The following is a 57,671-nucleotide window of genomic DNA, read 5'->3' as shown; positions in this document are numbered from 1 at the left end:
CATAGCAATACTGATGTATTGCCCATATCGCTCTATTAACGCTCTTCGTTTCCATGAGGATACGTCTGGTAACACCAGGTATCCTCAGCGGCTATTTATTCACACCAAACCTTATATATCACATATATAACCACACAAAGTACTTAACCAAGCACACTCATAGTTAACCGTAATAAAACCCCATCATAAAAATACCTGTTAAGCCCAACAATGTTCGACTTAACAGGTATTTTTATGTCAGGATGTGGACCTGTTACGAATAAGTTACCAACCTATTACGATAACACTTAGCCAACTCACACGAATGAGATATTGGTCAAAAATAATAACAACAAGGGAAGTACTATGTCTCAATCGGCGCCACAAAACCCATCTCCATCCGAGCACAAAAAACCTACTTTATTCGATGCTCTTATCCCCGTTTTTGCGCTAATTATTATGCTCGCGGCGGCAGTGTATCTTTTTTCATCAGACAGTTCCTCTGGCGCTAACCAAATTGCCCTAGTACTGGCGGCGTGTATTGCGATGATTATCGGTTATAAAAATGGTTATAGCTGGAATCAAATGGAGCGCGGTATTGTAAAAAGTATTGGCGTAGCCACAGGCGCATTGCTGATTTTATTCAGCGTGGGGTCACTGATTGGTACCTGGATTCTCGCTGGTACAGTACCGACGATGATTTATTACGGTATGCAAATCCTTAACCCTGATTATTTTTACACCGCCTGTTGCTTACTGTGTGCAGTAGTCGCGCTGAGTATTGGTAGCTCTTGGACAGTAGCCGGTACGCTTGGTATTGCCTTGGTGGGAATTTCTTCAGCGATGGGATTAGATGTTAATATCACTGCTGGCGCTATTATCAGTGGCGCTTATTTTGGTGACAAAATGTCGCCAATGTCAGACACCACCAACCTTGCTCCAGCCGTTGCGGGTACAGATATTTTTAGCCACATTCGCCACATGACGTGGACCACTGTACCCAGCATTATCATTGCACTTATTGGTTTTACCTTTTTAGGCCTGACCGCAGATGCCGCACCAATTGAAAACCAACTGACCGATACTCTGGCATTACTGGATCAAACTTATCATCCGGGAATGCATTTATTAATACCATTATTAGTGGTGTTATATTTAGCGAACCGAAAAATGCCAGCATTTCCAACGGTCATATTAGGCACCTTGGCAGGCGCGGTATGTGCAGCGCTATTTCAGTTTGATAACGTGATAGCCTTTGTACACGATGACACCTTGATGCCCATTGTCGCTCTTGTGAAAGGTATCTGGATAGCCATGTTTGACGGCTATGTTGCTAACACTGGTGATGCGGTATTAGACAGCTTATTAAGTCGCGGCGGCATGAGCAGTATGGTAACGACAGTATGGCTCATACTGTGTGCGATGGCCTTTGGTGGCGTGATGGAAGTGACCGGATTATTAAGCCGCATTTTAGAAAGCATTCTTACTGTAGTAAGCGGTACCACCAGTTTGATCATTACCACTCTGGGAGTGTGTATTGGCGCTAACATCATTACTGCAGACCAATACATTGCCATCGTACTGCCGGGCAGAATGTTAAAAGTAGAGTACACTCGCCGTAAATTAGCCGCAGTTAATTTAAGCCGCACACTAGAAGATGCAGCAACAGTAACCAGCCCACTAGTACCTTGGAATACCTGTGGCGCATTTATGGCAAGTACCTTAGGTGTTGCAACTATCGCTTACCTACCCTACGCCTTTTTTAACCTAGTTTGCCCATTGGTGAGCGCTTCTTATGCTTATTTTAATTTTAAAATCGAGCCATTAGACGAAACTAAAATCAGCACAGGTGAAGTGGTCGGTTAACCAAAGCGATCTTTTAACCAGCCATAATGATAATAACCCCATTGCCCAAGCCGCCTTGCTTGGGTAAAGGGGAATCTCGGCAGTGGTTGCTGATACAAGGGTAGATTAGGCAAAGCTTCACCGGCAATACTTTGCGCTAAGCGATACGCAGCTTGGCTACTAAAAGACACTCCAGCACCGCAATATCCTAGGCTATACCCCACACCACCTTTGCTGTACACATGAGGCATATCATCCATTGCGGCAGCAATCCACCCGGTCCAATTATAGGCAATAGTTTTATTAGTTAAGCTTGGAAAGCACTTATTTAACGCCATTTTTAAACGCTCGCCGTAAACAGGGTTAGCAGCATCTTTACCCCACACCGCGCCTCGGCCACCAAACAATAAACGGTTGTCGGGTAATAATCGGTAATAGTATTTTAAAATTCGGGTATCCATGGTCACTTGATGAGTATGTAAACCCGCTTCTGTAAGCTCTTGAGCGGTAAGCGGCTGGGTCACAATAACATTGCTTAGTATTGGTAAAAACTTATCGTCTACGCGGTGATTAAACCGTTTAGGTGTATAAGCATTGCCAGCCATGATCACTTTATTGGCAACCAGTTCCCCACTGTCGGTGATCAGACGATGTTTACCGCCCTCTTCAATCCAATCTAACACGCACGACTGTTCAGAAATCGTCACCCCTTGAGCTTGCACCATCGCTTTATAACCGAGCAGTAACTTTAACGGATTGACCCCAAAACCGTCTTTTAGGCGAAGCGCACCAAAAGCTTGATGATGATCTAAATACTGCGTCCGAAAGTCTTGGCTTGAAATAAATTCAGCGCCTGAATCTTGGTTACTTGCTAGGTTTTGTTGAATATAATTGGCGGCATTTTGCAGCGACACTAGCGCCTTGGGATTATGCGCTACTTTTAAGTATCCCGCCTCTTGGGGTTCACAAGCAATACTGTGCTGTTTTATCAGACCATCAACTCTAGCCACTGCTTGAGTAAACTCATCATATATCCCCTTAGTCGTCGCTAAGTCCCAACGCTGAGTCATTGCCGCATAACCTAAACGACCCGAGCCTTTTAATACAAAACCAGCATTGCGGGCACTGGCACCAAAACCGACTTGGTTGGCCTCAAGTACATGGCAATCAATATTGAATTCGGTTGCTAAATAATACGCCGTTAATAAGCCGGTATAGCCGCCCCCGACAATGGCGACATCAGTTTTTTGGCGGCCCAATAATGGTGCCGTTGGCTCGGGTAATGCTTGGGTGCTTGCCCAATAACTGGAGGCGAACTTTTGCTTATTGGGGTGAGAATTAATCAGCGGATCGTACATATTAGTTTTCTTTTTTTATTATTGATTTAGACAATAGACATTAAAATAACAGCAACATTTCGCAGGCAACGCAGTGACAATCTTCACCACATAATACGCAAATATAATCTTCGCCCATATAACGTTGATGCCAGCGCTGAGGATGTTGCTTGATCAGCTTACCACCTGCCTTGGTAAAATAACGCACCGCAGCATTATTAGGGCTTTGCTGCCATAAATGACTCACTCCCGCCTTAGCGCCTTGTGCCATGACTGCCGCTTTAGAGGCTGCTAACAACTTACCACCAAGCCCTTGACCGCGACCAGATTCAGCAATGGTGTTTGATTTGAAATAACACACATCATTAAAATCAACGCCCCATCGATCAACAGTGCACCATTGATCTTGCGGCCATTGTCCTGCGGCATACGTTAACCGAAAGCCAATAAGTTGTTCATTTTCAAGTGCGACAAAATTGGCATTAATGCCCTTTTTTATCCCTTTATGGTAAATAGCTGTTAGTTCAGCCAAATCCATATAGCCACTTCCGTGGACGATTTCACCTAAGTTGATCACCGCGTCAAAGTCAGTGGCAGTAAGCTCTCTAATCATATTCATTTTATTATTGTGAGTGTTAACACACTTTAGCACACGCCTATATTAGCGGCTACGATGTTAAGCCTTTGTAATAAATTGGCAAAAATTAGTTGAGACTCCTTATTCATACGGGTCGCAATTAAATAAAGAACTTTGATTATGATCCTATACTAGATCATCCAAATCCATGACAGCTTAAACATTGGCCAACAAACATCTACAGACAAAGTTTTAGAGTTTACCTCTCTTGAAAATGGCAAAATAGGCTCACAAACTGGCCGATCATGCCCTGCGTTACACTCCCGCCGGATGCCAAAGTCAAATCATCAATGCACTCCACAATGGTCAAAAATACTTGTTCGTGCGCGACTCTGCCGCAGGTATACCCTTGATGCTCTTAAACAATTGGCGATAATCACATTGTCGTTTAACGCTAATCAAAGCATGCCACAACTCGGCGTCTGGATACCATCATCAGACAGTCATTAGGCTTATTGAAATATAATTGGAATAGACAGCCAACCGAGTGTAGGCAGTGAATTTAAGATAGAGCTTGGTTACGCAGGGTTAATCTCATTTTTGAATCGCAAATGATCAGCAATTTAATTCATGGCCTCAATGGTACTGACCAAGTTGTACCTACCGTTGAGCTTTACTTTAACTAATTGCCTGCAGCAGGCTATCGTGCAGATAATTCAGCGAGACGCCACAAGCACATCCATGTGGGCTTAACCAAAACATCCCTGTTTTGGATACTCTCTGACTCATCTACACCTGCGATTTAGCCTTATGGCTTATGCTAGGTAAGAGATAAACAAAACACAGACAAACAATTCGAAATCAACGAGTTTGTACTGTGGTGTAAGCACTCAATCCTAATAATCCTAATTCGGATTAACTATTTCAGCTGTAGTGGCACACGAAACTTCACTCTACTAACTGTTTCCGTACCTTGTTTTAAATCTCCACCTATTTTTCCTACGCCCGCAATACTTAATTTTGCTCCTCCATCTTTTGATGTCGATTCTGTTACTGCGATGTCAAAGTCTACGTGTGTAACAAAACCATCATCATGTCTGAACATATTGATGGACTGTAACTTGTCTATGCTCCCAAAGACTTGGACTTTTTATAAGTAGTTTTATTCTCTTGAACCGCTTCACTAACTTGTTTCAATATTTCAGCCACGAACTCTTTTACATCCATTTTAAAATACTCCTATTAATAGATTCGTTTACTATTTTGTTAATTAACTTTATACGTTTGAGTTATTTCTACGATGCAAAAATTATTTGTTCAGTATGGTAAATATCGAATTCAAATTATTCAGTAATGCTTTTCTAACTTAAGATGCTATATGCACTTTATTTTTTCGTTACGTTTTTATACCCAAATAAAGCTAGTTTTTTGTTCTAATTATATATTTCAATATTTTATAAATTTTCATTTACGATTACGGTCGTTACTAGACTGTAGTTTCATTATGTTTCTTGCTCTATCACTTTCGGGATTCAATACATTGAGGCTGTTGAAGAAAATAGCGTGAGTCCAGACATGGATGTCTGGCTAGCTTTCAAGGTACAGGATGTACCATCGGAAGCGTTAGCATTTTCGAATAAGGCCGAAGACGGTTAAAGATGAAGCCAAAAGCTGGCTCAATCCCCATGGCGACTTTTCGCAGCTCTTGTTTTGTAAATAGCGAAAATGTTGCGGGGCGGCAGGGAGATCCAAGAGGGAACAGCCGTTGGTTTCCTCTTGGTCTGGTGTGGGTGAAGCGCCACGACGTTAGTGGCCGTAGGCCATAAAACCTATATAATAAAGCATAAATAATTAAAAACAGTTGGATTCCGGCTCACAAGCATTACCGGAAAGACGTAAAATAGAAAAATTAACCGCTCAAATTTAAAAAACAAAAAACGAGCAACAAAAAAGCGAATCCGAAGATTCGCTTTTTTGTTAGTCAGTACCACTAAATTACTTGTGGTATTTACCAGACAACTCATGCACAGAATTGATAAATGCACCTGCATGTTCAGGATCAACATGTTGATGAATGCCATGGCCTAAGTTAAATACATGGCCAGTACCTTCACCGTAACTTGCTAGAATTTGATCAACTTCTTGATGAATACGCTCTGGCGTAGCATACAACATTGATGGGTCCATGTTGCCTTGTAAAGCCACTTTATGACCTACGCGGCGACGAGCATCACCAATATCAACAGTCCAATCTAAACCTAATGCATCACAACCGGTTTCAGCCATAGACTCTAACCATAATCCGCCGCCCTTAGTGAACAAGGTAACAGGCACTTTACGGCCGTCAGCAAAACGGGTTAAACCATCAACAATTTTTTGCATGTAACGTAATGAGAACTCACGGTAAGCGTGATGCGATAATGCACCGCCCCACGAGTCGAATATCATTAACGATTGTGCGCCATTAGCCACCTGAGCATTAAGATATAACACTACTGAGTCTGCTAACTTGTCTAATAACATGTGCAATGCAGCAGGTTCTGCATAGGCCATGCGCTTAATTTTTTCGAAGGTTTTGCTTGAACCACCTTCAACCATATAAGTGGCTAAAGTCCAAGGTGAACCAGAGAAACCGATTAATGGCACTGAACCATTTAATTCACGGCGAATGGTGCTCACAGCACGCATTACATAACCTAGCTCGTCTTCTGGATCAGGAATAGATAATTTTTTAATGGCATCAATTGTGTCAGTTGGACGCTCAAAACGAGGACCTTCACCCGCTTCAAAGTACAAGCCTAGGCCCATTGCATCTGGCACAGTCAGGATATCTGAGAATAAAATCGCAGCATCTAAATCATAACGACGTAATGGCTGTAATGTCACTTCACAAGCGAGTTCCGCATTACGACATAACGACATAAAGTCACCAGCCTGGGCACGAACTTCTTTGTACTCAGGTAAATAGCGGCCTGCTTGACGCATCATCCAAACTGGAGTGACATCGACTGGCTGCTTTAGCAACGCACGTAAATAACGATCATTTTTTAATTCTGCCATGTGGACTTTGTTCCTAGACTGTTATGATTTCTGCTGGGCGTTAGTTTAGCACTTACGCGATTAATGTAACCACTGATGCCGAATTTATGTGAGCTAATCCTAAATCTATTGGCGATTTTATTAGCACAACCGCCCTTGTGCTCACAAAACGCACAACTCTGATGTGTAAATCGCAATTTATCGGATTAAAAGTTGCGTCGAGTTATCGGGTTTGGTATAAAAAGTGTGCGCTAGCAAGAACAATCAAGAAGCCCGACACATCGAGCCTTTGAAAACTTAGTTACCCCGTGATGGCATGCCCATCACGGGGTTTTTTATGAGTGTGGTTTTAATATCTGATGTCTTTTGCACAAAAATGGCTTATTCCTAGGCAAATAAAATAAAACAGTTGATCGTTATATACTTTGTCCAATACATTAGTTGTTATAGAAAAACGGCTAATTAGAGAGAAAACATGCTAACTAAATTAGAAAAAGCAGAGAAACGCTGGGGTGGTTCTCATAATTTGATCGACCAATGGATTAATCATCGCCGTAAATTATTGATCCAATATTTTATCGTTGCAGGTTTAGCACCCTATTCTCGTAGCGAAAAATCACTTCCTAGCATGGATCAAGTAAAACAGTTTTGCGCTCAATTAGTTGATTATGTTTCGGAAGGCCACTTTGAGGTGTACAACAATGTTGTTAAAGCCTGTGAAAAGTTTGGTGAAGCCAGTATAGAAACCGCTAACGGCTTATTGCCAATGATAAGTGAAAGCACTGACATCGCATTAGACTTTAATGATAAATATACCGATGCGGTAGACGAGCAAGTATTGTATCAACTCGACAACGATTTATCCCATTTGGCACAAGCAATGGAGTCACGTTTCGAATTAGAAGATGAGCTAATAGAACTACTATACCAACGCCTTCCTTAAGTGGAACGGTTGCTTAAAAGTGCGACGTTTACGCACTTTTAAATGCCGTGGGAATTTTACTATAACAAGTTTATATTACTGCCAATATTATTGACGCTTACGCCAGTTTTCAGGTATCTCAACTTGTGACCATAATTGTTGACATAACTCTTGCGGTTGCTGCCAATCCCCCATTTTTATCCACTTAGCCAATGCATCTCCTATTTGCGGATACGCGATAGGCTTAGGTGATGGACTTTTCAACCAGCGTTTCAGCACCACAGGATCTAACGTTTGCATACTATCTGCGGCGGCGAGTAATTGTAACGCTGCAACATTGGCTGATTGCTCATACTGTCCCTGTAGAGGTTTAACTAATAATTTCTTACCTAATGTCATCGCTTCACTGGCTAACTCAAAACCAGCATTACCCATAACGCCACCGCACTGCGCCATGTGCTGCTTAAAACCATCGCGATCAAAGCCATGCCAATGAATGTGATCCGACAACGGTTTCAAAGGTTGTGTACTGTGATAAACAAAAAAGTGGTATTGATCAAAGGGTGCTAAAAATTCAGCGACGCTATCGGCATCCTCAAACGGTAAATACACCAGAATTTGATGACTATGATCGCCGCCATTGGGTGAGACCTCAACAAAAGGAGGTAAAATAGGAAAGCCAAAGTGATGCCAGTGACAGCCTAAAGCAATATCCACTGGAGCAAAATGTTTCAGTAAATACTCATTAAACCAGCTATTACCCTGTTTAGGCACTGGATATTGTAATGCCGCCTGATGACTAATGGCAATTGATGGAACATTTTGTTGCTTTGCAGCCCAGGCACTCACGGGTTCAAAATCATTCAACACTAAATCATAACCTGATAAATCTAACTGTTTTATCTCAGATAAGATTGAGGTTTTCATATTGGACATGACCGTTTTTGCAGTATTAACACGGCCACTTTCAGTCACGAATGTCATACCACTTCGAGTCTGATAATCGCCAAAGCATTGCATATCGAAATAATGTTGGGGTGCGCGACCAGAGAATAAAAAATCAACATCAATATTCTGTTGCTTAAGCGCTTTAGACATCACACGAGCACGACTAATATGGCCATTCCCAGTGCCTTGAACTCCGTACAAAATTTTCATGTTAGCTCACTTTCCTTGACGGCTTATTAATTAAGATTGCAAGACGCTACACTGGTTACCACATACGCTGTGGCACTATGAAGGATTACCATATATGTCGCTATAATATGAATTGTTCAACAAATAATACGCTTGCGATCCCTAACCCTGCTCCAGCAATAATATCCATAGGGTAGTGCACTCCAAGAGAGATACGTGAAATGCCGACAAAGCACGCCCAGGCAAAGGCTACTGGGGCCAAGGCAGGAAAAACCACATTGATGACACTAGCAAACAAAAATGCACCTGCGGTATGCCCTGAAGGTAAACTAAATTTGTCTGAAGGCTCATAACTTGACGTAAAACCGGCTAATGCATGACATGGACGATGACGTCGAATAGTATTTTTCAACAATAAATACAACGGAAATTCAACGACAAAACTGCCAAGTGCCAAATTAAAAAAATGCTGCCCATTTGGATGAAGAAATAATAATGCGACAGATAGATACGCATAATAATGTCCATCTCCTGTTGCTGACACACGCTTAGCCGCCACATTTAAGCCGTTATCTCGGCTAAATTGTACAATCCAATAAAAACAATATTTATCTAACTGACTGATACTCATCTTCATGTTTGCCTCCATGCCAAACGTCAGCAATATTATTGCGCTAATATTAGTCTGACTAAAGTTATGTATTTGTTAACAGTCTGAATAATAGAGTGAGGGAATGAACGCGAGGTGACAGTTAGCCTAAGGTTTTGTGACAGCTGAAATGAATCAACTGTCTGCTGGGATATGTTAGATCATCGCTAGTCAAGATGAGCGTCGTCAAAGTGTGTTGGACTATGCAGCTAACTAATACAATCAATAGCAGATGATTAATTCCCATAAAAATACCCCCGCATACAAGTATGCGGGGGTATTTTTTAGAAGCTTAGCGTAAGTGGAGTCAACCTACTTTGACAAACGTTATGCCGTTTGCGCCTGCTGACCTTTATTACGATAAATCTTCACTAAGTGATAAATATTAATACATGCAACAAAGGCATTCATGCCCGCCACTGGCCACGCTTCAATTGCATATCCATAAGCAACAAAAAAAGCACAACCGGTAAAATTTAACCATCTTAGTAAAATGATGTCTTTCATCATCAGAGAAATGGCAACCATAACTGATGCAACATACCCTAAGATTTCAATAATATTGATATTTTCCATAAGAACCTCTGTATCAGGCTCTCTGCCTTCCGTAAGCGTAACGAGGATTCCATGCCCCTAAAGCTAGCATTATTTTGTAAACTAACATTAATTAATCTACCAATATGCTAACAAACTGCTGAGTAAAAATGTAATTAAAAAACGTATTAGGATGACCTAAATCAACATATATCAACTAATACATTCAATTTGAAAGAAAATTACTTCCAAATCTGATCCCTGTTCTATATTTAGGTCAATGGCATATTTAGGCATATGTAACACCATAAGTTGATTTATAACAATCCGGTGATTGATAAGGCTTTTATTTTCATAAAAAGCTCATATAATTCATTTAACTTTGCTTTACCCAGCATTTTACCTTTGCTGTCCAACAGGAGTTAAATATGGAATACAACACCTCAGAACTTTGCGACATGTATATAGATGTAGTCGATGTCGTTGAACCAATGTTCAGTAACTACGGTGGTTGCAGCTCCTTCGGTGGCTCAATCAGTACAATTAAGTGTTTTGAAGATAATGGTCTGATTGCAGAAGCCTTAGAAGAAGACGGTGAAGGTAAAGTATTACTTGTAGATGGCGGTGGCTCATTAAGACGCGCTCTGCTTGATGCCAGAATAGCTGAACTAGCTGTTGCCAATAACTGGGAAGGTATTCTCATTTACGGTTCAGTGCGCGATGTTGATGCTCTTGAAGAACTTGATATTGGTATTCAGGCACTTGCTTCAATTCCTGTGGGAGCTGAAAGTAACGGAGTAGGCGAAATCGAAATTCCAGTTAATTTTGGTGGCGTAACCTTCTTACCTGGTGACCATATCTATGCCGATAACACCGGTGTTATTTTATCGCCAGAACCATTAGATATCGATTAATGACGTCATAGCCGATTTCGCTTTGTAAAAAGCTGGCAAACGATTACTTTAAAAACCAGCTATGCTGGTTTTTTTATGGCTATACCTAAGCGACCTGAATATGCTTAGTTCAGCAAAAATAGCTTGGTTGTTAGACAAAGTAATCATTTTCATGGGTTAGTTATTCTCCATCTAGAATGGTTAACGCAAGCTGTCGGCCAAAAACACTGGCCCTTTGGAGTCCATCATCGGCCCTGTTTCGTGGTCTAGAAATGCATACAATGACAGCGTCATTAGATTGTATTTTTAACTCGAATTGAAAACGATGATAAGACTCTGAATCTTGTCTTTCAGGTAATTTGGAGAATCATCATGTTTAGTGCATTTACCCAACAGCACTGCGATAGCTTATTAACCTTGCGGCCTAATGAAACAAAACTCGGTCAGCAAGTTTATCTGGCATCGACACAATGGTCATTAGCACAAAATGCCCAACAGGCTAAATCTGCTGGCGCACAGTTTGCCATTATCGCCATTGCAGAAGATGTTGGACCCAGGGCTAATTTAGGCCGGGGTGGAGCGGATGATGCCTTTATCGCCAGCATGCAGCAGTTGTTAAACTTACAGTCCAATCGCTTTCTTAATGGCAATGAATGTGCCATTTTGGGGCAAATTAGTCTTGACCATTCGCTACCCATAACCGCGAGTATTGAACAATTACGTGATGCAACTGCGCAATTAGATGACATCGTTATTACTGCGATAATTGATGTAATGCAAGCCGGGCTAGAACCTATCGTCATTGGCGGCGGCCACAACAATGCCTATGGATTATTGATGGCGACTAAGGCTATTACAGGCTTACCCGTTGCAGCGGTAAACCTTGATCCTCACAGTGACTTTAGACCGCGTGAAGGCCGCCATAGTGGTAATGGGTTCAGTTACGCGGCAGCTAATGGCGCCCTCGACCATTATCATATCCTCGGATTGCACGAGCTAAAAAACAGCGAACAAACCCTAGAACAACTGAGTTTGTTTGGCGCTACATGGAACAGTGTTCAACAAATTTGGATCCGGCGTGAACTGTCACTTGAAACAGCATTAAAACAGATCGCTAAATCATTAAATCAAACTCAACTGCCAGTAGCATTAGAGCTTGATGTCGATGCAATTGCCAATATGCCTAGCAGCGCGGCTACCTTTGCCGGTATTCCGCTCCTCGATGCCTGTCATTATGTGCACTATATCGCTAAGCATTGTTCATGTCGTTATGCTCATTTTGCCGAAGCCGCTCCAGCATGTCATCACGCAGGGATAGATGCGGGATATCGCGATGCAGGCCAAAGTCTAAGCGAGCTAATCTATGCATATATTCAGGGACGACTAACTTGTCTCAATTAGAATCAGTAGCAGCTATTCATTAAACACTAATTTTATGCTCTAATGCAGTGCAAATTTTTAGCCCTAATAGTGGATATTTATTGAGGCTAATTGGCGCGAAGATCATTGCTATGTTCAAGTTGATGTGGAATGTATATTAGGTGTAAAGCAAGACAACTAATTGATTGTTGTCACACTCTCACACCGCAACATTTCAGCAATCATTCGCAATGGCATACACTTGCTATTAATAATCGCACATTATAGGAATATACCGATGTCTGAAGGCGAACCAAAAAACACTCATTTTGGATATAAAACTGTCGAAGCCGATAAAAAAGCAGACTTAGTCGCTGATGTGTTTCATTCCGTCGCGGCAAAATACGACATTATGAATGACGTAATGTCTTTTGGTATTCATCGCTTTTGGAAGCGTCACACTATTGAAGTCGCTGCAGCTCGCCCAGGTATGAAAGTGCTGGATTTAGCCGGTGGAACAGGTGACTTAACCGCTAAGTTCTCTCATTTAGTTGGCGAACGTGGCCAAGTGGTACTTGCCGATATAAATGATTCTATGCTCAAAGTGGGTCGCACTAAATTACGCGACAAAGGCATAGTCAATAACGTCAGCTATGTACAAGCTAACGCTGAAGCACTGCCGTTTCCAGATAACCATTTTGATATCATTACTATTGCGTTTGGTTTACGTAATGTAACCGATAAAGATGCCGCATTACGCTCGATGAAGCGCGTCTTAAAACCGGGTGGGAAACTTTTAGTATTGGAATTTTCTACCCCAAAACATGAGTTAATGCGCAAAGTGTACGACATGTACAGCTTTAAAGTATTGCCAAAAATGGGCGCGATAATCACCAAAGATGCTGACAGCTACGAATACCTAGCTGAATCTATTCGTATGCACCCAGACCAAGAAACCCTTAAGCAAATGATGATAGATGCTGGGTTTGAGCAAGTTGACTACACCAATATGACAGACGGCGTTGTCGCATTGCACAGAGGTTATAAGTTCTAATGATGCCTAATCACTTTGCTTTGCTAACTTGTGCCGCGATAGAAACCGCTTTTAACCAACTGCCAGCACAGGCTAAAAGTGACTATGCGCGACAAAAATCATTGCACGGCAAAGTATTTTGTATCCAGTTAAGCCAGTTAAATTGGCCTATTTACTTAGTATTTGCTAAGCAAGTTCAAGTGCTTAGCCATTATGAAGGTGACGTTGCGGTAACTGTGCGCGCTGATATATCGACTTTATATCAGCTTACCGAAGGTGCCAACTTAACTGAGCTCATCAAACAAGATAAGCTCAGCTTGCAAGGTGATATTCAATTATTACAATCATTAAGCCACTATTTACAGCACATTCATGTTGATTTTGCCGAGCCATTATCACGCTATATCGGTGATGCTCCGACACATAAAATTGTCTCTGGCGCCAAACAATTTAGCCATGATATTAAGCAAGTCATCCATAAAACACGCTCGCACATCAGCCAGTTAACCACTGAAGAATATCGTCTGGCACCGCATAAAATTGAATGGCTACATTTTCGTGATAATCTGGATGAGATCGTTAGCCAAACTGATAGTATCGAAGCCAAAATAGCCCAATTAAGAGAAAACATAACTCAATGACAACTGCAAGTATCAGGCGTGGTTACCATGTCATTAAAACCATTTTACATTTTGGCTTAGATGACCTAATTCCTCGACACAAAAAGCCCTGGTATTTCTCAATCCTGCGTAATAGTCTGTTTTGGATCCGCAATAAACACAAAGATAAATCACCTGCCGAACGCTTAAAGATGGCGATGCAAGATTTAGGGCCTGTGTACATCAAACTAGGGCAGATGCTGTCGACTCGTCGAGATTTACTTGACGACGAATGGGCTTATCAATTGGCTATGCTGCAAGACAGAGTACCGCCGTTTGATTCCGCTTTAGCACGCCAAGCAATCGAAGCTGAACTGGGTGCACCCATCACGACCTACTTTGATGATTTTAACGATACCCCATTAGCATCAGCCTCAATTTCACAAGTGCATACCGCAACCTTAAAATCTAACGGTAAAGCTGTGGTGCTTAAAGTATTACGCCCAAATGTTGAGCAGCAAATTTTAGCTGATCTCCAGTTAATGACGCAAACAGCCAATATCCTGGAAGCAATATTAGGTGAAGGTAATCGTTTACGCCCTGCTGAAGTGATTGAAGATTATCAAACCACTATTTTGGGCGAGCTAAACCTTAAACTCGAAGCACTTAACGCCATCAAGCTGCGCAATAATTTTATTGATTCCAATTCGCTGTACGTGCCATTTGTATACGAAGAACACAGCTACCAACGATTAATGGTCATGGAACGTATTTACGGTATTCCAGTTTCTGATACCGAAGCGCTACGTGCACAAGGAACCAACTTTAAACTGCTTGCCGAACGCGGCGTAGAACTCTTTTTTACTCAAGTATTTCGCGATAATTTTTTCCATGCCGATATGCACCCGGGTAACATCTTTATTAGTCGTGAACATCCAGACGACCCATTCTATATAGGCCTAGACTGCGGCATTATGGGCACCTTAACCGAGGTGGATAAGCGCTATCTTGCAGAAAACTTTTTAGCTTTTTTTAATCGCGACTATCACCGGATTGCTCAGCTGTATATTGAGTCTGGCTGGGTGTCAGAACACACAGATATCATTGCTTTTGAACAAGCTGTAAAAGTAGTATGCGAACCCATGTTTAACAAACCACTTGATGAAATTTCATTTGGACATGTATTGCTGGAGCTGTTTAGAACAGCTCGCCACTTTGATATTGTGGTGCAACCACAGCTGGTATTATTGGAAAAAACCTTACTGTATATTGAAGGTTTAGGCCGCCAGTTATATCCACAATTAGATTTATGGCAAACGGCAAAACCCTTCCTAGAAAACTGGATGTCTGAGCAAGTCGGCCCTAAAGCCATGTTCAAAAAAGTCAAATCCAATGCACCGTTTTGGGCCGATAAACTCCCCGAATTTCCTGAACTGATTTATGATAACTTAAAATTAGGCCGTAAATTACTCGGCACCCAACAGCAGATGCTAGATAAGTATTTAAAATATCAGCAAAAATCTCACAAAAGTAATTATCTACTTATCACTTCTGCTGTATTATTGATCTGTGGCACAATTTTATTTACTCAGATAGCTACACTATGGCCAGCGTATACCTGTATTAGTGTTGGTATATTAATTTGGGCGGTAGGATGGCGATCTAGACCAAAGAATCGTAAATTTTAGCTAGCACTAATTTATGAGACGTTCATAATACTTAAAGAATTGGGTGGTATTGTGGATTTTGAATTAATTTTTTTTACAAAAACCATTTTTTATTTAAAGAGGATAATCTTCATGGGCGGCATCAGTATTTGGCAGCTTCTAATCGTAGCGTTAATTGTCATTCTATTATTTGGAACTAAAAAATTACGTTCTTTGGGCGGTGATTTAGGCGGGGCAGTAAAAGGCTTTAAAAACGCCATGACACCAGAAGATGAAAGTAAATCATTAGAAGATAAAGACAAGACAGCAGCGACCTCGCAACAGGCTGACGAAAAGCAACCTGAATCTAAAGATAAACAGGCGTAATTTATTATGTTTGACGGTATCGGCTTTATGGAGCTGCTGCTGATCGGTATTTTGGGGCTAGTGGTTCTCGGCCCCGAAAGACTTCCGATTGCAGTGCGTTCAGTAACGGGTTGGATCCGCGCACTCAAGCGCATGGCTAACTCTGTCAAAGATGAACTTGAACAAGAGCTTAAAATTGATCAGTTGCATGCTGATTTAAAAAAAGCGGAAAGCAAAGGCTTATCTGGTTTATCGCCAGAGCTACAAGAATCAATTGATCAGTTAAAAAAAGCGGCTGCATCTGTGAATCGACCTTACAAAGTTGAAGACACATCACCTGTTACTCCAGCAAAACCAACTGAACCTTCGGCCCCTGTCGCAGAAGCTAAGTCATCAGAAGTGACTAGCGAAAGCAGCTCAACCCCTAAATAAAACGGATAATTCATGTCGCAACAGCAACCGCTTATTAGCCATTTGCTTGAATTACGTAATAAATTGCTTAAAGCCATTGGCAGCGTATTACTGGTATTTATTGCTATTGTGTATTGGGCCAACGATATTTATCACTACATCGCCCTACCATTAATGCGATCGCTGCCAGCAACAGGTAGCATGATTGCAACCGACGTGGCTGCACCCTTTTTTGCACCATTTAAACTAACATTGGTGTTAGCATTTTTCATTGCCATTCCCTATGTACTTTATCAAGTATGGTCGTTTGTTGCCCCTGGGTTATACAAACATGAAAAGCGCTTAGTCGTACCCTTATTGGCTAGTAGCACCTTGCTGTTTTACCTTGGAATAGCCTTTGCTTACTACATCGTTTTTCCGGTTGTTTTCGGCTTTTTTACCAGCGTAGTTCCTGAAGGCGTTCAAGTCGCTACTGATATCAGCAGTTATTTGAGTTTTATTTTAAAGCTGTTTTTTGCTTTTGGTTTAGCCTTTGAAATTCCAGTAGCAGTGGTTTTACTTTGTTGGGCGGGTGTCACTACACCTGACGAGTTACGTCAAAAACGTCCTTATATCGTTGTCGGCGCCTTTGTTATTGGTATGATACTGACACCGCCAGATATTATCTCGCAGACTATGCTAGCAATCCCAATGCTGTTATTGTTTGAAGGTGGGCTAATCGCTGCACGTTTTTACAGTAAAAATGAAGATGATGAGCCAGAGAACGAACAAGCTGATAGTTAGGCAATAGCACAAGTCTCTAAGGCTCAGAAGCAAATAATAATAAGGAACAATCAATGCGTTTAAGTTTAATTGCTGCTGGGATCATATTGATGTCAGCTAATGCATATGCCAATACCAATCTTGGTCAGCAGCTGTCTATATGCGCCGCTAAAACCGACAAAACGGCGCGATTGACCTGTTATGACACATTAGCGGCGAATGCTAAACCCAGTGCCCATATTATGGCTACAGCAAGCCCTGTCAATTCTATAGCACCTGAAGTCGCGACAGTTCCAGCAGCATCTGTTGTTGCCAGCCCAAAAGCATTAAGCGTTGATGATTTTGGATTGCAAAAGAAAGTAATAGAAGATGAAGTCAGTAAGATTTACTCCGAGGTTGTTAGCGTTAAAAAAGATGCTTTAGGCGCATTTATAATCACATTGAACAATGGCCAAGTGTGGAAACAAAATAGCTCCAAGTATTATAAAATCAAAAAGGGTCAACACATATTCATTGAAACGGGTGCATTAAACTCGTTTTTATTAGGCAGTGATGATCGTAATGCGACGACTCGAGTTAAACGATTAAAGTAACCTGATTACTTTGATTATGATGACATGACTCAATACATCGACATTGCTGTCAATCTGCTTAGCGAAAGGCTTAAGCACGATATTGACACTGTTATTAATGATGCGGCGAAACACCATGTTTCGCCGTTAATTGTTATTGGCAGCGATCTCGATGAAAGCACTGAAGCCATATCAACCTGCCAACAATATCCGCAACAACTCTACTGTACTACCGGTGTTCATCCCCATCATGCATCCTCTTGGGATCAACACAGCAAAACACGTTTAACACAACTTGCGCAGCAAGATACTGTGGTGGCGATTGGTGAGTGTGGCCTTGATTACAATCGTGATTTCTCCCCGCGTACAGCCCAAAGAAAAGCATTTTCCGCCCAATTAGAACTGGCTTGTGAACTCAATATGCCGGTTTTAATGCATTGCCGTGAAGCCCACAGCGACTTTATTGCCATAGTAAATGAATATCGAACTCAACTTCCAAATGCTTTACTTCACTGTTTTACGGGTAACAGAGATGAGTTGATTGAATGCCTAGACACAGATTTATATATTGGTATTACGGGGTGGATTTGTGATGAACGCCGAGGCCAAGATTTAGCAAAACTAGTACCTTTGATCCCCAATAATCGCATAATGGCAGAAACAGATAGCCCCTATTTATTACCGCGCAGCATGCGACCTAAACCAAAATCGAGTAAGAACCTACCCCAATACTTACCTTATATTGTTGAGTATATGGCTAATTTACGTCAACAGTCGCCGATATTATTAGCGCAACAATGTTACCAAAACAGTTGTAATTTTTTCCAACTACCTATGGTTCTACACACGAGTAACGACGCATTATGAGCATAAGATATCGTTGTTTGACGCTGTACAATCAATATAATGTTAGGATTATTGTTGGACTTTTTTTACTGCTCATTAGCCAAAGTAGTTGGTCTAATACCCTTTACCCTACTCCGCTGCGGCTAACCGCTAATTCCATCACCAAAATTGAATTGCAAGACTGGGTATATGCCAATCAAAGTAACGACATTGAAACCCTAAGCCAATTATTACAACAGCCAGAAAATAGCTGGAAAAAGCTCAACACAGATCAACCCTATAAAATAGGCGTTAAAAACTATTGGGTGAGTTTTAGTATATTTACGCCCAATGATCATCTTGCACGCATTATTGCCTTAGACAATCCTTTGCTCGACAGCGTTAAAATATACCACCTGATTAATGGGGAACTGGTCAGCACTGAAGTCATGGGAGATACATTACCGTTTAAGCAACGGCCATTACAAAGTAATATTTTTTTATATCCCGTTAACTTTGAACCTGGTGATACCCATACTTTTTATCTCAAAATCGATAATAAAGGTACCATCAGCTTACCATTGATATTGTGGTCATCGAATGATCTTACCCAACTGACCGAAACCAAGAACTTGTTCAGTGGCATGCAAATAGGTGTACTACTTGCGATTTGCTTGTTCAGTTTATTCATTGCCCTTGCTTCTGCATCTTTTAGTTACAGTTATTACAGCGGCTATGTATTAGGGCTCACGTTACTCTCGGCGTCAATACACGGAGTATCATTTCGCTATTTGTGGCCTCAATGGCCCATTATGCAGCAGTATATTTTCATTATTGTTATCCCCTTAACCCTGGGATTTTCATTGATGTTTACTGAAAAAGTTTTACAACTTAAATATCATAATCTGAAAATGTTACGTATATGCCGCATCATGGCAGTACTGAGTTTTGGGTTAACGATTGTCATGCCATTTATTAATTACAGCTCTGCCCTGTATGTATTGGTATTTGTGGTATTAACAATCAGTACTATCTTGATGGCATTCTCATTGATCCAAGCCTTCGGCGGCCAACGGAATGCCCCTTTATACGCCATTGGCCGTATGGGATTTATGTTGGGTTGTATTGTTACAGGACTCATTTATCTTGGCCTGTTCTCTACCAATATATCGCCGCAAATACCCATAATGCTAGGGCTGACCTTTGAAGTTATTACTATGGCTGCAGTGCTTGCGTTACGCTATAACGATGAACGAAAAGCCAAATTTGAGATCCAGCAACACACGTTAGAACAAGCACAAAAATTGCGAGAAACCCGCGAAGAAGCACTTCGAAGTGAAGCAGAGAACAGTGAAAAATTGGAAAAAATGGTACAAGAGCGTACCCTTGAGTTAGAAATTACCTTGCGCGAACTGAGTGAGGTTAATCAAAAGCTCACTGAGCAAAATACTATCGATAGCCTGACAGGGGTAAAAAACCGCAGTGCTTTTGATCGCCGTCTCATTGCTGAAGGTCGTATTAGCCGTCGTCAGCAAACACCAATGTCTTTGCTAATGATTGATATCGATAAATTTAAAAATATTAATGACAAATATGGACACCTTGGTGGCGACCACACCATAAGGGCAATAGCCAACACACTGTCTGAATACGTAAAACGTCCAACGGATCTCGTATCACGTTTTGGTGGTGAAGAATTTGCTATTATTTTGCCTTGCACAGATATTGAAGGTGCTCTGCTCGTTGCAGAGCAAATTCGCCAAGCCGTTAGTGAACTCAACATAGTACACAATGAAGACATAATACCCGTTACTGTTAGCATTGGTATTAGTGAGACCATTATCGACAGTGATGAGCATCCAATGTTATTACTAGAACAAGCAGATAAAGCCCTGTATCAAGCTAAACGCAGTGGTCGAAACCAAGTCTGCTATTACCAGCGTGAAACAGACACGATCTAAACCAGGAGTCGAAATTGAATATTATTACCAGTGCTTTTCCACAGCGCAGAATGCGCCGCATGCGTAAACATGAATTTAGCCGTCGTTTAATGTCTGAGAATACTTTAACCGTTAACGATCTGATTTATCCAATGTTCGTGTTGGAAGGTTTTCAACGTTCAGAGAAAATTGCTTCAATGCCGGGTATCGAGCGTTTTTCAGTTGATCTATTATTAAAAGAGGCCGCTGAACTGGTTGAACTTGGTATTCCACTTATCGCGTTATTCCCGGTAACACCGGCAGATAAAAAGAGCTTACTTGCAGAAGAGTCTTATAATCCTGATGGTTTAGTACAACGTGCAGTACGTGAATTAAAGCAAGCATTCCCACAGCTTGGCATCATGACTGACGTCGCCTTAGATCCTTACACGACTCATGGGCAAGACGGTATCATTGATGATACGGGTTATATCCTCAATGACATCACTACAGACATTTTAGTCAAACAAGCGCTATCACATGCTGCTGCAGGTGCTGATATTGTCGCGCCATCAGACATGATGGACGGTCGTATTGGCGCAATTCGCCAAGCTCTAGAAGCTAATGGCTTTGTGAATACCCAAATTATGGCTTATTCCGCTAAATATTCATCCAGCTATTATGGACCATTTCGTGATGCTGTCGGATCGGCTAGCAACCTAAAAGGTGGCAATAAACACAGTTATCAAATGGATCCTGCCAATAGCGACGAAGCATTACATGAAGTGGCATTAGATATCCAAGAAGGTGCCGACATGGTAATGGTTAAGCCCGGTATGCCATATCTAGACATAGTACACCGCGTTAAAACAGAATTAGCGGTACCGACTTTTGCTTATCAAGTCAGCGGTGAATACGCCATGCACATGGCCGCTATCCAAAACGGTTGGCTTGCAGAAAAATCCATTGTCATGGAGTCGTTACTTTGCTTTAAACGCGCTGGTGCCGATGGTATTTTAACCTACTTTGCTAAACGCGCGGCCCAGTGGCTTAAAGAGCAAAACCAATAAAACTCGCTTATTGAGGTATTAAGCCAATCCATTCAGGGTTGGCTTTTTATTTTATACTCCAGACTCTGCACTAGCATTAACCCTATTGAGTAAGTGAATCCTCCTATTATCGTGATCAGCATTGCATCATAAGCTATCGCCTCTTAACAGACTTGATTAAGCATGCTTGAATACACTCAAGTACAGTATTTTCTTCTTAAGCGAGACATTATCATGCACAATAACGTTCGAACATTATTGGCCACAACCGCACTCTTTTTCAGTACCCAAATGTTGCCTATGGCCGCATCAGCAAATCCTGGATGCGCATTTGAAAAAGATCAACAAGGCTTTATTGCAACATGCAGCGAGGAGAAACAAGAAGTGATTTTAACTGGCATAATCCAACCACAAACTCTAACAACTCAATTACCAGGCTATGCTGAAGGGTTCACTAATTATCAAGTTGATGCGCAAGCCATCGATGTACTCAAAGCCATTAAACAACCGATACAAATAGTGGTGATTATTGGCACTTGGTGTCCAGACTGCCATCGCGAAACACCGCACTTTATGCGAATTATTGAAGCGGCAGCCAATCCCAACATTGAGGTTGAATACATTGGTGTCGACCGAAACAAGCAGGATCCCGAAGGTTTAGCGGCAAAATACGCATTCAGCCGAATTCCAACGTTTATCGTTAAACAACAAGGCAATGAGCTAGGTCGTATCGTTGAACGCCCGCAAGCCACATTAGAAGCCGATTTAGTTGAGATTTTAAAGTAGTGATGTAAATGACTTATTTAACTCAAATATCGTCATCACTTAAATAATCAAAAAAGGTCGCCATGGGCGACCTATTTTTTATTGCGCTTATGTCAGCCACTACATCGATGCTTTAGCGGCGATACGATCGGCTAACAGTTGTAATACACCTTCACGAAGTGCACCACCAGCAAGATGTAAACGACTAATAGAAAGACTTTCAAATAGCGCGATTAATATTGCCACTCCCGCCGCAAATGTAGGAGCTTGTTCGGCATTTAAGCCCTTAATGCCACTAAGCCTGGCATCTGCTTGCGATAATATTTCATCACGAAAAGCATACAAAATCTTAAGGGTAATCACTTCTGGGCGTTGTCTGTGCTGTAATACAGATACGACTGATTGCACAGCTCCAGAAGCGCCGACAACACTTTGCCAACCAAAGTCGAGCAACTGAAGCCGACATTCAGCCAAAATATGATTAACATAGTCTATTGCCTGTTCAACATCGATGATTTGTAGTGGTGTTTGACTAAAAAATCGTTGATTAAACAGCACACATCCCATTGGCAGGCTGGTTTTAAACAGCACGTTACTACCGTCACCAATAATAAACTCGGTACTGGCGCCGCCAATATCTATCACTAACCGGCGCCCCTCACCTTTAGTGGTGGCCACCATGCCTTGATAAATAAGTTCAGCTTCACGTAGCCCTGAAATAACCTCAATGGGATGCTGTAAAATAGGCATCGCACGTTGATGAAATTCATCGGCATTACCAATAACACGCAATGTCGCGGTAGCAAATACGGCAACGTTAGCACTATTAATATGGTGTTGCTTTAACATCTGGGCAAACATGGCCAAGCATTCTAAACCACGCTGCATAACATGTTCAGACAACATGCCATCGTCACCTATACCTTCGGCAAGGCGAACTTTACGCTTATATTTAGCGATAACAATCGGTTTATTTCCCACCGAATTAGCCACCAACATATTAAAACTGTTAGAACCTAATGTTATCGCCGCATAGGGTTGAGATACTGTTAGCATTGACTATGGTCTACGGGTCCTATGACGTGGAGGACGCGAAGTATTGCCGCCACTACGATGCGCACCTTTACTCGCACCATCGCGTGAGCGAGATGGCGCAGGCTTGCGGTGAATACGAACCGGTGCAGGAATATCATCCAATAGTGCATCTCGATCGTAATTAGATACGGGAATTGAATGATTGATATAGGTTTCAATTTCGGGAAGATTTAATGCATATTCTTCACATGCAAAACTCACCGAAATGCCTTTTTGTCCTGCGCGGCCTGTACGGCCAATACGGTGCACATAATCTTCACAATCATCTGGTAAATCATAGTTATACACGTGTGACACATCAGAAATATGCAAGCCACGAGCGGCAACATCTGTTGCAACTAATAAATCTAAATCACCAGAGGTAAATTGCTCAAGAATACGAATACGCTTCTTTTGTGGAACATCACCAGTTAACAAACCCACTCGATGACCATCACCTTCTAAATAAGACCACAGTTTTTCACAGCTGTGTTTTGTGTTCGAAAACACAATCGCTTTATCTGGCCAATCTTCTTCGATTAAGCTCAGTAATAAACGCATCTTGTCTTCCATTGACGGATAGAAAATTTCCTCTTTGATATTTTTAGAGGTTTTTTCTAATGGTTCAATTTCAACTTTTTCAGGGTCGTTCATATGATCATAAGCTAGTTCCTGCACTTTCATTGAAAGCGTGGCAGAAAACAACATATTTAAGCGTGACTTAGCATCAGGCATTCTGCGGAATAAAAAGCGAATGTCTTTAATGAAACCAAGGTCAAACATACGGTCAGCTTCATCAAGCACTACTGCTTGAATGTGGCTTAAACTGATGACACCTTGACGAACATAATCAATAATACGCCCTGTGGTACCAATCAGAATATCAACGCCTTTGTCTAATACTGCACGTTGAGTTTCATAGCTTTCGCCACCGTAAACAATACCGACTTTGAGTCCGGTATGTGCCGCTAATAAATTAGCGTCTTTGGCTATTTGTATTGCTAACTCACGGGTTGGCGCCATTATAATAGCGCGAGGTTCTGTTACTTTGCGACCCTCTGGTGCAGCAACGGTTAATAAATGGTTAAACGTGGCCACTAAAAAGGCCATGGTTTTACCTGTACCGGTTTGGGCTTGTCCGGCAATGTCTTTTGCATTAAGTAATATTGGTAAAGATAACGCCTGAATGGGCGTGCAAAACTCAAAGCCGTTCTCGTTTAACGCCGCTAGTACTTCGGGCTTTAAAGGGAAGTCGGCGAATTTCTTGGTCGATAAATGTGTTTGGCTCATAGCACAAGCATACCTGTAGGGGTTGCAAAAAAAGATTCGATCGTTTGAAATAGCTACATTACTAAAACGGTCTCTTGAAAAGCTATTTAACTGACCCAATATACATGGTAAGCCATTAATAAACTAGCAATGGAACCAAATCTGGAGAACAACATGAGCGATAAAATTGTATACCTAAGCGATGACAGCTTTGAAAACGATGTAATAAAGTCTGAAACACCAGTATTAGTAGACTTCTGGGCTGAGTGGTGTGGTCCTTGTAAAATGATTGCTCCAATTCTCAACGACGTTGCTGAAGAATATGCAGGCAAACTGACCGTAGCAAAACTTAACGTTGACCAAAACAGCGTTTCACCAGCTAAATACGGCGTGCGCGGCATTCCAACATTGTTAATATTCAAAGCTGGCGAGTTGATAGCAACCAAAGTGGGTGCATTATCAAAGACGCAACTAAAAGAATTCATTGACGCTAAAATCTAATCAGAAGTAGCTAAAAATGTTAAATGGCACAAGTTTTAAACAATTTGTGCCATTTTTAGTTTTTATTTAGTCTAAATTTCTGGACGGCCAACACATAAAGTGCTAATTTAATCATCAGATTTTTTCAATTAACCTCTTCTCGCTTATCAATCAAAAAATATCTTTTCAACCTTACTGATTGATTGCGGTAAGCTTCGTCGCGCAATACAAGACTCCCATACATGAATTTAACAGAATTAAAAGACACGCCAATTTCAGATCTAGTTTCGCTTGCTGAAAGTATGAATCTGGAAAACATGGCTCGTACCCGTAAACAAGATATCATCTTCTCTATTTTGAAAGCTCACGCTAAAAGCGGAGAAGACATTTTCGGTGGCGGTGTATTAGAAATCCTCCAAGATGGATTTGGATTTTTAAGAAGTTCAGATGGCTCATACCTTGCGGGTCCTGACGATATTTATGTTTCACCAAGCCAGATCCGTCGCTTTAATATGCGAACCGGTGACAGCATTTTTGGTAAAATCAGACCTCCAAAAGAAGGCGAAAGATACTTCGCACTATTGAAAGTCAGTGAAGTTAACTTCGATAAACCAGAAAGCTCTCGTAATAAAATCCTATTTGAAAACTTAACCCCACTTCATGCTGAAGAACGTCTTCGTATGGAACGCGGTAATGGTTCTACTGAAGACATTACCTCGCGAATCCTTGATCTATGTTCACCGATCGGTAAAGGTCAGCGTGGTTTGATTGTTGCGCCGCCTAAAGCGGGTAAAACATTATTACTTCAAAGCATTGCTCAAAGTATTACCTACAACAACCCAGATGTGGTGTTAATGGTATTACTGATTGACGAACGTCCTGAAGAAGTGACCGAAATGCAACGCATGGTTAAAGGTGAAGTGATTGCTTCTACCTTTGATGAACCAGCCAGCCGTCACGTTCAAGTAGCCGAAATGGTTATCGAGAAAGCAAAACGTCTTGTTGAGCATAAAAAAGACGTGGTGATTTTGTTAGACTCTATCACTCGTTTAGCTCGTGCATATAACACGGTTATCCCATCATCAGGTAAAGTGCTTACCGGTGGTGTCGATGCTAACGCCCTGCATCGTCCAAAGCGTTTCTTTGGTGCAGCACGTAACATCGAACACGGTGGCAGCTTGACCATTATCGCTACCGCGCTTGTTGATACAGGCTCGAAAATGGATGAAGTGATTTACGAAGAGTTTAAAGGTACTGGTAACCAAGAGTTACACCTTTCTCGTAAAGCCGCTGAAAAACGCGTATTCCCAGCGATTGACTTCAACCGCTCTGGTACTCGTCGTGAAGAAAAACTAACGACACCGGAAGAACTTCAGAAGATGTGGATTTTACGTAAAATCTTACACCCAATGGATGAAGTTTCAGCAATGGAATTCTTAATCGATAAATTGGCGATGACCAAAACTAACGAAGAATTCTTCACTGCAATGAAGCGCGCTAAGTAATTTATTACCGACACGCACTATAATCGCAAAAATGCCGCTTATTTAGCGGCATTTTTTATGTCTCAATAGCCTATGACTAAAGATCTTGATAAGACTCAATCCTACTCGCCCGAACCGCAGCGATAAAAGTATTACTTTCCAGGCTTTCGGGTTGCTATCGCCGGTTATGATTCTAGCGCTGGTTCCCGCTTTTAAAGCTTTAGCTCGTATAGCATCTAGCAGCGAAGCGCTCTAGCCTCTAGGCTTTTTGCTTGCTATCGCCGGTTATCATTCTAGCGCTGGTTACTGCTTTTAAAGCCTTAGCTTGTATAGCATCTAGCAGCCAAGCGCTCTAACATCTAGTCTTTCTGCTTTCTATCGCTGTTATCATTCTAGCGTTTATTAACGCTCTTCCCGCCTTAAACAGATGCCATTTTTCGACGTAAATAGGCAATTTGTTGCATATGCGGTAAATCTTTCGGGCAAGTATCTTGGCAACCTAATAATGTCATGCAGCCAAAAACACCGTCTTGATTACCAATCACATGATAAAAATCATCTGCACTGCGAGTATCACGACTGTCTAATTCAAAACGGGCAATTTTCATCATCCCCACAGCGCCAACAAAGGTTTCACGCATTTGTTTAGTGGCACAAGCTGAGACACACACACCGCACTCTATACATCGCTCTAACTCATAAAGTTTGGTAGCTTCTTCTGGCGACATCGGTGTTTCAATTCGATGAATATCATTATCAGCTGTATTGGGATGCAACCACAGCGCTAAACGCTCAGATAATTGGCGCATAAATTTGCCCGTATTCACCGATAAATCGCCAATCAGCTCAAATCCTGGTAATGGCATGAGCTTAATATGCCCATCAGGATAATTAGCGGTTAAGGTTCGACAAGCTAAAGTCGGTTTACCATTGATCACCATGGCACAACTGCCACAAATACCTGCACGGCAAACAAAGTCAAATTGCAGCGATGGGTCTTGAGTTTCACGTAATTGATTTAAGGCGATAAACACCGTCATTCCGGGTGTTTCAGTGAGGCTGTATCTGACCATTTTCGCTTTATCACCAGGCTCTTGTGGGTCATATCGAAAAATAGAGAAGGTTAACGTACGAGCTTGACTCATGTTACTTTACTCCCGTCGAAGCATTCGCTATGACATCAGTTAATCGCTGATTTCCAGGTTGATATTCTTCGGGTAACTCAAAAGGCATTAATGCCGCTTGCTTGACATGCCTATCGGTGTTTTCATCTAGATCAGCCAAAATAGCTTCAACCTGTTGCTGACGTTTTTGCGTATCAGGATGAGCAATAACATTATCAATACCATAACCGCGATACCCGGGCGGTAACTCCATTTGCATGACATCAATCGCTTCATAGCGCAGTTGGGGCCGAAAACTATCGGTATCTGGCCAACTGGTTAATGTCCGGTTTAACCAGTCTTTATCGTTACGTTGTGGAAAGTCTTCACGAGAATGGGCGCCACGACTTTCTGTGCGAGCATGGGCTCCACATGCAACGGTAAGCGCGACTTTCAGCATCCGTTTAATCCTTAACGCCTCAACTAATTCTGGGTTGGCATGACGTTTTTTGCACTTTAAGCCCAAATTTTTCGAACGTTCAAGTAGTTCAGACAATTGATTAACAGCCAGCTCAAGATCCGGCCCATTTCGAAAAATACCCACGTAATCCATCATAATTTTTTGCATCACAGCTTTAAGCTTAAAGGGGTCTTCAGTACCTTCGCCGTCAATTAACTGATCTATTTCAGTTTGTAACTGCTGCGCAAACTGCGCAATTAATTCAGTATCAATCACCAAACTATTTTGCTCACCAAAATCAGCAACATATTTACCAATAATCATCCCGCCAACCACAGTTTCCGCCAAAGAATTACCGCCGAGCCGATTAAAGCCATGCATGTCCCAGCAAGCGGCTTCTCCAACACTAAACAATCCTGATAATTGCGGGCTTTCTCCGTTCGCCTTAGTCCGAATGCCCCCCATAGAATAATGCTGAGTCGGCCTAACCGGGATCCACTCTTTTACCGGATCGATGCCCAGAAAGTTCTCACAAATTTCTTTCACTTCACGCAGATTCGTCTCGATGTGCTTTTGACCTAATAAGGTTATATCTAGCCATAAATGCGGCCCATAAGGACTATTGACCCCCTTACCTTTGCGGATATGCTCGGTCATTCTGCGAGAGACCACATCGCGAGAAGCTAGCTCTTTTTTATCGGGCTCATAATCAGGCATAAAGCGGTAACCGTCTTTATCGCGCAGTACACCACCGTCTCCTCGACAGCCTTCAGTGGTTAAAATCCCCACCGGTACGATAGCCGTAGGATGAAACTGTACCGCTTCCATATTGCCCAGCGTCGCGACGCCAGTCTCTAACGCCAACGCTTGGCCGATACCTTCACAAATCATGGCATTGGTCGACACAGCATAAATCCGTCCGTAACCACCAGTGGCAATGGTGGTCGATTTAGCGATATAAGCACGCAGTTCACCGCTAATTAAGCAGCGAGCAATCACCCCATGACAGCGCTTGCCGTCGTGGATAAGGGTTAATGCTTCCATGCGCTCGTGCACAGGAATACCTAACGAAATAGCCTTATTATCTACAGCGTACAACAAAGAATGACCGGTACCATCTGCGGTATAACAAGTGCGCCATTTTTGGGTGCCTCCAAAGTCACGCGCGTTAATTAATCCGTGAGCAGCCTCAGCCTCAGTAATAGTGACCTTTTTTGCGTTAACAATCACTTGTCTGTCGCCTTTAGTCACTCGAGTCCAGGGGACGCCCCACTGAGCCAACTCTCTTACCGCTTTAGGCGCGCAATGAGCAAACATTCGTGCCACGGTTTGATCGCAGCCCCAGTCAGAACCTTTTACCGTATCTTGAAAATGTATATCTTCATCGTCACCAGCACCTTTAATGGTATTGGCTAAACTGGCTTGCATACCACCTTGGGCAGCGACAGAGTGAGAACGTTTTGCAGGAATAAGCGATAAAACTAAGGTATCAAGTCCGCGCTCTTTTGATGCTATCGCGACTCTTAATCCTGCCAGCCCTGCGCCAACCACTAAGGTGTCGGTATAGATAATTTTCATGCGAATTCCTTATAAGGTCGACATATATGGCACTACGGGTAACGCTAACGAGTGGCCAATCAAAAGATAAGTCAGCAAACTCGCCACTCCTAACACCATTAAATACGCTAACAACACCTTAGCAAATTTGAGCATGGCAAAACGTTGCTCAACCAAGCCCCATTTCACCACCACGCGATATAAACCAAATACGCCATGCACTGCAACGGCCGGTAACAGCAGGATATATAACGCCCAAGCATTGAAGTGATACACCCGCTCAGCCGAAAGATGTGGGCCTATTTCAGGATGGGTTATCATGGTGAATAAGTGCGTTGGTACGAGGAAGAACAATAAAAACCCCGTGATCATTTGCCAAAACCAAATTTTGGTATCTTCATGGGGTAAAAAACGCATTTGATTTCGTAAGGCGCGCCATTGACCTAATTGAGTCGGAAAACGACGTAAGGCAAATACCGCATGGATCAGCACAACCAATAACATAAAGCAGGAAAAAATTTGGGTCACCAAAGGGTAGCCATGGCCAGTTTCACTAAATACTCCGCCCTCAAGAAACTGTGCTACTTGGTAGAAAGCTTCTTTGCCAAACAAGATACTCGACTCAAAATGCAAATGCAGCACCAGAAAGAGCCCCAGCAACACTCCAGATAGACTTTGTAGTTTATCCGCACGAGCAGCCCAAAGAGGGTGAGTAAAACCTTTATCGGTATTTACCGCACGGTCGGCTTTCCCTTGCAAAAAATTCGCAGCCATAAAGCATCATATCCTGTCAGGCACAATAACAAGTATTGACCATAACAAGAGTTTTTCAATAGCGGCAATGAACAATCATCAAACCGTGATAATGTTCACCTACTAATCAGCGGGAGTTAGAAGCTGGTCACACAAACTAGAAAGTAAAATCTAAACAATACTGATAGTTAACTAAATATCGGCACGAGTGTTCGGTAGTTCAAACCTATCGAACGCTTTACCTAAAAAAGTAGCATTACGGTAATAATTGCTGGCAATGTTGGCGTAACTTATCGCGTAATAGCAACATGACCGGAGTGACATGCTCGCGACCAGGACAGATCAAGTTTAGCGCAACTGACTCACCAATATAGTCGGTAAGTATCGGTACTAACTTGCCGGTTTTCAAATCATCAGCAACATCAAGAGCCACTTTAAATACAATTCCTTGGCCCGCGACTGCCCAACGCCGGGTAATTTCTGCATCGTTACTGCTACGATTGCCACTAACACGAACTTTATATTGTTGCTGATCTCGATTAAACGACCATAAATCATGATCACGTTGGTCTAATTTAAAAATTAAACAGTTATGTTGGCTTAACTGTGCCAAGGTTTCTGGCATGCCATGTTGCGCAATATAACCAGGCGAAGCACATAAAATACGTCGAGTATTACAAATCGTAAATGCCACTTGGTTAGAATCAGGCGGCTGACCATAACGCAAAGCAACATCAATTTTATCATGTAAGAAATGACTCAAATTGTCGCCAATATCTAACTTAATCGACAAATTAGGATAATCATTTAAAAAGCCATCTAACCATGGCAATAACACATTACGGCCAAAATCCGATGATACAGAAACGGTTAACTCGCCCGAAATAGTCCCTTTTTCACTCGCCAATGCTTGCTCACCTAACAGCAAGCTAGCTAATGCTTCACGACAATGAATAAGGTAACGCTCACCCTGCGCAGTTAACCGTAAGCTTCTAGTTGTACGAATAAACAGCACTGCATCTAATTGTTTCTCCAAGCGCTTTAATCCGGCACTCGCGGCGGCAGCTGAAATATCTAACTCAACTGCAGCGCCTGCAATGCTGCCACAATCAGCCACCCTAACAAACAAGCTTAAATCGTTAATTAACATCTGTCATCCCAGCGTAAATACTCGGTTATTTTGCTTGTGTCAGCCTCATCTTTACCAAAAATAATTTGGTAAAGATACAAATATTACCCTGTTAATTTTAACAATAAATTAGGCCACAATAACCAAAACCTAGCATTCAGCACGTATAAACTCAGCATAACTGACACTCTTCACCACTCAAGGAGTCACAATGAAAGCGATTGGATACTATCAAGCAGGCAATATTGATGCGATAAATGCACTTCAAGATATTGAAATTGCAACGCCAGTGGCCACTGGGCATGACTTATTAATTGAAGTACAAGCCATAGCCGTTAACCCTGTAGATGCAAAAGTTCGTCAAGCAAGACAGCCTGCAGAAGGCCAGCCTAACATCATTGGTTATGATGCAGTGGGTACCGTCAAAGCCATTGGTGATCAGGTCAGTTTATTCAAAGTTGGCGATAAAGTATGGTATGCAGGTGACATTACTCGCCAAGGAAGCAACGCCGAATATCAGTTGGTTGACGAACGGATAGTGGGTCATAAACCGCAATCATTAACAGATGCACAAGCGGCAGCATTACCGTTAACCACCATTACCGCATGGGAAATTTTATTTGATCGCTTGGGCTTACCTAAAGATGGCAGCGCAACAGATGCGCGGATTATGATTATAGGTGCAGCCGGTGGTGTCGGGTCTATTTTAGTGCAATTGGCAGCTAAACTTACTGGCGCTAAAGTGATTGCTACAGCCTCTCGTCAGCAAAGCCGCGATTGGGTTCTGAGCTTAGGAGCCGATGTTGTGATCGACCACAGTAAACCCTTATCAACTGAGTTAAATAATGCCGGTTTTGATAACGTGACCCATGTTATCAGTTTAAATCACACCGACAGTCACTTTGACGAAATCGTCGCATCGCTTCAGCCACAGGGCAAAATAGCCTTAATTGACGATCCCCTACAACCAATCGACATTATGAAGCTAAAACTAAAAAGCATTTCACTGCATTGGGAATTAATGTTTACCCGTAGCATGTTCGCTACCGACGATATGATTGCCCAACACCACTTACTCAATGAAGTGAGCCAACTCATTGATGCCGGCACGATAAAAAGCACTCTGGGCGAACATTATGGTCACATCAATGCCGCTAACTTGACCCGTGCCCACCAGCAAATAGAAACTAACACGAGTGTCGGGAAAATAGTCCTGGAAGGATTTGTAGCTTAACGCTCTGCTTCGTTAATCCGCAGTACCTCATCACTTAATCGCGCTGCATGTTTTGCATCCAGCGCGTTTTTTTATCTAAACACGGCCGTGAAGGATCCCTCTTCACCGAGCTAATAACCAATAAACTCTCACCTAAACGAGCATCTTAAAATAACTTGGGTATAATAAGCGCCAATTTGATACTACTTTTACCACAGTTAGGAAAACCCCATGGCTTGGATCCAATTACGTATTCACACTCATCGCGATAATGCCGACATGCTTGGCGACTTATTAATGGATCAAGGCTCGCTTTCCATCACTTACGAAGATGGCCAAGATGAACCTATTTTTGAACCCAAGCTTGGTGAAACACCGCTGTGGCAAGACACTGTTATGATTGCATTATTTGATGCAGGCACAGACTTAGCGCCAACCATAGAGTTTTTAGAATCTATGCCATTTCTGGGTAAAGGTTTTACTCATAAAATTGAACAAGTCGAAGACAAAGACTGGATCCGCGAGTGGATGGACAGCTTTCACCCAATCCAATTTGGTCAACGCTTATGGATATGCCCAAGCTGGCGTGAAATTCCTGACCCGACCGCGGTTAACGTTATTCTCGATCCTGGTTTAGCCTTTGGTACTGGCACCCACCCTACTACGGCCTTGTGTTTAGAATGGTTAGACAGCCTAGATTTATCAAACCAAGAAGTTATCGACTTTGGTTGTGGTTCAGGCATTTTGGCCATTGCAGCAATTAAACTCGGAGCTAAGAAAGTCACGGGTGTTGATATTGACTATCAAGCTATTGACGCCTCAAAAGCCAATGCAGAACGGAACGATGTCGTCGATCAACTGGCTTTATACTTACCAGAAGATCAACCTGCCAACTTACAAGCAGACGTATTAGTCGCCAATATTCTTGCTGGCCCGTTAAAAGAACTCGCGCCATTGATAGCAGAAAAAGTACGTGTGGGCGGTAAACTGGCACTATCGGGTTTATTACAAGAACAAGCACAAGAAGTATCCGACTTTTACAGCCAATGGTTCGTCATGGATCCGGTTAGCAACAAAGAAGACTGGAGCCGCTTAACAGGGGTGCGTAAGTAGTCTACTCGCAAGCCTAAAATGCACTCAATTATGGGCTATATTTTGAGCTAATTGAGTGCATCCATCCTAGTTTACAGGTTATTAACATTGTTTATTGACACTTGTATACAGGAAAAAGTCTCTCTGCAACTCGCACCAGTGCTCAAAAATAACCGAAATTTGCCATTTATTAGTCAAAGATGTGACGGCTAATAAAAGTCAAGCAAAAAAGTTGCATTTAGGTCATTTATTGACCTTTTCACAAGCGTAAAAAAGGGCTACTATAGCGCCCCTTTGGAGAGCAAGGTGAAGTTCGCAATGCAAATTGGCCCGTATCAACTGTCAAATCAGCTGATTGTGGCACCAATGGCAGGTGTCACCGATCAGGCCTTCCGAAATCTCTGCTTACGCTATGGCGCAGCTTTAGCCGTATCAGAAATGCTTTCATCTAATCCTGAGGTTTGGGATAGCGATAAAAGCCGCCAGCGCATGATGCATTCTGGTGAAGAAGGTATACGCTCCGTACAAATAGCAGGTGCAGACCCTGATTTAATGGCTAACGCTGCCAAGTTCAACGTTGAACAAGGTGCGCATATCATTGATATCAATATGGGTTGTCCAGCAAAGAAAGTGAATAAAAAGTTTGCGGGTTCAGCGCTAATGCAAAGCCCAAGCTTAGTAAAAGAGATTTTACAAGCCGTGGTTGCTGCAGTAGATGTGCCAGTAACGTTAAAGATCCGCACAGGTTGGGAGCCTGAACATCGTAATGGTGTTGAAATAGCCCAAATTGCTGAAGATTGTGGCATTGTCTCGCTCGCCGTTCACGGCCGAACCAGACAATGCATGTACAAAGGCTTTGCTGAGTACGACACCATTAAAGCAATTAAGCAGACTGTCTCAATTCCTGTTGTCGCCAACGGGGACATCGACACACCAGAGAAGGCCAAGTTTGTGCTTGACTACACTGGCGTTGACGCCCTGATGATTGGAAGAGGTGCACAAGGAAGGCCATGGATTTTTAAAGAAATCCTATATTACTTGGAAACAGGTAAAAAGTTAGCGCCAATTAAGGCAGAAGAGCAACGCACTGTGATGCTTGAACACCTTAATAAACTTTATGACTTATATGGCGAATACAAAGGTGTCCGATTTGCTAGAAAGCATGTCGGGTGGTACCTAAACCATGAGGAACAGCGCCAATTTCGTGCTGACTTCAATCGGCTTGAAACCGCTGCCCAGCAACATTCCCTCGTAGAATGTTATTTTGATGAATTAGTTTAGAATTTAATAAAGAGCAGAATAGAATGTTTGATCAGACAACTAACACAGAAGTTCACCAGCTTACCGTAGGCAAAATCGAAACAGCAAACGGCACTATCAAGCCGCAGTTATTACGTGACGCAGTAAAACGTGCCGTGACTAACTTCTTCTCTCAGTTAGACGGTCAGGAAGCTTCTGAAGTATATGAAATGGTATTGTGCGAAGTTGAAGCACCTTTACTAGACATCATCATGCAACACACTCGTGGCAACCAAACGCGCGCTGCTAATATGTTAGGTATCAACCGTGGTACTTTACGTAAGAAATTAAAGAAATACGGCATGAACTAAGACCTAGCGTCTAAGTGATTGTAATGAAACGGGCTTATCAGTAATGATAAGCCCGTTTTGCTTATATGTACCTTCATATGTACCCTGAGTAAATTCCTTACAAAGTAACGTAAATAAAAACTCATACTCCTGATCCACCCAAAATCAAAAACTCGCAACATCCTAAATAGCCTAATGAGTTCTCAATCATGATGAATGCATCGCTGATCTCAACCTTGATGAATTTCTTAATGAATTTGAACTAAGGCTAACGCTCTTCAATAGCCCAACCTTTTCAAATAAAATAAAACTCGCAGATGATAAAAAGTGGCAACAGTTGCTAGATGGTAACCCTAACACTTAATGTTTAACGCTTAAGTATTTTTCTTATTTTTTGACACCTTGATTTTCAACCAAAAAATACTTCATTAATTACAAATCCTTAACTAAAAATAAACAGAAGCATTTGATTTTCATCATTGTCAAAAAAACATCACATATAAAAATATTTATCTTAATCGGATTATTTCATTGCATTTTTATAAAAGTTAAGACTATGCTAATGAAACAAATGACAACGCTGTCACTTGTTTGAGAAAGGCAAACCAATTGAAAGATTGGGACGCAAAGCCTCCGGTCTAAGGGGAATTTAGTACCTATGATAGCGGGGACACCACAGGGATCCTTCTTCATGCATTTTTGACGCATGAGTTTTAGAAAGAACAGCTGTCCTGTTCGCGTTTTTTGCCTTATTGGTTTAAATAATTCAATAGGGAAGTCTCATGTTTAATACACGTATTTCAACATTAGCGTTGATTATTTCATCTTCGTTATCTGCACATGTTATCGCTGCCACTCCGGGTAAACCCACTATTGGTTGGGGTGAAACAAAATTTGCTATCATCGAGGTTGATCAAGCCGCAACAGCCTACAACCTATTAGTGAAAGTCAAAGATGCAGCGGATGTATCAGTAAACTGGAATCTTTGGAGTGGTGATGTTGGCACTGTGGCGAAAGTACTGCTTGATGGTAATGCGGTATGGGAAGGCCCTTCGAGTGCGTCTGGCTCTGCAAGTTTCAAGGTACAGCAAGGTGGCCGCTATCAAATGCAAGTTCAGCTGTGTAACAGCGATGGTTGTACGGCGAGCGATGCCAAAGAAATTATGGTCGCAGATACAGATGGCAGCCACTTAGTGCCACTCAATGCTCCGCTTAAAGAAAACAACCGTCCCTATGCCAATAAATCAGGCAAAGTGGTCGGCAGTTACTTTGTTGAATGGGGGGTGTACGGCCGAAAATTCGCGGTCGATAAGATCCCTGCACAAAATTTAACTCATATTTTATATGGTTTTATCCCAATATGCGGCGGGGATGGTATCAACGACAGCTTGAAAGAAATCGACGGCAGTTTCCAAGCGCTGCAACGTGCCTGTAGTGGCCGTGCTGACTTTAAAGTCGCTATCCACGATCCTTGGGCGGCGGTCCAAATGCCTCAGGCTGGTGTGAGTGATTTTTCTGATCCTTATAAAGGCAATTTCGGCCAATTGATGGCACTTAAGCAAGCTTATCCTGATTTGAAAATTTTGCCTTCTGTTGGCGGCTGGACATTATCCGATCCATTCTATTTTCTAGGAGATAAAACCAAGCGTGATGTTTTTGTGGCATCAGTTAAAGAATTCTTACAAACGTGGAAATTTTTCGATGGTGTAGACATTGATTGGGAGTTCCCCGGGGGGAGCGGTGCAAACCCAAGTTTAGGTAATGCTAATGATGGCGAAACCTATGTCATTTTGATGCGAGAACTGCGGGCCATGTTAGATGAGTTAAGCGCTGAAACGGGACGAAGTTATGAACTGACCTCAGCCATTAGCGCTGGTGACGATAAAATTGCCAAAGTTGATTATCAAGCTGCCCAGCAATACATGGATTACATCTTTTTAATGAGCTACGACTTCAACGGCGGCTGGACCAATACCGAACTTGGCCATCAAACCAATTTGTATGAAGCCAGTTGGGATCCTGATACCCGCTACACCACAGACAAAGGGGTGAAAAACCTTTTAGCGCAAGGTGTTACGCCTGGTAAAATTGTGGTCGGTGCGGCTATGTATGGCCGTGGTTGGACTGGCGTTAATGGCTACACTGGCAATAATCCATTCACGGGTACGGCCACCGGTAAAGTAAAAGGCACATGGGAAGATGGCGTGGTGGATTATCGCCAGATCGTGAATGAGTACATGGGGAGCGGTTGGACTTATAACTACGATGAAACCGCCGAAGCACCGTCAGTGTTTAACCCAACGACAGGCGATTTGATTACCTTTGACGATCCTCGTTCGGTAAAAGCCAAAGGCCAATATGTGTTATCAAATCAACTTGGAGGACTATTCGCCTGGGAAATTGATGCTGATAATGGCGATATTCTTAATGCGATGCACGAAGGTCTTGGCCACGGTGAAGGCACTACGCCACCGGTGAATAAAGCCCCTATTGCCAATGCTGGAGCAGACATATCAGTAACTGGCCCTGCCGATGTAACTCTCAATGGCAATGGTTCACGTGATCCTGAAAATGGCGCCCTAACGTATCTTTGGACACAAGTATCCGGCCCAACGATAACTCTCGCTAACGCGGATATGGCCAATGTCATTATCCCATTAGAAGCCACTCTGACCGATGTCGTCTATGGTTTTAGCCTTCAAGTAACGGATCCTCAAAGTGCATCGGCAACAGATTCAGTCCTTTTAACGAATAAGGCGGATGCGCCTAACCAAGCCCCAGTCGTGAGTGTGGCTGCGACAGCCATTGTCGAAGCCGGTAAGTCTGTCAGTATTGTAGCCAATGCCTCTGATGCCGATGGTGATGCACTCACTTACAACTGGACAGTGCCAGCAGATGTTTCTGCAACAGGACAAAATAGTGCCACGCTAATCGTCACAGGTGCCAATGTCACAGAGTCGACGAGCTACTTATTAAGCGTGTTAGTTTCTGATGGTGCTTTAGATGCCAATGGCTCAACCACATTGACAGTCACACCTAAGGTAATCGGTGGGGGCTGTGATGCAACCGACCCTAATGCGGATCAATATCCTACTTGGCAAGCCAACGTGGTTTACAACACGGGTGATACCCTTAGCTACAGTAGTTTAGTTTGGAAAGCTAAGTACTGGACTCAAGGCAATAAGCCTTCCCGCACTGCGGATCAATGGCAGCTAATAAGTGAAGTTGAGTTAGGTTGGGATGCTACCATTGCCTATAGCGGTGGCGCTACGACCAGTTATAACGGCCGTCAATGGCAAGCCAGTTATTGGACCAAAGGTGATATTCCTGGTATGGCTGCTGTGTGGGTCGATATTGGTATAGCTAGCTGTCCATAAAAAGCTTACTTATTAACTACATGTAATCGAAATAAAGCTCTGCATTTTTGCAGAGCTTTTACAGTTTACGGCAGAAATTCGTGCTGGTAGATTTGAACACAAACTCGCTATTTCGCTTGCCTCTATGATGTGGCCTACTCCACATATTCCAGCATTTTCCTGGAGATTCGGACACCTAATCCTTTAGCATCAGAAAGTTCTATTGGTTTATAACGCCCGTAACGTTTTTTCGTAAAGCATAAATGTCTCAATGAATTCAACATGGACTAATAGCTCGTTCATAATTAATTGTAATGAAAAGGGCTTATCAGTGATGACAAGCCCTTTTTGTTTTATTAATTTCATTCATAGTCAGTCACAAGATGATTACTGACTAACAAGCTAGAGAGCTACACTAGATATGATCGATATCATTATGACCAAACTATCATCGATTATATTAAGTGAAAACATGTTTATAAAACCTTAATTTATCGACATGTAATGCGACATTGATTTACTAATGTCGATGGCATCGACATCTTTAACCTTCATTTAAGACCATGCCCATATGTATATAAAGCGGCTAAATCTATACAGGTGCAGTGAAATAGGTATAAAAAATCCAATGTGATATACCTTTACCGCAATGGAGACTTAACGGTCCTTTACCAGATCATTTACCCACAATAATAGTTGTACTTACACCTTTTGCCGCGGCTTAGGCAGTGTTGTATCACGTGGTTGCTTGAGTTTTTGATGTGGTTTGCTTTTAAAGGATATTGTCGCTGTATCAATGGTATTGCTACAACTAGGCAAGCTGTTACCGCGATAATTTTTACACCCCCAAAAAGTTCCTCGAGCACTTTCTCTTAAGCTCATGTCTGCGCCACAGAGGTTACACAGCGGTGCTATGTGACCACAATGTTCATCTAAGCAAACAGCAAAACCATTAGTGCGCTTGCGCGTCATCGGGCTACCACAGAGGTCACACCCCGCTTCTTGGTGATCGCACAAAGGAAAATGCGAGCATGAGAAAAATGATGAAAACTTGCCAGTTCGCGCTGTTAATGTGCCAGTCGTACATCGAGCACATTTAATTTGCTCAAATAACGTTTGTACCAATGAAGTACTGAATTCATTCAGTTCAACGTTATAGGGTTGCTGAATAAGCTCAACCACAAAGGGACTGACATTGGTCATATCCGCTAATACATAAACACGATGCTTAGCTCGAGTCAGTGCGACATAAAACAAGCGTCGCTCTTCGGCAAATTGAAAAGCTTCAGCTTGGGGCAAGAAAGCGTCGAGTAAAGGTGGGGTTATTTTCTGTGATGGAAATCCGTGTATACCTTGAGTCAGCCCCAGTATTACCACATAGTCGGCCTCTTTGCCCTTTGAGGCATGAAAAGATAAACACTCAATCGATAACATGGGGTACTGAGCATTTAACTGACGCAATAGATCTTTATCGGGTAATTGAAACCAAAAACGTGCCAGTAAATAGACTGTCGGTTTCGTTATGGATTTAGTCGAGGGCTCAGTAGTAGATATCGCACTGGCTTTAGCCACATGAACAGACAAGGCGTTCAAAGCTTGCGCTAATGCATTAGCACTCGGTTCATCTTGACTTGCGCGCTCATTTACTCCGCGGCGTAGTATCGAGATAGCAGGATCAACCACCTGTATTAACGAATGAACCTCTTTATTAAGTTGATGCGGGTTTTTAGTCACAAAAGCGCTGGCAACTTCGCCGATACGGTTATTAAATCTAAACGTTAGGTCCAAATGAGTTTCGCTAGTCTGACCAAAATACTGGGCGAATTGCGTCGTTAAGCTGACATCTGCCCCACTGAAGCGATAAATAGCCTGCCAGTCATCACCCACACAAAAGAGTGAAGTCTCGCTACTGGAGGTTTTCGATCTTGAATCTCGCAGCGCACGCACTAAACGCGCTCTAGGTTCTGAAATATCCTGAAACTCATCGACCATAATATATCGCCACGGGCTAACGTATTGGCCGCTTTGCAGATAGGCTAGCGCTTTAGCAATCATATCTTCAAAGTCGATATCACCCGTTGCAGATAAATACTCCTGATACTGCTGTAAAATAGGTTGCAGCAATTGAAATGCTTTACGAGCTTGTTGAGGATCCGCTGCTTGGCTAAATATGCGTTGTAAACCTGTTTTATCCACACAAGCTGCTTTGTACAAACCGATTAACTGACTGAACAATTTAGCCAGTTCAGTTACCCGCCCCAGCTCATAAAGGGTGGCCAATATCGCGTCATCAGGCAAAGGCGAGTAGTTAACCTTAAATACCGTTAAAGCCTGTTCAAGCTTGTTGATTAACTGATTTTTCTTGTGCTGATAATAAAATAATTCAATACAATTAGTTTGCTGTTTTTGATGTAACTGGCGTTTCCACGCCATTGATGCCAAATACGCTACGTTATCGATATAAGGAGCGGTATTATTGGCGGAATCGATGCCGTAATATTCAATGTAAACGTTATATTGTGGTAGGTAAAAATCAGGCTGATACTGACGAAACTCAAGCGTGCTGACATCATATTCATATTTAGCTTCATACTGATATTCAATGCCATTGCTAAATAGCCAGTTGGCGATATACAGCTCACCAAAACTTTTTACTCTTTCGCCTTTTAATGAACGGATATCGTTATCATGTAAATATTCAAAATACTCACCTTCAGTTGAAAATTCGAATGGGCTTTTTTCAACGTAATAGTAACGGCTAAAATAGTCGAAAAGATGTTTACGGTAAGACTCATTTTCAATCAACGTTTCTAATCTATCATGCACCCATTTGTCTTTGGCGGGTTCATCATTTACCCACGCTGATAAGCTTGGTTTTACACCTTCAACCTCGGTAATAATTTTTAAGCCTAAACTATGAAACGTGCTGGCTTTAATGTCAGCAGTACCAAGTTTGTGTTTAATCCGTAGATCCATTTCTTTGGCGGCTTTTGTACCATAAGCCAACAATAGAATATCATCCGCTTTCGCTTGACCGCTGGCGACTAAATACCCTGCACGGCCAACCATAACACTGGTTTTACCGGTTCCGGCACCCGCTAACAGTAGATTGTTATCATCATCAATAATGCAGGCGCGGCGCTGTTTATCCGTTAATGGATTTGATTCAACACTATCGAAAAAATCAGCAAATGCCACTAACTGCGATTGAATATAATCTTCACGCAAATGCTCTACATGCGCATTCTTCCAATGGAAAAAATGGTGTAATTGAGTTAATGCCGCGCGTGTTTTAGGTGGTAATTCAACACTTGCACTCCACGGAAACCAACGGCGATATTCGCGCGCGATTCTTGAACTCATTTTCGCTAGCAATGACTGACGTAAATAGCGCTTCGATATGGCTTTTTCAATCCGTGCTATCAAATCATACAATGCTTGTTCATGGGATAACGCCCACAGTAATTCGACTTGGTGTTTAAAATGAGAGCGAGCAAAATAACTCAGAAATGGAATTTGATAGCTCACACCAGAGGCGGTAAAACTTAATAAGCTACCCAGTAAGCTGGCACTAAACAGTGGTGGATGATCTAACTGCTGCCAAGATACATGCTCAAGATTCGTCGGTGGCAAGCACGATAAAAATAGACTCTGGGTTGGAACAAAGCTTATGCCCTCTGCCGTTATCTCAAGCGCATTGGCATTGCGATGATATAAATGTCCGAACCAACTGTGAGGAATAGGGTTAACTGAATATTGTGCTGACAATGTAAAACCTACGACTAAATGGTTTCTGGAATTAACCAACTAATATATAAGATAACTTTACAGTAAATAATTCACAATTGCGGATTTAATTTAAGTACTAAAACAGCTGATTGGTTAATTAACATCCAGCACAGCCGAACTGATGATCTTCCTTTTGTGGGCAAAACTTCATACAGTGATCATATCTATTTTTATCTACTGATTGCATAAGACGATATGGAGCCTAAATGTCACCTCATCATTACCCAACGTTTGCCTTAGACGACATTGCTAACTTACATGAATCAGCTCAAGTTGAATTTAAATTAGCAGGTGGACGAGACGGCAAGGGTACATTGCCCGAAGGCATGTGGGAAAGCTATAGCGCTTTTGCTAACACCTTAGGTGGTGAAATTATTTTAGGCGTAAAGGAGCAACAAGGTGAGTTTACTATTGAGGGGATTGTTAATCCTATGCCGATGCTGAGTGAAATTTGGCAAATATTACACGATCCGAAAAAGATCAGTCACAATATTTTAGCTCCAACTGATGTACAAATCATTGAAATAATGGCGAAAAAGCTTATTCGCATCCATGTGCCCTGTGTCGATGTTAAACTTAGGCCTATTTATGTTGGTACTGATCCGTATAGCGGCACCTACTTTCGTGTAGGTGATGCCGATATGCATGCTAGCCGCGAGCAAGTAAAACAAATGAGCCTTAAAGCAGGCATAGACCTAAAACGCTAACGTCACCCTAAAGTAAGCCTAAAAGAAGATCTAAATGATTAATTTCAATGTGTGGCAAAACCGGTTGAGCTTTTTTATGCCGTTGCTGCATACAGGGATTTAACCACACAGTTTGGCACCCTGCCATTTTTGCCCCAGCAATATCAGACAGCGGATGATCACCCACATGCAATAATGCTGCAGGCTTAATATCCAGTTGACGGCAAGCGAGGCTAAACATGTCGGCAGCAGGCTTCATTTTAACTCCGTGGCCTGGATGAAGCACAAATTTCATGACCTTATCTAAGCCAATACGTTGGCTGTCGACATTGCCATTAGTAATACCAATAAGCTGATAGCGTTGACTTAAACGCTCTAGTACCTGCAATACATTAATATCAACGGTAAAGTTACTACGATGATGGGTAAAACACGCCATGCCATCTTGGGCCCCTTTGCTGGCTTCAACTTCGCTATAACCAAAGTGTAAAAGGCCTTGGCGCAACATGGCATAACGGGCTGCGGTGGTATCGTGTACTAACTCTGGGTGATGAATAAATAACTGATGTTTAAGTTGCTGCCATTGATCTGCCCCCCATGCTGTAGTGGCGGGATAGGTTTGATTAATTAGCGAAAATAGTTCATCGCTGGCATGTAATACGTAAGGAAGATTATTATAGAGTGTGTCGTCTAAATCAAAACTGATCGCGCTAAACGGTTGTAGACGTTGATACTGGATCATTGATGCTTTAAGTAATGGCGTTGTCATTATTTCCCCCTGTCTTTTTTCGCTCTTGGATGCGCGTTATCGTACACTTTGGCAAGGTGTTGAAAGTCTAAACTAGTGTAAATCTGCGTGGTCGATAAGTTAGCATGACCAAGCAGTTCTTGTACGGCACGTAAATCTTGACTTGATTCAAGCATATGGGTTGCAAACGAATGACGCAATTTATGTGGGTGAACTTTTACCGCCATAGCTTGTTCCTGACCCCACTTAGCCATCCGCGCTTGAATACTGCGATGAGATAATCGTTTACCTTGGCTACTGACAAATAATGCATCACCCGCTTGACTACAAGGTAACTGGCTGCGGCAGTTTAACCATGCCGTTAATGCATTTAAGGCTAGTTTTCCAATGGGCACAACCCGCTGTTTACTGCCCTTACCCAGCACTTTAACTTCGCTTTGATCAAACTTAATGTCAGCGCAATCTAGGCTGGCGAGCTCAGCTAAACGTAAGCCACTGGAATAAAATAATTCCATAATAGCTTTATCACGTAAGCACAACGGATCGTCACCCTCGATAGACAACAAATGACTGACGGCATCGACATCCATATTTTTTGGCAAAGGTTTATTTTGTTTTGGAGCACTTAAACTGTGTGCTGGGTTGACCGTTATGGCACCTTCGCGTAATAGGAAATCAAAGAACTGTTTTACGGCAGACAAACACAAAGATAACGAACGTGGACTCAAGCCTTTGCGGTGTAATGTTGCCAGCATAGATTGTAACTCGTCGCGGGTAACATCAATAAGCTGAGTTGATTCGGTTAAGATGCCTTCAACCCTTCGTAATTCAAACATATAATTACGCACGGTATAGCTTGATAGTTGCCTTTCTGAGGTTAAATGTTGGCTAAATATCGTTTGCCAGTCTGTTGGCTGCATCACAATGCTCCCAGTACATGAACGATTGGAGTACGCTGTGTATCCTAAACAACACACTGAGCATTAACTATTACAGTTGCGGTAGCTTATGGTCTAACAAACGACGCAATTGGCTAAATAGCAATGAGTCCATATCAGGATGAAAATGAGTGGGATCTTTACTGGCAATGGCAAATATCACCTGGCCATTGTCATCCGATAATTTAGTCAGTGCTACAGACCCCACATCACTGCCAAATAAACGTTTAGATTCTGATTGCGTGAGCCGCCCAAAGTAATAACCGCTTTGGACACGATGACGCCAAATTTTTGCTAATTCGCTGTCAATATCGTGCACCGTAATCAACCTAACGTGACTAAAGCCAAACTCAGCTTTTAATCCTTCAGACAATACTTGACGCAGCTCGCCTAAGTCTTGACTTGCAAGCATTTTAAACGATAACTCAGTATTAAATTTAAAGATTCTCTCATTATGAGTCGCTATGTTCATCAGCGAAGTAATTTCTTCTTCAAGCTGATTGACGCGCTGGCGAAGCAGCTCTTGTCGACGCTCAACTAATGAAACCGCACCACGTTCTGCATGCGGAACACGCATGGCCACTAACAACTCTGGATAACGATTAAAAAAGTCAGGATTATCTAACAAGTATTCGCGGATCAGCATTTCATCAAAAGGGGCTTGTTGCAAACTAGCCATCATGTCGACAGCAAGATCTTGGCCAATTGAATTGATATCTTTGGCTTGTGCACTGCTAACCGTATTGCCTGCCACTTCGTTAGCTAAACTGACTTCGGAGGTAATCTCACTCATAGTTGTATTTGTCCATCATATACATGTTCTGCCGGGCCCGTCATCCACAGAGGTTTACCCTCGCCGTCCCAATTAATGACTAAGCTACCACCTGGTAAATCCACTCTCACCTGCTTATCAAGCTTACCCTGTAATTGACCAACGGCTGCAGCAGCGCATGCGCCCGTGCCACAGGCTAGCGTTTCTGCTGCGCCACGTTCATACACGCGCAACTTAATATGCCCAGGGTTAATGACTTGCATAAAGCCAACATTGACGCCCTTAGGGAAGCGTTCGTGGCGAGTTAACATATTGCCAATTTCATCAACCTTGACCGTTTGCACATCTTCAACCTCGATAACGCAATGGGGGTTACCCATAGAAATAGCGCCACACAGGTAAGTTTGCATTGCGGTTTGCAGTAAGTAGGTCTTTTCGCTTTTTTTAGCTTTAAACGGAATTTGGCTTGGTTCAATAACGGGTACACCCATATTAACTGTGATGTTACCATCACGCTCTATCCGCAAAGTAATTTTACCTGAGTTAGTACTCACCCGAATTTTATTTTTTTGGGTGAGGCCTTTATTGCGAACAAAACGAGCAAAACAGCGTGCACCATTGCCACACTGCTCAACTTCACTGCCATCGGCATTAAAGATGCGATAATGAAAATCTAAATCAGGATCATAGGGCGGCTCGACCAACAATAATTGATCAAAACCAATCCCAAAATTTCGATCGGCAAGACGGCGAATTTGTTCAGGCGAAAAAAACACATTTTGTGTTACGCCATCAACGACCATAAAGTCATTACCCAGTCCGTGCATCTTAGTGAAATGGATCACAAAAGTTTCCTTATAAAACGTTATGCCGTTTGCTTATTGCCTATGGCAATAAATATTCGCCTTGCCAAAGTTGTTGTAGCGTTTCGCGCTGACGAACAACAAAATCATCACTACCATCAACCATAATCTCCGCGACTCTTGGACGAGAGTTATAATTTGAGGCCATCACAAAACCATAAGCACCACTTGAACGAACGGCTAATAAGTCGCCCGCTTTTACCGCTAACTGCCTGTCTTTACCGAGAAAGTCACCAGTCTCACATACAGGACCTACAATATCATAAGCGAAAGTTGGCGCATCATTTTGTTGTACCGGAATAATATTTTGCCACGCACTATAAAGCGCAGGGCGAATAAGATCGTTCATGGCACCATCAACAATCGCAAAACGCTTATCGCTATTTTCTTTTAGGTAAAGCACTTGGGTGACGAAAATACCTGCGTTAGCCGCAATCGCACGACCCGGTTCAAAAATTAATGTTAACTTACGACCATTTAATCGATCGAGTAATGCTGCGGCGTATTTATCTGGATGCGGCGGAGTTTCACTATTGTAGGTAACTCCTAAGCCGCCACCCACGTCAAAATGTTCAATCTTAATACCTTGTTCACCTAAACGGTCGATCAACGCCAGCATGCGATCCATGGCATCTAAAAAGGGTTTAATCTCGGTAAGCTGTGAACCAATATGGCAGTCGACACCTTTTACATGTAAATGAACTAATTCAGCGGCACGAGCAAAAACCGTATCAGCCTCGTCCATGGCGATGCCAAATTTATTTTCTTTAAGACCTGTAGAAATATAAGGATGAGTACCTGCATCAACATCGGGATTAATCCGCAAAGAAACCGGGGCTACTTTACCTAAGCGCCCAGCGACGTCATTAAGCTGTTCAAGTTCAGCACTGGACTCAACATTAAAACAGTAAATGCCAATGTTTAGGGCTTGCTCCATTTCGGCAACCGTTTTGCCCACACCAGAAAAAACCACTTTTTTAGGGTCGCCGCCCGCTTGTAATACACGCGAGAGCTCACCACCAGAAACAATATCAAAACCACTGCCCAAACGGGCCAATACATTTAACACTGCAAGGTTTGAATTCGCCTTCACCGCATAACAAATAAGATGAGGATGATCAGCAACGGCATTATTAAAGGCATGCCAATGGCGCTCTAATGTGGCACGAGAATAAATATACAACGGCGTACCGTGCGTTTTAGCCAGTTTTGCTACATCGCAGTCTTCTGCGAATAGTGAATCATTTTGATATGAAAAGTAATCCAAAATGCGGTCCCTTATAAATGCTATTCTTGTTGTGAGGTTGAAGATTGAGAGTCGAGCACCTCTGTTTGCTTGGGCACATCTGTGCTGGCAGATTTTGGGGCGACTTTATTGGCCACTGGCTCAGGAGTTTTGTATAAAACGCCTTTTTGACCACATGCGGTTACAAATAGGCTAGCAAGCATAATAAATAAAAGCAGTCTCATTTTTTTCAACATCTGTGCATCTAGTGAATAATGGTCTTATAATCGCATTCATAACGCAGAAAGCAAAGGATAGAAATACATGGCTATTACAGATACTGAGTTTCATCGATTAGCCGATGAAATGTTTGGCGAAATAGAGAACGCGGTAGAAAAAGCAATTGACGAGCAAGATGCCGATGTCGATATTAATGCCAGCGGCAATGTTTTACAGTTGGCTTTTGAAGATAATTCGCAAATCGTCATCAATAAACAAGAGCCTCTTCATGAAATTTGGCTGGCGACAAAATCAGGTGGTTATCACTTTAATTACAATGATGGCAAATGGTTAGATACCCGTAATGGATTAGAATTTATGTCTTTTGTGATTGATGCCATCAATAAACAAAGCGGTATTTTGCTCGAGATAAACGCATAAACCTCACAATAACTTAGTGTGTAATAGCACTAAGTGAGTGATTAAATGGTCATTGAATTTGGGCTTGTGCTTAAAATGCTGAGCCCATTTCATCTACTGACAAGCCAAATGGCATTACGGTTAATTTACCTTCAATATGCACAAGTTGAAAAAACTGCGGCATATTAAAAACAGGCCGGTGCTGTTTTTGTTCGTCAAAGACATACAAATGGCTTTCTTTAGCCACAAAATCATTGATACTGGTATGTTGATATTGTAAATGTTCAAGCTGATTCTTCTCGTCTGCAATAAACACATCAAGCACTTGCTTACGTTGACGGACAAAATATTGCTTAGCATCCATGACAATAAATTTGCGAATCACCGATGGTACATTCACGTTAGTATCATCCACGGTATAAGGTAGTGGTAACTCATGAGTGTGATCATTTCTGACCTGTGCCACAACGTCAGTCTTGCGATACATCATACCTAACGCATTAAAGTACATACTGTATTGTTGATCGCCCATAATTATTGGATGCATTAGTGTATTGCTCTGATTGACCTTTTTCATTAAACCATAACATCGTAATAATAAGGTTTTAAGCTGATTAAAAATCGGTTGCTTTAGCTTAGCTGAGCAACTAATAATCGATAAATCAACTTGGTCATTTGAACGTTTTAACCCCAGAATAATAAATGAAATAGCTTCAAGTAATGCGGTATTGCCATTGAAGCGATGGCTTTGCCATTCTCCCCAGCTGTTTAAACACACAACCGCCACCGACGACAACATACTGATTTTTTTCTGTCCAAAGGAAAGAATATTGGCATTAATATGTTCCAACATCAGTTCTTGCTCATTCAATTGAGTGGTCGGATCTTTATCCATATTGGTAATCAACACAATTTTTTGATAGCACCAAGGTTCGCATAAATCACGTTTATAGACAGTGGGTACATTGTGCATAATAGGGATAAGTTTACGGGTTAGGTAACTCAATTTATCTGTCCGTCTTTTACCTCGCCCAACTTGAAACCACTTAGTATCGGTAGTTGCGAGCCCATTTAACACTGACCACGCAACTAAACTGCATATATTATCCGCTTCATGGATGGGATGATTATCGAACTCATGTCCTTGATTATCTGTAACAGCTTGAGACGGATCCTGTTCGACATAAGTTTGGCGATAGAGATAAAAACGTGATGCTTGCTTGCAATGAAAGATAGTCAACGATTTTTCAGCTGTCGATAAACTCCAAAGTCGGTTTAGAGGCTGTATTAAATGGTCATCATCACTAAAATAAGTATGTAATTTACGAGCCAATAAGCCGAGTTCTTCAACTCGCATACGTTCACTTAAGGTTTGTTTTGAAGCAAATTTCAATAGATTTTTGTAACTGACTAATAACAGTTCACTGAGCTGCTGGTTGAACCATTTCAACTGGCCAGCATGCCAATAAGGACTATTATCCAATGTGGTGATTAGCTCATGGCTCCAGCCCCATTGTTTAACCAGGCTGGCCATTTTTTCAACCCGCCAGTCTGTTGCACTATGGGTAGGTGACAAACTCGATAAAGTGATACCAGACTTTAAATAAAAACAACGCCTAACGATCTCTAAACGGTTATCATCACCTTGAGCTATCAAGTAAGTTTCAATTCTTTGATACAGCAATAAATAAGCGTCATTAGCAACACTAAAATCTTGATCTAGGCAATATTGCCAAAGTTGTTGAGTTATTAGTCTTGTATGGGGATATTCTGAGGCATAAGTTTCCAATAACAACACTTTTAACAAGGCTTTATGAGGTTTATTGAGCCCTTTATAGAGCTGCCATAATGAGGCGCCAAAATACTCTGCCGCAGGTAATGAATTGACATTGCCAAGATAAAGTAAGTTGGCATTAGACTGAGTATCTTGGCTTTGTGCATCGGGCCACCAAGCCACAGTTTTACCGGCGAGCCTAATATGAGAACGGTAAAACTCTTCTAATAATAACCAGTGTTGGCTACTGCCACTGTGCTCTAATCCTACTGGTTGGCAATTATCAAATGCGCTGCATTCTCTAAATTGCATCGGATGTACTAGATAAAAATTCACTTCAAACTCAAAACCGGCAAACCAGTCACTGATGAGTTTGTTTTTATATTCAATGAGTTTAAGTTGTGCTTGAGTCAGTTTACTATTGTAAACCAACCAGATATCGAAATCGCTTTGAGGATTTTGCCCAAAACTAGCAGTACTGCCCATGGCATAGATACCTTCAAAAGCATCAACGCTTGAATCAATCGCGGAGGGTACAGACAAACATAAGGCATCACATGCTGCAATCATTGCGTCTGACAAATCAAACCCATGAACACCACACGGCGTGTTGGGGTCGATAATACCGGACACATCTATTTGATTATGATGTATTAAAAAAGGAATTATATGAAATAAATGCTGCTGCAAATCAGGCATAACATTAGTCACTCTAGTTAATCTAATGTTATTTAGTTTCTCAGCTAAATCCTTTTGATAATATGCCGTTTTATCGGTCAAGACTCACTCCATTTACGCTTTTTGCTACACAAACTATTTGGTGACAAATTTTTCTAACACACTCGAACCTAAGCTCAAATTTTCGACCAAGGTCACGCTTTCGTCAAAACAGTGATCATCGTAGCATTTATTTTGTATTTCACCAGTAGTTGTTCAACAAGATGAATCACAAATAAGCCCTACAGACTTCAAACAATTACCATCGATTTGTTACATCCAAGCGAGAGCGGTGATAGCATTACTCCATTGAGGCTATCTAATGGATCTACTACCATGTCTGAAAATATAATTCGTATCGCAACACGTAAAAGCCCACTGGCAATGTGGCAAGCTGAATTTGTTAAAGCTGAACTTGAACGCATTCACCCCGATCTCACGGTTGAATTATTACCAATGAGCACCAAAGGTGATGTCATTTTAGATACTCCTTTAGCTAAAATTGGTGGCAAAGGGCTATTTGTTAAAGAGTTAGAAGTCGCGATGCTTGAAAATCGTGCCGATATTGCAGTGCACTCAATGAAGGATTTACCAGTAGATTTTCCTGAAGGTTTAGGCCTACAGGTAATTTGCGAACGTGAAGATCCACGCGATGCTTTTGTATCAAATAGCTATAAATCCATTAGTGAATTACCTCAAGGCGCGGTTGTGGGCACCTCAAGTCTGCGCCGTCAGTGTCAAATTAGAGCCGCTCGTCCAGATCTTATTATTAAAGACTTACGCGGTAATGTTGGTACCCGTTTAGCCAAACTCGATAGTGGTGATTATGATGCTATTATCCTGGCTGCTGCGGGATTAATCCGCTTAAAACTCAATCAACGAATTGCAGGATTTATCTCTGCAGAAGAGTCACTTCCAGCCAATGGACAAGGTGCTGTCGGCATTGAATGTCGTCTAAATGACGAGCGTGTTAAAGCATTACTCGCACCACTTGAACATTTAGAAACCCGTTACAGAGTGCTGGCTGAACGAGCAATGAACACTCGCCTAGAAGGCGGATGCCAAGTGCCTATCGGTGCTTTTGCTGAAATTCAAGGCGATAATTTAACCCTACGTGGTTTAGTCGGCAATCCTGATGGTAGTGAAATAATAACGGGTATGGTATCGGGTTCTAAAACTGATGCCGTTGCACTTGGAGAGTCTCTTGCAGAAGATTTACTTAGTCGCGGGGCTAAAACTATTTTAGATGCTGTTTATGCTAGTTAAGAGATAACTGGCCATGAAAGTCTTGCTAACGCGCCCACAAGGGCGCAATCAAGCAATGGAAGAGCAACTCTCACAACGAGACGTTGCTTATCTTGTTACCCCACTTTTAGCGGTAATTGAAACAAACGAATCAATGAGCAATACTACTTTAGCCCACACTGATAATTTGCTCTTTATTAGCACTAATGCCGTCGATTTTGCCGCCACTAAACTCCACAATTCATTCCCACAGCACTGTCGCTATTTCGCTGTTGGTCAAGCAACCGCCGATAGCCTAGCTCACTATAATATCCAAGCGATTAGCTCGCCCGAAGAAAGCCAAGATAGTGAAGGTTTATTATCACAACCCCAATTACGAGATGTCGATCAGCAGTCATTTATTATTGTACGTGGATTAGGTGGACGTGAAATGCTCGCTGAACAATTAGCGCTTCGAGGTGCAAAGGTGAACTATTGGCAGGTCTATCAGCGCGTGAGACCTAAGCTCAATGCAAAACAGACCATTCAACAATGGCAATCCTTCGGTATTGATACCATTGTGGTCACCAGCGGCGAAATATTATCCAATTTAGTTGACCTTGTCCCAAAAGAATTATTTGCATGGTTACGTGCATGTCATATCATAGTGCCTAGTCATCGCGTCGAATTACAAGCAAAAGCAATGGGATTAAGCCATATTACCAATGCAAATGGAGCAAATACTCAAGCTATACTCACGAGTCTTGCGTTATAATTTGTTATTGTATTGTTACCTTGCATCGACACACATTTTCTAATATTGCTTATATTGGTTGTATTTTTGCTTTCAAGGACTGTTCATGGAAAACAATAAAAAAGATCCAAACTCGCCAGCACACAAGGATGAGAAAGTGATTTCTCCTGCGCAAAATCCAATAGAAAAGCCGCTACAGGCAAAAAAAGCCAATGCAACGAGCCAACAATCTGCTGACAACAAAAATAATAATCAGACAAATTCTCCGGTAAGTAACAGCCGACGCAAAGCTAAACCTAGCTCTTGGTGGATCCGTATTGGGGTATCATTCAGTTTACTGGTTGCCATTGTTGCTGTGGCGTCTTGTTACTGGCTTTATTTGCAGCTTAGCCAACAAAGTCAAGGCCAAACTCAATTAGAACAAAGTATCACTGAACAAGTTACACAAAATAAATCGTTAAAATATGAATTACAACAAACCGTCATGGCTTCCAATAAACGCTTTGCTACGTTAGAGCAACAACAGCTGAACGATACTAAAGCTTATGCAAAATTAGCTGAACTACAGCAATCAAATAAACAACTGCAAGAGCGTGTAGCTGTTATTGCCCAGCGCAGTCCTAACCATTGGATGGCATCAGAAGCCGAATATTTAGTTCGCATGGCTGGCAGAAAACTATGGTTAGAAAACGATCCGCAAACAGCAATTGGTTTATTACAGTCTGCAGATGAACGGATCAGTGCGATGAAAGATCCTGCATTAACTCTTTTACGTAAAGCCTTAGCTGAAGACATCATTAAAGTTAACGCATTAAAAACCACTGACATAACCAATACCATCTTTGACTTAGATAATATTATCAATGATGTAGAAGGTTTACCGTTAAATCGTGTGGATGAGAATTTTACAGAAAATAAAAACACCCAGGCAGTCACCGACTCTATTGATGATTGGCAACAAAATCTCGCCACAACCTGGCATGACTTAACTGATGGTTTTATTACTATCCGCAAACGGACCACTGATTTGGAGCCGCTGTTATCACCGGAACAGCAATGGTATTTAGTTGAAAATATTCGCAACAAATTATTGCAAGCACAATTAGCACTGTACCGATTTGACCAAGTGAATTATCAGCAATCTATTGCTTTAGCAGACAAGTGGTTACAACAATACTTTGACTTAACAGATCCAAAGACGAAAGCAATAATTGCGTCTTTAGATAAACTGGCCAAGGTTAAAGTTGAAAAAGTGACTCTTAATAAATTTCAAGCCTCGCCACTACTCCAGCAGCTGGTTACCTATGGTGAAATAATGCCTACACAGGAGCCAGCACAATGATTAAGACGCTGGTTTATGTTGTTCTCATTTTAATTGGACTGTGTCTCAGCCCACTTATTGTTGGACAAAGCGGTTACGTTTATATCGCAATTGGTGACTATCAGATTGAAACTAGCTTGGTCATAGGTGTTGTGGGGTTAATTGTATTTTATTTTGCGCTGCAATTACTCGAGTGGTTAATTTTATTATTAAATATGCTACTTAGCAGTCGCTACCTGCCAGAGCAATGGCGCAGAAAAGCGGCTAAAAAGCATACATTAACCGGCGCTTTAGCACTGGCTGAAGAAGATTGGCCTGCGGCAGAAAAAGCCATGGCTAAAGGTGCTGAAAAAGGTGAAATTCCAGTATTAAATCTTTTTGCGGCAGCAAGAGCAGCTCACTATCAAGGTGATATTACTGCGCGAGATCATTATTTAACTCAAGCAGAAAATAACCCTATTGCCAAGACAGCGGTTTATACATCGCGTACCCGCTACTTAATGAAGCAGGGGGAGCTCACTCAAGCTCGAGTAGTACTTGATAAACTAAATCCAACAAGTAAAAGTAGTGCACCAGTACTGAAACTAGCACAAGAGTTATATTTGCAGCAAAATGATTGGCAGGCATTAAAATTGTTGTTACCAATCCTGAAAAAACGCCAATTACTTACTGAAACTGAGTTCAACCAATTAAACACTAAAACCAACAGTATTTTAATGGTAAATGCAGCTAAGACTTCTGAAGCAGAATTGAATAAATGTTGGCATTGGTTAAGTAAGTCAGAGCGTAAACAAGATGAATTAGTTGTCGCTTATGCTCATGGATTGACTCAGTATGGGCATAAAGATAAAGCAATAAAGTTAATTATTAAACAACTTAGCGCTGCACCATCGGCGGCTTTATTTGCCGCAATACCTGATTTAATCGATGCACAAGATCAAGAGGTGCGTAAATTACTCAGCCGACTAGAAACCACTCATGAACATGATGCTGACTATCAAATGTGCCTTGCAAAGCTTGCTATTCAAAGTCGTGACACTAAACAAGCTAAAACTCATTGGCAAAATGTCTGTCGTATAGCACCAACACATCAATCGTGGTTAGCATTAGCACAAGCCCAAGAACAGTTAGGTGAAAACTCTTCTGCGGCAAACAGTTATCGTAATGCTGCAAACATAATCTAAACACTAAAGTTATTTTTAATCTCATCTCAAAGCCTACAATCTTGTAGGCTTTTTTAGATATTCTGCTTCATTTTTGTTATCTATGCCGATATTAAGAAATAAACGAGAATATGCCACTACAAGTAATTACGACTTTTTTATGACGTAAAAATATATAGAACTAATAAGTTAACAAATTAATACTTTGTTTTGTATGCTTATTATAACTAGCTTGTTTAGAAACGCCTTAACGTCAAAAAATTGACTACTATTGTGGTAAGTGATATTATTTGACCTAATGTTTATAAAATAATTTTAATGTTAATACTATTATTATATTAAGCAAATATGATGCAAATTAACTCATTGTTATCTTAAGTATATAAAGCTGTTGGGAGCTTCAAATGGAATCAATTACTACGTCAAAAAATGGAATACTTTCTGCTTCAGAAGGTACAGTAACAATAACAATTAACAATGAAACCAAGGAATTACAACTTGGCCAGACAATTCCTGCTGGAGCATTAGTTTCAGGCAGCAATGAGTTTGCTTTTGTTATTACATTCGATGACGGCACTATTTTTAATAGTGCAGATACTCCTGATGATGCCATTATCGAGCAAGTAGCAGATCAACAAGCTATAGATGAAATCGCAGCCTTGCAGGCATTAATTGCATCTGGCGAAGATCCAACAGCAAACCTACCAGAAACCGCCGCTGGCACCCCAACAGCCAACCAAGGTGATTTTGGTTATGTCTCAGTATCAAGAGATGGTGCAGAGACCATTGCGAATACAGGCTACGACACGACAGGACAAACTGCTACCCCAACAGCAGTGACTCAAAAAGAAGTGCTTATTGAAAATGATTCCCCATCGGTTGTATTAAATGACGTCATTACAGTTAGCGAAGATCAAGTTGCTTCTGGAAATGTTTTAGATAACGACAGCGATACTGACTCAAGTTTGAGTGTAGTGAGTTTTGAAGTAGATGGACAAACGTATCCTGCGGGGACAGAAATCGAGCTTGAAGGTGGCGTGCTCGTTATCAATCCTGATGGTTCTTTTACTTTTTCTCCTAATGAAGATTGGAATGGCCAAGTGCCGGTCATTACCTATACGACTAACACTGGTGAAACCGCGACTCTGACCATCGAAGTCACACCTGTCGATGACGCATCCGTGTTGGCTAACGACACCAATACTGTTGCTGAAGATACTGTTGCTACAGGTAATGTACTTGATAACGATAGCGACGTAGATTCAGACCTAAGCGTGAGTAGCTTTGAAGTGAACGGCCAAACTTATACGGCCGGCACAGAAGTTGCTCTTGAAGGTGGTGTCCTGATCATCAATGAAGATGGGTCTTACACCTTCACACCCAATGAAAATTGGAACGGTACTGTTCCTGTCATTACTTACACCACTAATACGGGTGTTACCGCGACGCTTACCATCGAAGTCACACCTGTAGATGACGCATCCGTGTTGGCTAACGACACCAATACTGTTGCTGAAGATACTGTTGCTACAGGTAATGTACTCGATAACGATAGCGATGTAGATTCTGACCTAAGCGTGAGTGGCTTTGAAGTGGATGGCCAAACTTATACTCCTGGCACAGACGTTGCCCTTGAAGGTGGTGTCCTGATCATCAATGAAGATGGTTCTTACACCTTCACACCCAATGAAAATTGGAACGGTACCGTTCCTGTTATTACTTACACCACTAATACGGGTGAAACCGCGACGCTAACCATCGAAATCACACCTGTCAATGATGCACCAACCATTGACGTAGTCGCCAATGACTTTACCGAAAATAGCGCCGCAGCTGGCGATGTAGCGGCGACTTACAATACCTTCGATGAAGACGGTGATGCACTGACAGTGGACTTTACGGCCGGCACCAATACCGACGGTTACTATGCATTGATCAACGGCGAAGTGGTGTTAACCCAGGCAGGGGCAGATCTGATCAATAACGGTGGCACTTTACCAGCGATTGATTTAACTGTGTCAGATGGCAGCTTAACTGGCCAAGACAGTGACACGCCGGTTGTATCGCCTATAAATGATGCTCCAGTGTCTGACAGCTACAGCTTTAGCTACAATGAAAACAGCAGCGACAGCACGGTGATCGGCACCGTCAATGCCACCGATCCGGAAGGCACGCCAGTGACCTACAGCATCGTCAGCGGCAATGACGACGCTTGGTTTGAGATTGATCCCGTGACCGGTGTCATCAGCTTGACCCCAGCGGGCGTGGCCGCCGTCGCCAA

At 42.1% G+C, this 57,671-nt stretch carries 49 protein-coding genes and 1 riboswitch; of the genes, 29 read left to right on the top strand and 20 right to left on the bottom strand.

The window, feature by feature from the left end:
• Window positions 1-345: 345 nt before the first annotated feature.
• Window positions 346-1,845 carry a Na+/H+ antiporter NhaC gene (gene nhaC / locus H5114_RS15070; protein WP_182723356.1) on the top strand — a complete coding sequence of 500 codons (1,500 nt, stop codon included), beginning with the start codon at window positions 346-348 and terminating at the stop codon, window positions 1,843-1,845.
• Here nhaC and H5114_RS15065 read toward each other — a convergent pair.
• The 3 genes from H5114_RS15065 to hemE all read right to left on the bottom strand — a co-directional run bounded on the left by H5114_RS15065 (window position 1,842) and on the right by hemE (window position 6,798).
• A complete protein-coding gene (locus H5114_RS15065) occupies window positions 1,842-3,182 on the bottom strand; it encodes an FAD-binding oxidoreductase (protein ID WP_182723355.1) in 1,341 nt (446 codons plus the stop codon). The two genes, nhaC and H5114_RS15065, sit on opposite strands and share 4 nt — an antisense overlap.
• Window positions 3,183-3,222: 40 nt before the next feature.
• Window positions 3,223-3,774: a GNAT family N-acetyltransferase gene (locus H5114_RS15060; RefSeq protein WP_404948357.1), complete on the bottom strand. Its 552-nt coding sequence runs from the start codon at window positions 3,772-3,774 to the stop codon at window positions 3,223-3,225.
• A gap of 1,959 nt (window positions 3,775-5,733) precedes the next feature.
• Complete coding sequence (gene hemE / locus H5114_RS15055) at window positions 5,734-6,798, bottom strand: uroporphyrinogen decarboxylase (protein WP_182698426.1); 1,065 nt, start codon at window positions 6,796-6,798, stop codon at window positions 5,734-5,736.
• A gap of 454 nt (window positions 6,799-7,252) precedes the next feature.
• Between hemE and rsd the strand changes: the two genes are divergently transcribed.
• Window positions 7,253-7,720, top strand: coding sequence for a sigma D regulator (gene rsd, locus H5114_RS15050; RefSeq protein WP_124017266.1), 468 nt, complete (start codon window positions 7,253-7,255; stop codon window positions 7,718-7,720).
• Window positions 7,721-7,807: 87 nt separating this feature from the next.
• On the opposite strand, the gene H5114_RS15045 is transcribed toward rsd, so the two are convergent.
• From H5114_RS15045 to H5114_RS15035, 3 genes are all read right to left on the bottom strand, one after another.
• Complete coding sequence (locus H5114_RS15045) at window positions 7,808-8,857, bottom strand: MJ1255/VC2487 family glycosyltransferase (RefSeq protein WP_182723353.1); 1,050 nt, start codon at window positions 8,855-8,857, stop codon at window positions 7,808-7,810.
• 100 nt (window positions 8,858-8,957) lie between these two features.
• Window positions 8,958-9,473 (bottom strand): phosphatase PAP2 family protein, encoded by a 516-nt coding sequence (locus H5114_RS15040; RefSeq protein ID WP_182723352.1) that lies wholly within the window; start codon window positions 9,471-9,473, stop codon window positions 8,958-8,960.
• A gap of 339 nt (window positions 9,474-9,812) precedes the next feature.
• Complete coding sequence (locus H5114_RS15035; protein ID WP_124017264.1) at window positions 9,813-10,061, bottom strand: YgjV family protein; 249 nt, start codon at window positions 10,059-10,061, stop codon at window positions 9,813-9,815.
• 386 nt (window positions 10,062-10,447) lie between these two features.
• Between H5114_RS15035 and rraA the strand changes: the two genes are divergently transcribed.
• The 13 genes from rraA (at window position 10,448) to H5114_RS14970 (ending at window position 22,239) form a co-directional block, all read left to right on the top strand.
• On the top strand, window positions 10,448-10,933 hold the full coding sequence (gene rraA / locus H5114_RS15030; protein WP_124017263.1) for a ribonuclease E activity regulator RraA: 486 nt from the start codon (window positions 10,448-10,450) through the stop codon (window positions 10,931-10,933).
• Window positions 10,934-11,278: 345 nt separating this feature from the next.
• Window positions 11,279-12,313 (top strand): formimidoylglutamase, encoded by a 1,035-nt coding sequence (locus H5114_RS15025; protein WP_404948360.1) that lies wholly within the window; start codon window positions 11,279-11,281, stop codon window positions 12,311-12,313.
• 256 nt (window positions 12,314-12,569) lie between these two features.
• Complete coding sequence (gene ubiE / locus H5114_RS15020) at window positions 12,570-13,325, top strand: bifunctional demethylmenaquinone methyltransferase/2-methoxy-6-polyprenyl-1,4-benzoquinol methylase UbiE (protein ID WP_124017261.1); 756 nt, start codon at window positions 12,570-12,572, stop codon at window positions 13,323-13,325.
• Window positions 13,325-13,945, top strand: a complete 621-nt coding sequence (locus tag H5114_RS15015) for an SCP2 domain-containing protein (RefSeq protein WP_182723350.1) — start codon at window positions 13,325-13,327, stop codon at window positions 13,943-13,945. Before ubiE ends, H5114_RS15015 begins: the two co-directional genes overlap by 1 nt.
• Window positions 13,942-15,591, top strand: coding sequence for a ubiquinone biosynthesis regulatory protein kinase UbiB (gene ubiB, locus H5114_RS15010; RefSeq protein WP_182723349.1), 1,650 nt, complete (start codon window positions 13,942-13,944; stop codon window positions 15,589-15,591). The genes H5114_RS15015 and ubiB overlap by 4 nt, the downstream gene beginning before the upstream one ends.
• Before the next feature lie 111 nt (window positions 15,592-15,702).
• On the top strand, window positions 15,703-15,936 hold the full coding sequence (tatA, locus tag H5114_RS15005; protein WP_124017258.1) for a Sec-independent protein translocase subunit TatA: 234 nt from the start codon (window positions 15,703-15,705) through the stop codon (window positions 15,934-15,936).
• A gap of 6 nt (window positions 15,937-15,942) precedes the next feature.
• Window positions 15,943-16,347 carry a Sec-independent protein translocase protein TatB gene (gene tatB, locus H5114_RS15000; protein ID WP_124017257.1) on the top strand — a complete coding sequence of 135 codons (405 nt, stop codon included), beginning with the start codon at window positions 15,943-15,945 and terminating at the stop codon, window positions 16,345-16,347.
• Window positions 16,348-16,359: 12 nt separating this feature from the next.
• Complete coding sequence (gene tatC / locus H5114_RS14995) at window positions 16,360-17,109, top strand: twin-arginine translocase subunit TatC (RefSeq protein ID WP_124017256.1); 750 nt, start codon at window positions 16,360-16,362, stop codon at window positions 17,107-17,109.
• 53 nt (window positions 17,110-17,162) lie between these two features.
• The gene (locus H5114_RS14990) at window positions 17,163-17,681 is read left to right on the top strand and encodes a hypothetical protein (protein ID WP_182723348.1); all 519 of its coding nucleotides are present in this window, start codon (window positions 17,163-17,165) and stop codon (window positions 17,679-17,681) included.
• A gap of 24 nt (window positions 17,682-17,705) precedes the next feature.
• Complete coding sequence (locus H5114_RS14985) at window positions 17,706-18,527, top strand: TatD family hydrolase (RefSeq protein ID WP_182723347.1); 822 nt, start codon at window positions 17,706-17,708, stop codon at window positions 18,525-18,527.
• A complete protein-coding gene (locus H5114_RS14980; RefSeq protein ID WP_182723346.1) occupies window positions 18,524-20,446 on the top strand; it encodes a diguanylate cyclase in 1,923 nt (640 codons plus the stop codon). Before H5114_RS14985 ends, H5114_RS14980 begins: the two co-directional genes overlap by 4 nt.
• A gap of 14 nt (window positions 20,447-20,460) precedes the next feature.
• A complete protein-coding gene (gene hemB, locus H5114_RS14975) occupies window positions 20,461-21,474 on the top strand; it encodes a porphobilinogen synthase (protein WP_124017252.1) in 1,014 nt (337 codons plus the stop codon).
• 213 nt (window positions 21,475-21,687) lie between these two features.
• On the top strand, window positions 21,688-22,239 hold the full coding sequence (locus tag H5114_RS14970) for a thioredoxin family protein (RefSeq protein WP_124017382.1): 552 nt from the start codon (window positions 21,688-21,690) through the stop codon (window positions 22,237-22,239).
• Window positions 22,240-22,338: 99 nt separating this feature from the next.
• Here the strand turns inward: H5114_RS14970 and H5114_RS14965 are convergent, their stop codons facing one another.
• Together H5114_RS14965 and rhlB are read right to left on the bottom strand one after the other, a co-directional pair.
• Window positions 22,339-23,274 carry an exopolyphosphatase gene (locus H5114_RS14965; protein ID WP_182723345.1) on the bottom strand — a complete coding sequence of 312 codons (936 nt, stop codon included), beginning with the start codon at window positions 23,272-23,274 and terminating at the stop codon, window positions 22,339-22,341.
• 3 nt (window positions 23,275-23,277) lie between these two features.
• Window positions 23,278-24,582, bottom strand: a complete 1,305-nt coding sequence (rhlB, locus tag H5114_RS14960) for an ATP-dependent RNA helicase RhlB (RefSeq protein ID WP_124017250.1) — start codon at window positions 24,580-24,582, stop codon at window positions 23,278-23,280.
• Between the two features lie 153 nt (window positions 24,583-24,735).
• On the opposite strand from rhlB, the gene trxA reads away from it, so the two are divergent.
• Both trxA and rho read left to right on the top strand, forming a co-directional pair.
• On the top strand, window positions 24,736-25,062 hold the full coding sequence (gene trxA / locus H5114_RS14955) for a thioredoxin TrxA (RefSeq protein WP_182723344.1): 327 nt from the start codon (window positions 24,736-24,738) through the stop codon (window positions 25,060-25,062).
• A 221-nt stretch (window positions 25,063-25,283) separates the two neighbouring features.
• Window positions 25,284-26,546, top strand: a complete 1,263-nt coding sequence (gene rho, locus H5114_RS14950) for a transcription termination factor Rho (RefSeq protein WP_124017248.1) — start codon at window positions 25,284-25,286, stop codon at window positions 26,544-26,546.
• 398 nt (window positions 26,547-26,944) lie between these two features.
• Here the strand turns inward: rho and H5114_RS14945 are convergent, their stop codons facing one another.
• The 4 genes from H5114_RS14945 to H5114_RS14930 form a co-directional block, all read right to left on the bottom strand.
• Window positions 26,945-27,670 (bottom strand): fumarate reductase iron-sulfur subunit, encoded by a 726-nt coding sequence (locus tag H5114_RS14945; protein ID WP_182698436.1) that lies wholly within the window; start codon window positions 27,668-27,670, stop codon window positions 26,945-26,947.
• 1 nt (window position 27,671) lies between these two features.
• The gene (locus tag H5114_RS14940) at window positions 27,672-29,666 is read right to left on the bottom strand and encodes a fumarate reductase flavoprotein subunit (RefSeq protein WP_182723343.1); all 1,995 of its coding nucleotides are present in this window, start codon (window positions 29,664-29,666) and stop codon (window positions 27,672-27,674) included.
• A gap of 9 nt (window positions 29,667-29,675) precedes the next feature.
• Window positions 29,676-30,419 carry a fumarate reductase cytochrome b subunit gene (locus H5114_RS14935; protein ID WP_182723342.1) on the bottom strand — a complete coding sequence of 248 codons (744 nt, stop codon included), beginning with the start codon at window positions 30,417-30,419 and terminating at the stop codon, window positions 29,676-29,678.
• Window positions 30,420-30,654: 235 nt separating this feature from the next.
• The gene (locus tag H5114_RS14930) at window positions 30,655-31,548 is read right to left on the bottom strand and encodes a LysR family transcriptional regulator (RefSeq protein WP_182723341.1); all 894 of its coding nucleotides are present in this window, start codon (window positions 31,546-31,548) and stop codon (window positions 30,655-30,657) included.
• A 190-nt stretch (window positions 31,549-31,738) separates the two neighbouring features.
• Here H5114_RS14930 and H5114_RS14925 point away from each other — a divergent pair, with 190 nt between their 5' ends.
• From H5114_RS14925 to H5114_RS14905, 5 genes are all read left to right on the top strand, one after another.
• Complete coding sequence (locus H5114_RS14925) at window positions 31,739-32,761, top strand: zinc-binding alcohol dehydrogenase family protein (protein WP_182698440.1); 1,023 nt, start codon at window positions 31,739-31,741, stop codon at window positions 32,759-32,761.
• A 210-nt stretch (window positions 32,762-32,971) separates the two neighbouring features.
• Window positions 32,972-33,853 (top strand): 50S ribosomal protein L11 methyltransferase, encoded by an 882-nt coding sequence (gene prmA / locus H5114_RS14920; protein WP_124017242.1) that lies wholly within the window; start codon window positions 32,972-32,974, stop codon window positions 33,851-33,853.
• Window positions 33,854-34,150: 297 nt separating this feature from the next.
• A complete protein-coding gene (gene dusB / locus H5114_RS14915) occupies window positions 34,151-35,113 on the top strand; it encodes a tRNA dihydrouridine synthase DusB (RefSeq protein ID WP_124017241.1) in 963 nt (320 codons plus the stop codon).
• Between the two features lie 23 nt (window positions 35,114-35,136).
• On the top strand, window positions 35,137-35,442 hold the full coding sequence (fis, locus tag H5114_RS14910; protein ID WP_011635942.1) for a DNA-binding transcriptional regulator Fis: 306 nt from the start codon (window positions 35,137-35,139) through the stop codon (window positions 35,440-35,442).
• A 568-nt stretch (window positions 35,443-36,010) separates the two neighbouring features.
• Window positions 36,011-36,099, top strand: a riboswitch (cyclic di-GMP riboswitch).
• A 104-nt stretch (window positions 36,100-36,203) separates the two neighbouring features.
• A complete protein-coding gene (locus H5114_RS14905; protein WP_182723340.1) occupies window positions 36,204-38,798 on the top strand; it encodes a glycosyl hydrolase family 18 protein in 2,595 nt (864 codons plus the stop codon).
• A 681-nt stretch (window positions 38,799-39,479) separates the two neighbouring features.
• Here the strand turns inward: H5114_RS14905 and H5114_RS14900 are convergent.
• Window positions 39,480-42,545, bottom strand: a complete 3,066-nt coding sequence (locus tag H5114_RS14900; RefSeq protein WP_182723339.1) for a UvrD-helicase domain-containing protein — start codon at window positions 42,543-42,545, stop codon at window positions 39,480-39,482.
• Window positions 42,546-42,772: 227 nt separating this feature from the next.
• On the opposite strand from H5114_RS14900, the gene H5114_RS14895 reads away from it, so the two are divergent.
• Window positions 42,773-43,273, top strand: coding sequence for a helix-turn-helix domain-containing protein (locus tag H5114_RS14895; protein WP_182723338.1), 501 nt, complete (start codon window positions 42,773-42,775; stop codon window positions 43,271-43,273).
• 7 nt (window positions 43,274-43,280) lie between these two features.
• On the opposite strand, the gene H5114_RS14890 is transcribed toward H5114_RS14895, so the two are convergent.
• The 6 genes from H5114_RS14890 to H5114_RS14865 form a co-directional block, all read right to left on the bottom strand.
• Window positions 43,281-44,021, bottom strand: a complete 741-nt coding sequence (locus tag H5114_RS14890) for an HAD-IA family hydrolase (RefSeq protein ID WP_182723337.1) — start codon at window positions 44,019-44,021, stop codon at window positions 43,281-43,283.
• Window positions 44,021-44,920, bottom strand: a complete 900-nt coding sequence (xerC, locus tag H5114_RS14885; RefSeq protein WP_124017236.1) for a tyrosine recombinase XerC — start codon at window positions 44,918-44,920, stop codon at window positions 44,021-44,023. Before xerC ends, H5114_RS14890 begins: the two co-directional genes overlap by 1 nt.
• 70 nt (window positions 44,921-44,990) lie before the next feature.
• The gene (locus H5114_RS14880; protein ID WP_182698457.1) at window positions 44,991-45,617 is read right to left on the bottom strand and encodes a DUF484 family protein; all 627 of its coding nucleotides are present in this window, start codon (window positions 45,615-45,617) and stop codon (window positions 44,991-44,993) included.
• Window positions 45,618-45,727: 110 nt separating this feature from the next.
• A complete protein-coding gene (gene dapF, locus H5114_RS14875; RefSeq protein WP_182723336.1) occupies window positions 45,728-46,555 on the bottom strand; it encodes a diaminopimelate epimerase in 828 nt (275 codons plus the stop codon).
• Window positions 46,556-46,595: 40 nt separating this feature from the next.
• Window positions 46,596-47,840: a diaminopimelate decarboxylase gene (lysA, locus tag H5114_RS14870; protein ID WP_182723335.1), complete on the bottom strand. Its 1,245-nt coding sequence runs from the start codon at window positions 47,838-47,840 to the stop codon at window positions 46,596-46,598.
• Window positions 47,841-47,860: 20 nt separating this feature from the next.
• Window positions 47,861-48,043, bottom strand: a complete 183-nt coding sequence (locus H5114_RS14865; RefSeq protein WP_182723434.1) for an LPS translocon maturation chaperone LptM — start codon at window positions 48,041-48,043, stop codon at window positions 47,861-47,863.
• A 79-nt stretch (window positions 48,044-48,122) separates the two neighbouring features.
• Between H5114_RS14865 and cyaY the strand changes: the two genes are divergently transcribed.
• Window positions 48,123-48,458 carry an iron donor protein CyaY gene (gene cyaY / locus H5114_RS14860; protein ID WP_124017232.1) on the top strand — a complete coding sequence of 112 codons (336 nt, stop codon included), beginning with the start codon at window positions 48,123-48,125 and terminating at the stop codon, window positions 48,456-48,458.
• 70 nt (window positions 48,459-48,528) lie between these two features.
• On the opposite strand, the gene H5114_RS14855 is transcribed toward cyaY, so the two are convergent.
• Window positions 48,529-50,991, bottom strand: a complete 2,463-nt coding sequence (locus tag H5114_RS14855) for a class I adenylate cyclase (protein WP_182723334.1) — start codon at window positions 50,989-50,991, stop codon at window positions 48,529-48,531.
• A gap of 273 nt (window positions 50,992-51,264) precedes the next feature.
• On the opposite strand from H5114_RS14855, the gene hemC reads away from it, so the two are divergent.
• The 5 genes from hemC to H5114_RS14830 form a co-directional block, all read left to right on the top strand.
• A complete protein-coding gene (gene hemC / locus H5114_RS14850; protein WP_124017230.1) occupies window positions 51,265-52,194 on the top strand; it encodes a hydroxymethylbilane synthase in 930 nt (309 codons plus the stop codon).
• Window positions 52,195-52,207: 13 nt separating this feature from the next.
• Window positions 52,208-52,927: a uroporphyrinogen-III synthase gene (locus tag H5114_RS14845; RefSeq protein ID WP_182723333.1), complete on the top strand. Its 720-nt coding sequence runs from the start codon at window positions 52,208-52,210 to the stop codon at window positions 52,925-52,927.
• A gap of 85 nt (window positions 52,928-53,012) precedes the next feature.
• Complete coding sequence (locus tag H5114_RS14840) at window positions 53,013-54,248, top strand: uroporphyrinogen-III C-methyltransferase (protein ID WP_182723332.1); 1,236 nt, start codon at window positions 53,013-53,015, stop codon at window positions 54,246-54,248.
• Window positions 54,245-55,411: a heme biosynthesis HemY N-terminal domain-containing protein gene (locus H5114_RS14835; RefSeq protein WP_182723331.1), complete on the top strand. Its 1,167-nt coding sequence runs from the start codon at window positions 54,245-54,247 to the stop codon at window positions 55,409-55,411. Before H5114_RS14840 ends, H5114_RS14835 begins: the two co-directional genes overlap by 4 nt.
• A 383-nt stretch (window positions 55,412-55,794) precedes the next feature.
• Window positions 55,795-57,671 (top strand): retention module-containing protein (locus H5114_RS14830; RefSeq protein ID WP_182723330.1); only part of this gene is annotated, 1,877 nt, incomplete at its 3' end.

This window comes from Shewanella sp. SR43-8, from assembly GCF_014163775.1.
Taxonomy (GTDB): domain Bacteria; phylum Pseudomonadota; class Gammaproteobacteria; order Enterobacterales; family Shewanellaceae; genus Shewanella; species Shewanella vesiculosa.
Note: the sequence above shows the minus strand (reverse complement) of the source record. Positions and strands in the feature narration are given on the sequence as shown.

Excerpts from the sequence above, each read along its gene's own strand:
- nhaC (WP_182723356.1), top strand. The coding sequence starts at position 346 with ATGTCTCAATCGGCGCCACAAAACCCATCTCCATCCGAGCACAAAAAA.
- H5114_RS15065 (WP_182723355.1), bottom strand. The coding sequence starts at position 3,182 with ATGTACGATCCGCTGATTAATTCTCACCCCAATAAGCAAAAGTTCGCC.
- H5114_RS15060 (WP_404948357.1), bottom strand. The coding sequence starts at position 3,774 with ATGATTAGAGAGCTTACTGCCACTGACTTTGACGCGGTGATCAACTTA.
- hemE (WP_182698426.1), bottom strand. The coding sequence starts at position 6,798 with ATGGCAGAATTAAAAAATGATCGTTATTTACGTGCGTTGCTAAAGCAG.
- rsd (WP_124017266.1), top strand. The coding sequence starts at position 7,253 with ATGCTAACTAAATTAGAAAAAGCAGAGAAACGCTGGGGTGGTTCTCAT.
- H5114_RS15045 (WP_182723353.1), bottom strand. The coding sequence starts at position 8,857 with ATGAAAATTTTGTACGGAGTTCAAGGCACTGGGAATGGCCATATTAGT.
- H5114_RS15040 (WP_182723352.1), bottom strand. The coding sequence starts at position 9,473 with ATGAAGATGAGTATCAGTCAGTTAGATAAATATTGTTTTTATTGGATT.
- H5114_RS15035 (WP_124017264.1), bottom strand. The coding sequence starts at position 10,061 with ATGGAAAATATCAATATTATTGAAATCTTAGGGTATGTTGCATCAGTT.
- rraA (WP_124017263.1), top strand. The coding sequence starts at position 10,448 with ATGGAATACAACACCTCAGAACTTTGCGACATGTATATAGATGTAGTC.
- ubiE (WP_124017261.1), top strand. The coding sequence starts at position 12,570 with ATGTCTGAAGGCGAACCAAAAAACACTCATTTTGGATATAAAACTGTC.
- H5114_RS15015 (WP_182723350.1), top strand. The coding sequence starts at position 13,325 with ATGATGCCTAATCACTTTGCTTTGCTAACTTGTGCCGCGATAGAAACC.
- ubiB (WP_182723349.1), top strand. The coding sequence starts at position 13,942 with ATGACAACTGCAAGTATCAGGCGTGGTTACCATGTCATTAAAACCATT.
- tatA (WP_124017258.1), top strand. The coding sequence starts at position 15,703 with ATGGGCGGCATCAGTATTTGGCAGCTTCTAATCGTAGCGTTAATTGTC.
- tatB (WP_124017257.1), top strand. The coding sequence starts at position 15,943 with ATGTTTGACGGTATCGGCTTTATGGAGCTGCTGCTGATCGGTATTTTG.
- tatC (WP_124017256.1), top strand. The coding sequence starts at position 16,360 with ATGTCGCAACAGCAACCGCTTATTAGCCATTTGCTTGAATTACGTAAT.
- H5114_RS14990 (WP_182723348.1), top strand. The coding sequence starts at position 17,163 with ATGCGTTTAAGTTTAATTGCTGCTGGGATCATATTGATGTCAGCTAAT.
- H5114_RS14985 (WP_182723347.1), top strand. The coding sequence starts at position 17,706 with ATGACTCAATACATCGACATTGCTGTCAATCTGCTTAGCGAAAGGCTT.
- H5114_RS14980 (WP_182723346.1), top strand. The coding sequence starts at position 18,524 with ATGAGCATAAGATATCGTTGTTTGACGCTGTACAATCAATATAATGTT.
- H5114_RS14970 (WP_124017382.1), top strand. The coding sequence starts at position 21,688 with ATGCACAATAACGTTCGAACATTATTGGCCACAACCGCACTCTTTTTC.
- H5114_RS14965 (WP_182723345.1), bottom strand. The coding sequence starts at position 23,274 with ATGCTAACAGTATCTCAACCCTATGCGGCGATAACATTAGGTTCTAAC.
- rhlB (WP_124017250.1), bottom strand. The coding sequence starts at position 24,582 with ATGAGCCAAACACATTTATCGACCAAGAAATTCGCCGACTTCCCTTTA.
- trxA (WP_182723344.1), top strand. The coding sequence starts at position 24,736 with ATGAGCGATAAAATTGTATACCTAAGCGATGACAGCTTTGAAAACGAT.
- rho (WP_124017248.1), top strand. The coding sequence starts at position 25,284 with ATGAATTTAACAGAATTAAAAGACACGCCAATTTCAGATCTAGTTTCG.
- H5114_RS14945 (WP_182698436.1), bottom strand. The coding sequence starts at position 27,670 with ATGAGTCAAGCTCGTACGTTAACCTTCTCTATTTTTCGATATGACCCA.
- H5114_RS14940 (WP_182723343.1), bottom strand. The coding sequence starts at position 29,666 with ATGAAAATTATCTATACCGACACCTTAGTGGTTGGCGCAGGGCTGGCA.
- H5114_RS14935 (WP_182723342.1), bottom strand. The coding sequence starts at position 30,419 with ATGGCTGCGAATTTTTTGCAAGGGAAAGCCGACCGTGCGGTAAATACC.
- H5114_RS14930 (WP_182723341.1), bottom strand. The coding sequence starts at position 31,548 with ATGTTAATTAACGATTTAAGCTTGTTTGTTAGGGTGGCTGATTGTGGC.
- H5114_RS14925 (WP_182698440.1), top strand. The coding sequence starts at position 31,739 with ATGAAAGCGATTGGATACTATCAAGCAGGCAATATTGATGCGATAAAT.
- prmA (WP_124017242.1), top strand. The coding sequence starts at position 32,972 with ATGGCTTGGATCCAATTACGTATTCACACTCATCGCGATAATGCCGAC.
- dusB (WP_124017241.1), top strand. The coding sequence starts at position 34,151 with ATGCAAATTGGCCCGTATCAACTGTCAAATCAGCTGATTGTGGCACCA.
- fis (WP_011635942.1), top strand. The coding sequence starts at position 35,137 with ATGTTTGATCAGACAACTAACACAGAAGTTCACCAGCTTACCGTAGGC.
- H5114_RS14905 (WP_182723340.1), top strand. The coding sequence starts at position 36,204 with ATGTTTAATACACGTATTTCAACATTAGCGTTGATTATTTCATCTTCG.
- H5114_RS14895 (WP_182723338.1), top strand. The coding sequence starts at position 42,773 with ATGTCACCTCATCATTACCCAACGTTTGCCTTAGACGACATTGCTAAC.
- H5114_RS14890 (WP_182723337.1), bottom strand. The coding sequence starts at position 44,021 with ATGACAACGCCATTACTTAAAGCATCAATGATCCAGTATCAACGTCTA.
- xerC (WP_124017236.1), bottom strand. The coding sequence starts at position 44,920 with ATGCAGCCAACAGACTGGCAAACGATATTTAGCCAACATTTAACCTCA.
- H5114_RS14880 (WP_182698457.1), bottom strand. The coding sequence starts at position 45,617 with ATGGCTAGTTTGCAACAAGCCCCTTTTGATGAAATGCTGATCCGCGAA.
- H5114_RS14865 (WP_182723434.1), bottom strand. The coding sequence starts at position 48,043 with ATGAGACTGCTTTTATTTATTATGCTTGCTAGCCTATTTGTAACCGCA.
- cyaY (WP_124017232.1), top strand. The coding sequence starts at position 48,123 with ATGGCTATTACAGATACTGAGTTTCATCGATTAGCCGATGAAATGTTT.
- hemC (WP_124017230.1), top strand. The coding sequence starts at position 51,265 with ATGTCTGAAAATATAATTCGTATCGCAACACGTAAAAGCCCACTGGCA.
- H5114_RS14845 (WP_182723333.1), top strand. The coding sequence starts at position 52,208 with ATGAAAGTCTTGCTAACGCGCCCACAAGGGCGCAATCAAGCAATGGAA.
- H5114_RS14840 (WP_182723332.1), top strand. The coding sequence starts at position 53,013 with ATGGAAAACAATAAAAAAGATCCAAACTCGCCAGCACACAAGGATGAG.
- H5114_RS14835 (WP_182723331.1), top strand. The coding sequence starts at position 54,245 with ATGATTAAGACGCTGGTTTATGTTGTTCTCATTTTAATTGGACTGTGT.